The organism is Clostridium sp. AF28-12, from assembly GCF_003435225.1.
GTDB lineage: Bacteria > Bacillota > Clostridia > Lachnospirales > Lachnospiraceae > Pilosibacter > Pilosibacter fragilis.
This window is the reverse complement of the sequence record NZ_QWGJ01000002.1, coordinates 231,843-289,373: the sequence shown is the minus strand read 5'-3', so window position 1 is coordinate 289,373 and position 57,531 is coordinate 231,843. Positions and strand designations below refer to the sequence as shown.

General features: G+C 48.0%; 60 protein-coding genes and 1 CRISPR repeat array (2 of these 61 running past the window's edge). Of the genes, 5 read left to right on the top strand and 55 right to left on the bottom strand.

Annotated elements, in window-relative coordinates:
- From DWY93_RS17775 to DWY93_RS03485, 9 genes are all read right to left on the bottom strand, one after another.
- On the bottom strand, positions 1–213 hold the start of the coding sequence (locus DWY93_RS17775) for a BMC domain-containing protein (protein ID WP_117471803.1). It extends 390 nt beyond the left edge of the window; 213 of the gene's 603 nt are visible here — the first part of the coding sequence; it begins with the start codon at positions 211–213; its stop codon lies beyond the left edge, outside the window.
- Between the two features lie 100 nt (positions 214–313).
- Positions 314–1,111: a hypothetical protein gene (locus DWY93_RS03520; protein WP_117471802.1), complete on the bottom strand. Its 798-nt coding sequence runs from the start codon at positions 1,109–1,111 to the stop codon at positions 314–316.
- An 84-nt stretch (positions 1,112–1,195) separates the two neighbouring features.
- Positions 1,196–1,474: a propanediol utilization microcompartment protein PduA gene (gene pduA, locus DWY93_RS03515; RefSeq protein WP_117469584.1), complete on the bottom strand. Its 279-nt coding sequence runs from the start codon at positions 1,472–1,474 to the stop codon at positions 1,196–1,198.
- 99 nt (positions 1,475–1,573) lie between these two features.
- Positions 1,574–2,365, bottom strand: a complete 792-nt coding sequence (gene pduB / locus DWY93_RS03510; RefSeq protein ID WP_117471801.1) for a propanediol utilization microcompartment protein PduB — start codon at positions 2,363–2,365, stop codon at positions 1,574–1,576.
- Positions 2,366–2,392: 27 nt separating this feature from the next.
- Positions 2,393–3,310 carry a glycyl-radical enzyme activating protein gene (locus tag DWY93_RS03505; protein WP_117471800.1) on the bottom strand — a complete coding sequence of 306 codons (918 nt, stop codon included), beginning with the start codon at positions 3,308–3,310 and terminating at the stop codon, positions 2,393–2,395.
- Positions 3,311–3,332: 22 nt separating this feature from the next.
- On the bottom strand, positions 3,333–5,894 hold the full coding sequence (locus tag DWY93_RS03500) for a glycyl radical protein (RefSeq protein WP_117469581.1): 2,562 nt from the start codon (positions 5,892–5,894) through the stop codon (positions 3,333–3,335).
- Positions 5,895–6,152: 258 nt separating this feature from the next.
- Positions 6,153–6,728 (bottom strand): DJ-1/PfpI family protein, encoded by a 576-nt coding sequence (locus DWY93_RS03495; RefSeq protein ID WP_117469580.1) that lies wholly within the window; start codon positions 6,726–6,728, stop codon positions 6,153–6,155.
- On the bottom strand, positions 6,725–7,195 hold the full coding sequence (gene eutP / locus DWY93_RS03490; RefSeq protein WP_117469579.1) for a EutP/PduV family microcompartment system protein: 471 nt from the start codon (positions 7,193–7,195) through the stop codon (positions 6,725–6,727). Before eutP ends, DWY93_RS03495 begins: the two co-directional genes overlap by 4 nt.
- 49 nt (positions 7,196–7,244) lie before the next feature.
- Entirely contained in the window at positions 7,245–7,625 is a 381-nt protein-coding gene (locus tag DWY93_RS03485; protein WP_117469578.1) for a BMC domain-containing protein, read from the bottom strand.
- Between the two features lie 351 nt (positions 7,626–7,976).
- Between DWY93_RS03485 and DWY93_RS03480 the strand changes: the two genes are divergently transcribed.
- The 3 genes from DWY93_RS03480 to DWY93_RS03470 all read left to right on the top strand — a co-directional run bounded on the left by DWY93_RS03480 (position 7,977) and on the right by DWY93_RS03470 (position 10,514).
- Positions 7,977–9,332 carry a 4Fe-4S dicluster domain-containing protein gene (locus DWY93_RS03480; RefSeq protein WP_117469577.1) on the top strand — a complete coding sequence of 452 codons (1,356 nt, stop codon included), beginning with the start codon at positions 7,977–7,979 and terminating at the stop codon, positions 9,330–9,332.
- Complete coding sequence (locus tag DWY93_RS03475) at positions 9,329–9,874, top strand: BMC domain-containing protein (RefSeq protein WP_117469576.1); 546 nt, start codon at positions 9,329–9,331, stop codon at positions 9,872–9,874. Before DWY93_RS03480 ends, DWY93_RS03475 begins: the two co-directional genes overlap by 4 nt.
- 115 nt (positions 9,875–9,989) lie before the next feature.
- Positions 9,990–10,514, top strand: coding sequence for a heme-binding protein (locus DWY93_RS03470; protein WP_242990511.1), 525 nt, complete (start codon positions 9,990–9,992; stop codon positions 10,512–10,514).
- 360 nt (positions 10,515–10,874) lie between these two features.
- Here DWY93_RS03470 and DWY93_RS03465 read toward each other — a convergent pair whose 3' ends face one another.
- The 6 genes from DWY93_RS03465 to DWY93_RS03440 all read right to left on the bottom strand — a co-directional run bounded on the left by DWY93_RS03465 (position 10,875) and on the right by DWY93_RS03440 (position 19,572).
- Positions 10,875–12,977, bottom strand: a complete 2,103-nt coding sequence (locus DWY93_RS03465) for an ATP-binding protein (RefSeq protein WP_181968483.1) — start codon at positions 12,975–12,977, stop codon at positions 10,875–10,877.
- 59 nt (positions 12,978–13,036) lie between these two features.
- Positions 13,037–13,729 (bottom strand): response regulator transcription factor, encoded by a 693-nt coding sequence (locus DWY93_RS03460; protein WP_117469574.1) that lies wholly within the window; start codon positions 13,727–13,729, stop codon positions 13,037–13,039.
- A gap of 102 nt (positions 13,730–13,831) precedes the next feature.
- Complete coding sequence (locus tag DWY93_RS03455) at positions 13,832–15,133, bottom strand: citrate:proton symporter (RefSeq protein WP_117471798.1); 1,302 nt, start codon at positions 15,131–15,133, stop codon at positions 13,832–13,834.
- Between the two features lie 96 nt (positions 15,134–15,229).
- Positions 15,230–16,414 (bottom strand): M20 family metallopeptidase, encoded by a 1,185-nt coding sequence (locus DWY93_RS03450; RefSeq protein ID WP_117471797.1) that lies wholly within the window; start codon positions 16,412–16,414, stop codon positions 15,230–15,232.
- Complete coding sequence (locus tag DWY93_RS03445) at positions 16,411–18,159, bottom strand: M28 family peptidase (RefSeq protein ID WP_117471796.1); 1,749 nt, start codon at positions 18,157–18,159, stop codon at positions 16,411–16,413. The genes DWY93_RS03450 and DWY93_RS03445 overlap by 4 nt, the downstream gene beginning before the upstream one ends.
- A gap of 18 nt (positions 18,160–18,177) precedes the next feature.
- Positions 18,178–19,572: a TIGR00366 family protein gene (locus DWY93_RS03440; RefSeq protein ID WP_117471795.1), complete on the bottom strand. Its 1,395-nt coding sequence runs from the start codon at positions 19,570–19,572 to the stop codon at positions 18,178–18,180.
- 177 nt (positions 19,573–19,749) lie between these two features.
- On the opposite strand from DWY93_RS03440, the gene DWY93_RS03435 reads away from it, so the two are divergent.
- Complete coding sequence (locus DWY93_RS03435; RefSeq protein ID WP_181968482.1) at positions 19,750–20,637, top strand: LysR family transcriptional regulator; 888 nt, start codon at positions 19,750–19,752, stop codon at positions 20,635–20,637.
- Positions 20,638–20,811: 174 nt separating this feature from the next.
- Positions 20,812–22,002: a CRISPR direct-repeat array (repeat unit 28 nt; unit sequence GGATCACCCCCGCTTGCGCGGGGAATAC).
- A gap of 44 nt (positions 22,003–22,046) precedes the next feature.
- Here DWY93_RS03435 and cas2e read toward each other — a convergent pair.
- From cas2e to DWY93_RS03340, 19 genes are all read right to left on the bottom strand, one after another.
- Positions 22,047–22,913 (bottom strand): type I-E CRISPR-associated endoribonuclease Cas2e, encoded by an 867-nt coding sequence (gene cas2e, locus DWY93_RS03430; protein ID WP_117471793.1) that lies wholly within the window; start codon positions 22,911–22,913, stop codon positions 22,047–22,049.
- Positions 22,913–23,860 (bottom strand): type I-E CRISPR-associated endonuclease Cas1e, encoded by a 948-nt coding sequence (gene cas1e, locus DWY93_RS03425; RefSeq protein ID WP_117471792.1) that lies wholly within the window; start codon positions 23,858–23,860, stop codon positions 22,913–22,915. The genes cas2e and cas1e overlap by 1 nt, the downstream gene beginning before the upstream one ends.
- Positions 23,857–24,516 carry a type I-E CRISPR-associated protein Cas6/Cse3/CasE gene (gene cas6e, locus DWY93_RS03420; protein WP_181968481.1) on the bottom strand — a complete coding sequence of 220 codons (660 nt, stop codon included), beginning with the start codon at positions 24,514–24,516 and terminating at the stop codon, positions 23,857–23,859. Before cas6e ends, cas1e begins: the two co-directional genes overlap by 4 nt.
- Positions 24,513–25,169 carry a type I-E CRISPR-associated protein Cas5/CasD gene (gene cas5e, locus DWY93_RS03415; RefSeq protein ID WP_117471790.1) on the bottom strand — a complete coding sequence of 219 codons (657 nt, stop codon included), beginning with the start codon at positions 25,167–25,169 and terminating at the stop codon, positions 24,513–24,515. Before cas5e ends, cas6e begins: the two co-directional genes overlap by 4 nt.
- A complete protein-coding gene (gene cas7e, locus DWY93_RS03410; protein WP_117471789.1) occupies positions 25,169–26,254 on the bottom strand; it encodes a type I-E CRISPR-associated protein Cas7/Cse4/CasC in 1,086 nt (361 codons plus the stop codon). Before cas7e ends, cas5e begins: the two co-directional genes overlap by 1 nt.
- A complete protein-coding gene (gene casB, locus DWY93_RS03405; RefSeq protein WP_117471788.1) occupies positions 26,247–26,846 on the bottom strand; it encodes a type I-E CRISPR-associated protein Cse2/CasB in 600 nt (199 codons plus the stop codon). The genes cas7e and casB overlap by 8 nt, the downstream gene beginning before the upstream one ends.
- Positions 26,847–26,863: 17 nt before the next feature.
- Positions 26,864–28,477, bottom strand: a complete 1,614-nt coding sequence (gene casA, locus DWY93_RS03400) for a type I-E CRISPR-associated protein Cse1/CasA (protein ID WP_117471787.1) — start codon at positions 28,475–28,477, stop codon at positions 26,864–26,866.
- Positions 28,470–31,139 carry a CRISPR-associated helicase Cas3' gene (gene cas3, locus DWY93_RS03395; protein ID WP_117471786.1) on the bottom strand — a complete coding sequence of 890 codons (2,670 nt, stop codon included), beginning with the start codon at positions 31,137–31,139 and terminating at the stop codon, positions 28,470–28,472. Before cas3 ends, casA begins: the two co-directional genes overlap by 8 nt.
- A gap of 184 nt (positions 31,140–31,323) precedes the next feature.
- Positions 31,324–32,073: a YoaK family protein gene (locus DWY93_RS03390; RefSeq protein ID WP_117469568.1), complete on the bottom strand. Its 750-nt coding sequence runs from the start codon at positions 32,071–32,073 to the stop codon at positions 31,324–31,326.
- Positions 32,074–32,228: 155 nt separating this feature from the next.
- Entirely contained in the window at positions 32,229–33,470 is a 1,242-nt protein-coding gene (pepT, locus tag DWY93_RS03385; RefSeq protein ID WP_021904388.1) for a peptidase T, read from the bottom strand.
- 164 nt (positions 33,471–33,634) lie between these two features.
- Complete coding sequence (locus tag DWY93_RS03380) at positions 33,635–34,510, bottom strand: protease modulator HflC (protein WP_015554456.1); 876 nt, start codon at positions 34,508–34,510, stop codon at positions 33,635–33,637.
- Positions 34,511–35,677, bottom strand: a complete 1,167-nt coding sequence (gene hflK / locus DWY93_RS03375) for an FtsH protease activity modulator HflK (RefSeq protein ID WP_015554455.1) — start codon at positions 35,675–35,677, stop codon at positions 34,511–34,513.
- Positions 35,674–36,231 carry a Holliday junction resolvase RecU gene (locus tag DWY93_RS03370; protein WP_015554454.1) on the bottom strand — a complete coding sequence of 186 codons (558 nt, stop codon included), beginning with the start codon at positions 36,229–36,231 and terminating at the stop codon, positions 35,674–35,676. Before DWY93_RS03370 ends, hflK begins: the two co-directional genes overlap by 4 nt.
- Positions 36,232–36,331: 100 nt before the next feature.
- Positions 36,332–37,330, bottom strand: coding sequence for an RluA family pseudouridine synthase (locus tag DWY93_RS03365; protein WP_117469567.1), 999 nt, complete (start codon positions 37,328–37,330; stop codon positions 36,332–36,334).
- Between the two features lie 11 nt (positions 37,331–37,341).
- Positions 37,342–37,914, bottom strand: a complete 573-nt coding sequence (locus DWY93_RS03360) for an O-linked GlcNAc transferase-like protein (RefSeq protein WP_242990510.1) — start codon at positions 37,912–37,914, stop codon at positions 37,342–37,344.
- A gap of 61 nt (positions 37,915–37,975) precedes the next feature.
- Complete coding sequence (locus tag DWY93_RS03355) at positions 37,976–38,740, bottom strand: SDR family NAD(P)-dependent oxidoreductase (RefSeq protein ID WP_117471785.1); 765 nt, start codon at positions 38,738–38,740, stop codon at positions 37,976–37,978.
- 76 nt (positions 38,741–38,816) lie between these two features.
- Positions 38,817–40,787 carry a YgiQ family radical SAM protein gene (locus DWY93_RS03350; protein ID WP_117471784.1) on the bottom strand — a complete coding sequence of 657 codons (1,971 nt, stop codon included), beginning with the start codon at positions 40,785–40,787 and terminating at the stop codon, positions 38,817–38,819.
- A gap of 58 nt (positions 40,788–40,845) precedes the next feature.
- The gene (locus DWY93_RS03345; RefSeq protein ID WP_117471783.1) at positions 40,846–41,502 is read right to left on the bottom strand and encodes an HAD family phosphatase; all 657 of its coding nucleotides are present in this window, start codon (positions 41,500–41,502) and stop codon (positions 40,846–40,848) included.
- A complete protein-coding gene (locus DWY93_RS03340; RefSeq protein ID WP_343220151.1) occupies positions 41,499–42,245 on the bottom strand; it encodes a pseudouridine synthase in 747 nt (248 codons plus the stop codon). Before DWY93_RS03340 ends, DWY93_RS03345 begins: the two co-directional genes overlap by 4 nt.
- 378 nt (positions 42,246–42,623) lie before the next feature.
- Between DWY93_RS03340 and DWY93_RS03335 the strand changes: the two genes are divergently transcribed.
- Positions 42,624–43,691, top strand: coding sequence for a hypothetical protein (locus tag DWY93_RS03335; RefSeq protein ID WP_117471781.1), 1,068 nt, complete (start codon positions 42,624–42,626; stop codon positions 43,689–43,691).
- Positions 43,692–43,734: 43 nt separating this feature from the next.
- Here DWY93_RS03335 and DWY93_RS03330 read toward each other — a convergent pair whose 3' ends face one another.
- From DWY93_RS03330 to DWY93_RS03230, 21 genes are all read right to left on the bottom strand, one after another.
- Positions 43,735–44,325, bottom strand: coding sequence for a vacuolar family H+-ATPase subunit H (locus DWY93_RS03330; protein ID WP_117469561.1), 591 nt, complete (start codon positions 44,323–44,325; stop codon positions 43,735–43,737).
- 21 nt (positions 44,326–44,346) lie between these two features.
- Positions 44,347–44,844: a pantetheine-phosphate adenylyltransferase gene (gene coaD / locus DWY93_RS03325; protein ID WP_015554446.1), complete on the bottom strand. Its 498-nt coding sequence runs from the start codon at positions 44,842–44,844 to the stop codon at positions 44,347–44,349.
- A 114-nt stretch (positions 44,845–44,958) separates the two neighbouring features.
- Positions 44,959–45,519, bottom strand: coding sequence for a 16S rRNA (guanine(966)-N(2))-methyltransferase RsmD (gene rsmD, locus DWY93_RS03320; RefSeq protein WP_117469560.1), 561 nt, complete (start codon positions 45,517–45,519; stop codon positions 44,959–44,961).
- 247 nt (positions 45,520–45,766) lie between these two features.
- Positions 45,767–45,979: an alpha/beta-type small acid-soluble spore protein gene (locus tag DWY93_RS03315; RefSeq protein WP_117469559.1), complete on the bottom strand. Its 213-nt coding sequence runs from the start codon at positions 45,977–45,979 to the stop codon at positions 45,767–45,769.
- Positions 45,980–46,176: 197 nt separating this feature from the next.
- Positions 46,177–47,043: a peptidoglycan editing factor PgeF gene (gene pgeF, locus DWY93_RS03310; protein WP_117471780.1), complete on the bottom strand. Its 867-nt coding sequence runs from the start codon at positions 47,041–47,043 to the stop codon at positions 46,177–46,179.
- Positions 47,044–47,094: 51 nt separating this feature from the next.
- Positions 47,095–47,442, bottom strand: coding sequence for a YraN family protein (locus DWY93_RS03305; RefSeq protein ID WP_345941750.1), 348 nt, complete (start codon positions 47,440–47,442; stop codon positions 47,095–47,097).
- Between the two features lie 102 nt (positions 47,443–47,544).
- Positions 47,545–48,189 carry a ribonuclease HII gene (locus DWY93_RS03300; RefSeq protein WP_117469556.1) on the bottom strand — a complete coding sequence of 215 codons (645 nt, stop codon included), beginning with the start codon at positions 48,187–48,189 and terminating at the stop codon, positions 47,545–47,547.
- 137 nt (positions 48,190–48,326) lie between these two features.
- Positions 48,327–49,190, bottom strand: coding sequence for a ribosome biogenesis GTPase YlqF (gene ylqF / locus DWY93_RS03295; protein WP_117469555.1), 864 nt, complete (start codon positions 49,188–49,190; stop codon positions 48,327–48,329).
- A 24-nt stretch (positions 49,191–49,214) separates the two neighbouring features.
- Positions 49,215–49,760, bottom strand: a complete 546-nt coding sequence (gene lepB / locus DWY93_RS03290; protein ID WP_015554341.1) for a signal peptidase I — start codon at positions 49,758–49,760, stop codon at positions 49,215–49,217.
- 378 nt (positions 49,761–50,138) lie between these two features.
- The gene (gene rplS, locus DWY93_RS03285) at positions 50,139–50,486 is read right to left on the bottom strand and encodes a 50S ribosomal protein L19 (RefSeq protein WP_015554340.1); all 348 of its coding nucleotides are present in this window, start codon (positions 50,484–50,486) and stop codon (positions 50,139–50,141) included.
- A gap of 390 nt (positions 50,487–50,876) precedes the next feature.
- Positions 50,877–51,683 carry a tRNA (guanosine(37)-N1)-methyltransferase TrmD gene (gene trmD / locus DWY93_RS03280; RefSeq protein WP_117471778.1) on the bottom strand — a complete coding sequence of 269 codons (807 nt, stop codon included), beginning with the start codon at positions 51,681–51,683 and terminating at the stop codon, positions 50,877–50,879.
- 10 nt (positions 51,684–51,693) lie between these two features.
- Positions 51,694–52,209 (bottom strand): ribosome maturation factor RimM, encoded by a 516-nt coding sequence (gene rimM / locus DWY93_RS03275; protein WP_015554338.1) that lies wholly within the window; start codon positions 52,207–52,209, stop codon positions 51,694–51,696.
- Between the two features lie 65 nt (positions 52,210–52,274).
- Positions 52,275–52,502, bottom strand: coding sequence for a KH domain-containing protein (locus tag DWY93_RS03270; protein WP_015554337.1), 228 nt, complete (start codon positions 52,500–52,502; stop codon positions 52,275–52,277).
- Between the two features lie 14 nt (positions 52,503–52,516).
- Entirely contained in the window at positions 52,517–52,759 is a 243-nt protein-coding gene (gene rpsP, locus DWY93_RS03265) for a 30S ribosomal protein S16 (RefSeq protein WP_015554336.1), read from the bottom strand.
- Positions 52,760–52,838: 79 nt separating this feature from the next.
- Complete coding sequence (gene ffh / locus DWY93_RS03260) at positions 52,839–54,203, bottom strand: signal recognition particle protein (protein ID WP_117469553.1); 1,365 nt, start codon at positions 54,201–54,203, stop codon at positions 52,839–52,841.
- Between the two features lie 18 nt (positions 54,204–54,221).
- On the bottom strand, positions 54,222–54,563 hold the full coding sequence (gene ylxM / locus DWY93_RS03255) for a YlxM family DNA-binding protein (RefSeq protein WP_015554334.1): 342 nt from the start codon (positions 54,561–54,563) through the stop codon (positions 54,222–54,224).
- A gap of 221 nt (positions 54,564–54,784) precedes the next feature.
- Positions 54,785–55,204, bottom strand: a complete 420-nt coding sequence (locus tag DWY93_RS03250) for a hypothetical protein (RefSeq protein ID WP_015554333.1) — start codon at positions 55,202–55,204, stop codon at positions 54,785–54,787.
- Positions 55,205–55,224: 20 nt separating this feature from the next.
- Positions 55,225–55,452: a hypothetical protein gene (locus DWY93_RS03245; RefSeq protein ID WP_117469552.1), complete on the bottom strand. Its 228-nt coding sequence runs from the start codon at positions 55,450–55,452 to the stop codon at positions 55,225–55,227.
- A 22-nt stretch (positions 55,453–55,474) separates the two neighbouring features.
- On the bottom strand, positions 55,475–56,443 hold the full coding sequence (locus DWY93_RS03240; protein WP_117471777.1) for a serine hydrolase: 969 nt from the start codon (positions 56,441–56,443) through the stop codon (positions 55,475–55,477).
- On the bottom strand, positions 56,443–56,838 hold the full coding sequence (locus DWY93_RS03235) for a methylglyoxal synthase (protein ID WP_021904367.1): 396 nt from the start codon (positions 56,836–56,838) through the stop codon (positions 56,443–56,445). Before DWY93_RS03235 ends, DWY93_RS03240 begins: the two co-directional genes overlap by 1 nt.
- A gap of 11 nt (positions 56,839–56,849) precedes the next feature.
- Positions 56,850–57,531, bottom strand: partial view of an FtsW/RodA/SpoVE family cell cycle protein gene (locus DWY93_RS03230; protein ID WP_015554330.1) — the 3' portion only. The gene runs 449 nt beyond the window's last position; 682 of the gene's 1,131 nt are visible here — the last part of the coding sequence; the start codon falls outside the window, past its right edge — the gene reads right to left on this strand; its stop codon occupies positions 56,850–56,852.

Below are 57,531 nucleotides of genomic sequence, written 5' to 3'. Positions count from 1 at the left end.
CAGCTTCTGGTGTTCTTTACCGATCTGGCATCCTGCCATCACAGCTGCATTGACTGCACCAACATTGCCGACGACCTTGATTGTCATATATCCGCCGCCCTTAGCCGGTTCCAGCTCCACCAGTTCTACGTTTGCTGCCTTCACCATGGCATCTGCTGCTGCGACAGCGATGCACAGTCCGGCAATCTCAACTAATCCCAGTGCCTGTTTCATATCTTCACCTCAATGTTCGTTACTGTTCACACATGTGTCCAGAAACGGGATTTCAGTTATCAATGTTCAACTGCTCTCTTTTAACTTTTATTTAAAATGTTTAAAAGCGCTGCTGCCCATCTTCTGTCATAAATTTCACTTGTAAGAATCTGGCCCTGTCTTTTGCCAGATCTGTAATAATATCATCCTCTGTCACCAGAAGAACACCGCCTTTTTGATACTGTTCTACATCTCTGGAAGAAATAACACGTTTTTTCGTGCTTTTTCTAACCATTCCTGTCTGAGCGGATATCCCGCCTGTTACAGGAAGAACAGCCGGGCGGTAAACCTGCTGCGGTTCTTCATGAGCCGGCTTCTTATCCGGCTTCGGTTCGTACTCACCAGTAAGCTCTATGCCGTATTCCAACACGGTTCGATAGTACGACAAAATCCTGTTTACATATGCCTTTGGCTCTCGTCCGCTAAAGGGAGAAAGACCGGAGATCAGAAAAACGATCCTGCTTCCGGCTTCCATACAGGAAGTGATCCATTGTGTCTGCGGTGTATCGCTTATGCAAAGAGCTGTCTTGGAAACCAGGTCTCTCGGAACCACCGGAAATACGGTAACGGAATTCTCCAGATCTGCCGGAACCTCTCCGCTCAGATATTGAATGCTTTCACATCCGTATCCTGTGAACTTGACTTCCTGACCTCTAAGCTCCTCTGTCAGCACCGGTATTACTGTTTCCCGGTCCGTCTGAACCGTTCTCAGAAATTTCAGATACCGCTCATCCCAGCCGCCGGTGCAGACCATATAGATCTTCTTTTTCTTCGTCACCGGGAAAAGACCTTCCTCTGCCTCTATCCTGGCAAGGACCCGGATAATGGTTTCACGCAGCTGTTTTTCGCTGATATTCACATTTCCACCTCATTTCAGAAGGTGCTGCAAAACCTGCTCTGGCTTCTACCCGGATCTGGTTCTGCAGCACCTCCCTACTGACGATTAATCCATATGCGGAAGAATCTTCTCGACATCTGTATGTGGTCTCGGAATTACGTGTACAGATACAACTTCGCCAACTGCTCTTGCAGAAGCTGCGCCTGCATCTACAGAAGCTTTCACAGCTCCTACATCGCCGCGTACCATAACGGTAACAAGTCCGGAACCAATTTTTTCATATCCAACCAAGGATACATTCGCTGCTTTAACCATTGCATCAGCTGCCTCAATAGCGCCTACGAGACCTTTTGTCTCAACCATGCCTAATGCATCTGAATTCATATAAGAACCTCCTAAATTTTATTTACTGCCTGAAGTCAAAAAACCTGAAATTCGGCGTAGGTCTGCCTACAAAAGGATTTTTGCCCCAACATCCTGTTTTTAGATGTACGGTGTTGTGGATGACTTCGGCTCATCGCCAAGTGCGCCAAGCATCTTCTTTCCGGCTTCGATCGCTGCTTTTACTGCCTGTCTGACTGCACCGGAATCTCCTGTAAAGGTTAAGATAACCTCGTTTGAATGGCTTCCTGCACCCGGAGAAGTATAACCAACGACTTCAACATTTGCTGCCTTTACTGCAACATCGGCCAGAACAGTTCCGATTGCTGCCGGACCTGCACATGTCATACCAAATGCTCTGCCTACCGGTGCTCCGAGAGCTTTCTCAAGACAGTAGCTTGCTCTTGCGGTATACTGGAACTCCAGATGTCCTGCATCATTTCCGTATACATCGCCGAAATATTTCGGAACTGCCTGAAGTGCGATCTCTACCGCTCTTCTGGCATCGGATACATCCTCTGCACCGATGTAGATTAAGCTTCCATGACCTGCGCCGCCCTTTGTATCTCTCGGAAGCTCTACAGAAATAATCTCTGTATTAGTAGCCTTTACAGCCTCATCAACTGCCCAGATCTGCGGGCCGGCACCGGTTCTTGCACCGATAATTCCGATGGAACGGAATTTGCCTAAATTCATAACATCCTTTAACATCGGATCTACGCTTGCGATCACAAGTCCGATGGTATCGCCCATGGCTGTTCCTACGAACTCAGTCATGCCGATATTCTGAGATGCGCACTCTGCCGGAGCACTCTCAGCTTTACACTCTTCTGTTTTAATTCCAAGCTCATCAGATACCTGTCTCATAACTTTTTCAATTAACTGCTGATCCATTCTGATCCCTCCATTTTAATTCTGTTATTAACCGCCTATGATGCACTGGAAACCTTCCCGTTCCACCATGGTTTTCAGATGCTCCAGTTCCTCAGGTTTCAGAGGTTTAATGTCTGCCAGTGCATAATCACGTCCCAGCAGATCATATTTATTTTCGCCAAAGGTATGATACGGGAGCAGATGAATAGTCCTCATACCCCGCAGCGTTTTTGCAAACTCTGTAATCGCTCTGATTTCTTCTTCCGAGTAGTTGAAGCCCGGAATAACCGGAACACGAACTACTGTACTCGAGATCTGACTGATTCTGGCTGCATTCTTTAAAATCTGTTCATTTCCAATTCCTGTAAACTTTTTGTGCTTCTCTGTATCAAGGTGCTTAATGTCAAGAAGGACTGTATCCACATAAGGAATTACCTTTTCAACTGCTTCCGTGATGCCTGCGCCTGTCGTTTCAATTGCTGTATCCCAACCCTGCGCTTTGCATGCTCTCAGAAGCTCTGCGGCAAATTCATACTGTACGAGAGGCTCTCCTCCTGAAAGAGTGATTCCTCCTCCCGAACGTCTGTAAGTGGTAGCGTCCTTTTTCAGCTCCCTGATCAGCTGCTGAACCGTCATCGTCTTGCCCTTCACAACCAACGCTCCTGCCGGGCAGGCATTGGCACATTCTCCGCAGCCGGTGCAGATACTCCGGTCAATAAAGGTTTTGTTTTCAAAACTGATTGCCTTTCTGCTGCAGGCGTTGATGCAACGCCCGCAGTGAAGACACTCATTTTTCTTATACATGATCACCGGCTTCATGTTCTGTGATTCAGGATTGCTGCACCATTTACAGGAAAGGGGACAGCCTTTCAAAAATACGATCGTCCTGATCCCCGGGCCATCGTGGAGGGAAAATCTCTGTATATCAAAGACTGTTCCTGATGCGTTATAATTGATAGAATCCATGACGGCTCCCCTCTCTCTTAATTTAGAAGGACTGCTCGGTACGGCTGATGATATCGTCCTGAACTTCCTTTGCAAGTACGGTGAACTGTGCACTATAGCCTGCTACACGAACAACCAGATCCTTGTGCTCTTCCGGATGTCTCTGAGCTTCCAGAAGGGTCTCTTTATCGATAACGTTGAACTGTACGTGCATTCCTTTGTGATCAAAGTAGGTACGAACCACCGCTGCGAATCTCTTTAAGCCCTCATCGCCTGCCAGTGCGGACGGAAGGAACTTCTGATTGTAAAGAGTACCGTTGGAGTAGTTCTCATGGTCAAGCTTTGCAACGGACATAGCTGCTGCAGTCGGACCATTTGTATCTTTACCCTGTCTCGGGGAAACGCCGTCTGCTAACGGAGCATGAGCTAAACGTCCATCCGGAAGTGCTAATACATCTTTACCGAATAATACGTTTGCAGATACCGGATAGCATCCTGCCTGGAACTGACCGCCTCTCGGGTTCTTATATTTCTCAACCTCGTAGGAGTAGATCTGACCACATTTTCTAGCCAGCATATCTACTTCGTCATCATCATTACCGAACCACGGAGTGTTCTCCATAATTCTCTTGATCTTAGCGAACTGCTCATTGGACGGCGCCGGATTTCCTGCTGTGTAATTCGGTCTTCCGCTCTCCCATCCGCAGGTGCCTGTGCTTAACTGTGCCTGAAGCTCTGCAATGTTGATAGAACCGTTGTTGCTTAAGATTCTCTTCACTGCTTCGTAGATCTTCGCTTCATCATCAGCCGGAGCTGCTGCCGGAGCGCCTGCTGTGCAGCTGTAACCAAAGTTGTTAGCCAGAGCTTCTTTTAACTGCTCCATGGTAACTTCTTTATTCTCAAATACATGTTTCTTAATTGCGCAGATGGAGTCACCGGAGTCAGCAACACCAAATGCCTGCGGACCTGTGAAGTTATAGATAGCGCCGCCTTCCTGAACACTCTTACCTCTTCCGATACAGTCATCAACCAGAGCGGAAAGGAACGGAAGCGGAGCTCTCTCAGCATGAGCAAAGTCTACACAGTTGTCAGCCTCTGCCAGGTGGTATACGAAGTATTCCATCTGCTTCTTGTAAGCTGCAAAGATATCATCTACGCTGTGGAAGGAAGTCATATCACCGGTCTGCGGTCCTAACTGCTTATCGCCGACTTTACCATTGTTCAGTGTGATCTCAAGAACCTTAGCAATGTTGAAGAATGCTGCGTCATGCCATCCCTCTGTCTTATGCGGGCACTGCGGCTCTACACAACCAATGATACAGTAACTTCTTGCATCTGCCAGGGAAACGCCTCTGTTGCAGAGTGCCGGAATGATAACTTCGTCATTGTACATAGCCGGAACACCAAGTCCTAAACGTGTAACCTCGCAAGCTCTGTATAAGAACTCGTCCGGTGTATTCTGATGAACACGGATGGAGAAGGACGGTGCCGGAAGTTTAACGTGAGCAACTGCCTCCATACACATATAGGAAACTTCGTTGGTAGCGTCAAGTCCGTCTTCGGTTTGACCACCTACGATGAGGTTCTGGAATACTGCGTATCCAGCGAATGCCTGAGCGGAGATTTCATCTCGTGTCTTGTTAACGTCGTTCAATTTAACCCAGATACAATCTACCAGTTCCTGAGCGAACTCTTTGGAAATAGATTTATCCATAGCCAGGTACGGATACATATACTGGTCAAAACGTCCCGGGGAAATGGAGTGGCCGTTTGCCTCAATCTGAAGAAGAATCTGTACGAACCAGAATGCCTGGCAAGCCTCGTAGAAGTTGGTTGCTCCTCTTTCCGGAACACGGTCACAGTTAGCTGCGATCTGAAGCAGCTCTGCTTTTCTTACCGGATCCGGACAGCCGGCTGCCATCTCTCTTGCCTTTGCTGCATAACGATGAGCAAAGTTGATAGCTGCGCTGTAGGTGATCACAATTGCTTCGTAGAAGTTTTTCTTCTTAATATACTCCGGATCCATCAGATCCATCTGATTCATAGCGTCGATAGCCTGTTTGATGATTCCGGTAAAACCGATCTTTAATACTTTGCCGTAATCAACACAAACATGACCAACGCCGCCGTAGAAGTAGTTTCCTACTGTGAATACGCCATTTGCGATACAGTCCTTGGTCTCCTGAGACATATAGGAATCTGCCAGTGCGCTGGTGGTTTTGCCTTCCCAATATTTGAAAGCTTCTCTTAACTCATTGGCGGTATCCTTCGGAATCTGGAACGGGTCAGCCATTCTGGTTCCCATGGTATCGAACTCTTTTTCAACCCAGTCATAGGAAAACTCCGGGCAGATTTCTGTAGAACGAAGGTTCTTGGTGATTGCTCCGACGATCAGCTCGTCCTCGTGGATCGTAATAGGAAGATTGTTAAAGATCTTCTCTGCAGCTTTCGCACGGCGCATGATCGGGGACAGACCTTCGGTCTCTTTGTAAGACTCCGTTACCAGAACTGCTCTCTCGGACTCTACATACGGAATCGCATCCACAATCGCTTTTTTAAGTCTCTTGACTCTGTCGGTCGGCTCTGAAAAACCTCTTGAAATCATAAGTATCCTCCTTAAAATTTATTGTATAGTTTGAGATTTTGTTAAATCTCTGACGCTCATATCCTTATCATACGATAAAACAGATAAAATGCACGAATACATATAAAACCGTTTCTATGTAAAATTCAGACATCCGTGTATTTTTTTATTACTATTTATAACTATTCAGCCATGCCGCAAAGTCACATACCGCTCTCACTTATATCCGTGCAGACAGGCCTTTTTATGGCGAATTAATTTCAACCGGCTGCAGGCATCCTATGAGAAAATCCGTACTCCCAGAAGCACTAAGAAGCTCTTAAGGATCTCCGGATTTCCCGGCCAAGCAGGAGATGTCGTAAGATTTCCATCTGTCACAGCCTCCCACGGCTCTTTCTCCACATAGATTCCTCCGGCCATCTCCACCTCCGGTTTTACTGCCGGATAAGCAGTTAATGTCTTTCCCTTTACCACACCGGCTGCAGTCAATATCTGGACGCCGTGACAGATCGCCGCCACCGGCTTTTGAAGCTCCATAAAATAACGTGTGATATCTAACACGCGGCCATCAAGCCGCAGATATTCCGGTGCTCTGCCGCCTGTCAGAAACAGCCCGTCATACTCTTCCAGACGCAGATACGCAAAGGACGCATTCAGTGTAAACTTATGTCCCGGCTTTTCTGTATAAGTCTGATCTCCTTCAAAATCGTGGATCGCCGTTTTTATGTTATCCCCTTTTTCCTTTTCCGGGCATACAACATCCACAGCAACCCCTGCCATCAAAAGAGCCTGATAGGGGACCATGACCTCATAATCCTCTGTGAAATCCCCAGCAATCATCAGTACCTTTTTCACTGTGTCTCATCTCCTCCTTTCTCCCATGGAAGCACATCCCCATCCTCTCTCAGATAGTCAAGAATATCTCCTACGCCTTCTCCATCAATGGAATTGACATAGAAGATCTTCTTGCACCCTGCAAGTTCCAGCCACATGGTTGCCAAATCAACCCGCGCATCTTCCCGGTCTATCTGAGTGACGATTCCTATCACGTCGCGGGTCGCTAAAGAGACGATATTGGGGCTGTAAAGAGAGTAGTCCTCCACCGCACTCATCAAAAGCCCTACCACATCCGCTTCATAGGAGTAGATCACCAGGGCCCTGGCTAAAGTTTTGTTCTCCGCATACTCCCCCGGTGTGTCAATAATCACATCATAATTGTTGATGTACTGGGTTTTATGATAAGTAATCTTTTTCCCCTTCATCGCCTGGGTAAGCGTCGTCTTTCCGGCTCCGCTTCTCCCTACCAGCATAATTTTTTTCACGTTTCCACCTCCGCAGGCAGGGATATTTCCTGTACACACCTAAGGCGTTTTATGCCTTCGTGATCGGGCAGACTGTAAATCCAAGTTCCCGTTTTGTGTACTCCAAAATTTTTTCAAATGCGATCGCCACATCTGAAATCGTCCCTGTGATGATCAGCGTTCCGCTGAAACGGTCAATAAAACCGATCTCGATCGCTGCAGCCTTAAGGGCCAGATCTGCGGTGATAATGGCTGTCTCGCTGGGTGTCTGGGTCAGAACACCGATCGCTGCCTTTTTGTAATCAATCCTCGGGTCCAGTCCAAGCTTTTTATAGATCACCGGATCCGGACTGGAAATAATATGAGCCATTGTGATCTGCTTGCCGGGAACGGATTCCTGGATGATCCGCATCAGATCATTCTGGCTTCCGTTCCATTCCTTGATCTCCATATAAAGCCTCTCCTCCTCTCCTTATATTCTCTGTTAAGAACATTTTCACTTCGATCCGCGGAATCACTTATCAGGTCCTGCATACGTCCCACGTACGTTCTATATAAGTCCTTCCTGTATACTCTATTTATTCTATCATGGGTCTCTGGCACCTTTTTTACAGGAATCAAACCTGTTTTATGTATTTTTAAGACTTTCCAGCTCACTATTCTGTTTATCCTTATATTTCAATTTTACCTTTTTTTCGTTTTCCCTGTAAATTGCGCAAGGGTCTGCAGCCCCGTATAATAAACTTATATCAGACCGCCCTCCCGTTGTCTTTTATATGGCGGTCAGCAAGGAGGTTTTCCCATGACACTTCTAAAGCAGATTGAAGCTGCCGGAATTGTCGGCTGTGGAGGAGCAGGCTTCCCCACCCACAAAAAGCTGAACTGTAAAGTTGAATACCTGATCGTCAATGCTGCAGAATGTGAGCCTCTGCTGCGCACCGACCGTTGGCTTATGGTAAATAAGGCGGAAGAGATCGTGACCGCTGCAGCCATGACCGGTGCTATGACCGGCGCTGCCCACATCTACATCGCATTAAAGGAGACTTACGATGAAGAAATCAACGCACTTACGGAAGCGATCAAGAAGACTGCTTCCCCGGTTAAGCTCTTCCGGATGAAAAACTTCTACCCGGCAGGTGATGAGCAGATCATGGTATGCGATGTAACAGGAAGAACCGTTCCTCCATCCGGTATTCCTCTGGATGTTGGATGTGTAATTTCCAATACTGCTACCATGTATTCCATCTATCAGGCTTCCCGGGATCAGATCTTTACCCGCAAATACCTGACCATGACAGGCGCCGTGGCAAATCCGGTCATTGTTCATGCTCCGCTCGGCGCATCCTTTGCCGATTGCCTTGCCATGGCAGGCGGTACATCCCTTGAGGATTACCATGTACTGGTCGGCGGTCCTATGATGGGTAAGCTTTATACAAAAGAAGAAGCGAAAAATCTGGTCGTTACAAAAACCACCTCCGGATTTGTGGTGCTTCCGGAGGACACAGAGCTGATTCATAAAAAATCTGTTCCGGTTGCACTCTCATTAAAACTTGCTAAAACCAGCTGTATCCAGTGTTCCTACTGTACCCAGATGTGTCCGCGTTATCTCACCGGACATCCGTTAAAGCCTCACATGATCATGCGGAAACTGGCCTTCTGTGAGGATCCGGAAACACTTCTTTCCGATAAGGATGTGCAGCAGGCTATGATCTGCAGCGAATGTGGTTTATGTGAAAATTATGCCTGTCCGATGGGAATCTATCCGCGCCAGGTCAATCTCTACATGAAAGGGCTTCTCCGCAAACAGGGCTTCCGTTACCAGAAGCCGACCGAACCACTGCAGCAGCTTCCGGAGCGGGAATACCGCCGCGTTTCTTCCCACCGGATCGCTACAAGGCTCGGCGTGGATGCTTACTATGACTATAAGATCACAGAATGCCTCGAGCTTCAGCCTGAGCAGGTATCTATCCCACTGTCACAGCACATCGGAGCGCCATGCGTTCCTGTTGTTGTTGCCGGTCAGACCATATCCGAAGGAGCGCTTGTCGGTCAGATGCCTGAAAACAGCTTAGGCGCACGGATCCATGCAAGCATCGAAGGAATCGTTACAGAAGTAACGGATCGCTTTGTCGTAATTAAAAAAGGAGGCGGACAATGATTACCATAGGTTTTCTTGAATTAAACAGTATCTCGAAAGGAATTCTCGCTGCCGATGAAATGATCAAGGCAGCAGACATTGCTCTGATCGCCGCCCGTCCCAGCTGTCCGGGAAAGTACCAGATCTTAATTACCGGCGAAGTCTCTTCCGTAGAAGCGGCTCTTGACGCAGGTCAGGCTGCTTCGTCCTCAAATGTGATCGACCGCCTTATCCTGCCTAGGATCCATCCGCAGGTCGTTGAAGCCATCAATATGTCTTCTGCCCCGGAGCGGCTTCGTGCATTAGGGGTTATGGAGTTTTTCTCTGTCACAGCTGCCATTCTGGCTGCCGATGCTGCAGCGAAGGCTGCGGATGTGGATCTTCTGGAAATCCGGCTCGGAACCGGTATCGGGGGCAAGTCCTTTGTCACCATGACCGGTGATGTATCCGCTGTCACCGCCTCCGTGGATGCCGGAATAAAATCGGCAGAAGGCACCGGTATGGTCTTAGACAGTGTTGTCATTGCCCATCCGGATCCTGAATTATACAGACATCTGCTGTAATCATAAGTTCTTTCTCTTAGTCGGGGATCGACTCTAACCGTGACAAGTTTGTAACGCAATCGTAAGGTACGAAACCGTTACACACAATCTTTGAAATCGACAGGAGGTGTTTGATTTGAATGATTCTGATAAGCAATGTAGATTTGAAAATAGGATTCCTGGCATATCTGACAGCAACACAGATCTGAAGCTGTTTGCAAAAGCTATACTGAAAGCAGCCGGAAAAGAACGAATGTGCCTGGAGCAGGCGAAGCATCTCATTTTAGCCGGAGAGCAAAAAGCAATCCATATCGGCGTTCCCATGGTACTCGCCGTAGTGGATGAGGGAGGAAATCTGACTGCCCTGCACCGGATGGACGGAGCTCTTCTTGCAAGTCTTTCCATCGCTCAGGCAAAGGCCTTTACCGCTTTGGCTCTCCGGTCTCCTACAGGAGAATCCGCTGCCTCCGTTTTGCCCGGACAACCTCTGTATGGTCTCCAAAATACCCACCCAGGTCAATTTTGTCTCTTTGGCGGCGGCATTCCTTTATTCTCAAGAACGTGCTGCATCGGAGCCATCGGCGTATCCGGCGGCACCGTTGAACAGGATACAGCCGTTGCGGAAGCAATGACTCAGGCATATCAAGATGAACATATGTGAGACCCCATGAATGGTTCTAATCAGTGAAAGCTGACAGAAAATCGAGTAGGACGGGAGTGATTAGCTCCCGTCCTCTTACACCACTTATCCCGGCTTTGTGATTATCAGGAATTCTGGCGGAATACACCGTTTTTCTGTGAAAATATCTCAAAAAAGTCGGGATAATCTTTTACATCAAACCATAAAGCTTCTTAAGTGTTTCTTCATCATCTTTGAATGTGAAGTCGATCTGCGAGATGAGAATAGGGTTGAGGTCTGCGGTTGCCTTTTCGATTGCTTCCTTTTTCATTGAGGTGGGATACTTCCTGCAACGGAGTCAGGTCCTGCCGCTCCCGTTTTCCACAATGGATTCTTCTCTGTTTACCCTTCAAACATCTCCGCAAATTCCTCCGCAAACTCATCTTTCAGCATAAACCGGTCGATCATGCCGTTGTTCAGGTACCATTCGAAATCGGCTCCACCCTGTTCCGCGATCAGGATCAGACGGATCTCCGGATTGATGCGGCGGACCACCTCACACAGTTCGATTCCGTTCATGGTCGGCAGTGTGTACTCCGCGATCAGAAGATCATAGGCTGACGGATCTTTCTGGACCCGGTCAATAAGGGCCGCCGGGTGTGCGTACAGATCTACCGTCTTCTGACTGTGTGATACCGCTGCTTTCCATGTCTTTGCGGACTCTTCGCTGGAGACAATCGCGATCTTTTGGACATGCTTCAACCGTTTCCGGCCATCATCTTCTACCTCTGTGCTGTTCTGCGGGATCTCCAGGATAAATGTGGTTCCCTCTCCCGACTTACTCTCCACACGGATCGTTCCACCCACGGATGTTACCATATTTTGAACCACCGAAAGACCAAGTCCGGTACCCTGTCTCGATCCTTTTGTTGTGTAGAACGGTTCAAAGATCTTCTGCATGGCATCATCTCCGATTCCGCAGCCGGTATCAGATACCAGCAGGCGAATCGCATCATTCCCTTTTGCCGCCAGCCGGATCCACAACTCCTTTCTCTCGGTCTTTTCCATAGCCTGAAACGCGTTTTTGCAGAGATTCATCAAAATGTGCTCCGCCATCCGTCTGCGTCCCAACACATATAGCGGTTCCTCCGTGATCTCTGTTTTCAACGTGATCGCCGCCGGGGCAAGCTGTCGCACGATGGATACCGCATTCCTGACTTCTTCCGTAAAGTTCAGTGGTTCCAGCCGCACACCGGTATCCTGTCTGGAAAAGGCGAGCAGTTCTTTTGACAGATTCGATGCCTGATCCACCGACTTTGTGATCTCATGGATCATCTCCTGATTTTCGGAAGAGATGGATTCATCATTCTCAAGAAGCTCCGCATAGATCAGCACCGGTGTCAGATAATTGTTGAATTCATGCGCAATGTGGCTCGCCATCATTCCCAGCGACTGGATCCGTTGATAATGCCGGATCTCGTTGTTTTTCTGGACCAGCATCTCCATTCCATGATTGATCTCTTTTAGATACGTGATCTCCTTTTGCTGGGATTCCGCCAGAAAACGGTTTCTCAGGAAAAATACCATGATCACCACAAGGATCATCATGTACAGGAGCATCACGCCGATCAGCATGGCCATCATGCTCTCAAGCGGTCCCGAAAGTTCATGGACCGGCAGTGTGGAATTGACAATCCAGCGTTCTCCCTGAATCGAGATCGCCTGAAACGCAACGACGCGGCGGACTCTTTTTAATTCAGGATCATCCCATACATATGTATCGATCACACCGGTTCCGGAGTTCTCATTTTCCTGCCTCATGATCCAGGCATTCAGGCTGCTCATGTCAAGATATGGATACCTCTCAATACGTCCATCCACCGCTTCAAGACCGATCTGGTTCTTTACATGGTGCATGATGATATTCATATTCTGGTCTTTGACGCTGGAATATCCGGCTTCTCCGATCTTTACCGGCGCGACGATCTTCTCATACAGCGCTCCAAGGTCCATGGCAAATGTGAGCACATAGACCTCAGATCCGACAGGGACATTCTTCTCAATATAAAGCTCATACCATCCCGTCTGATCCGATATTTCCTTTCCCGTGATCTCTGCAGGATGATTTCCGTCCTGCGAAGCCACTGCTTTCACTTCTCCGCCCGCAGATTCCCGAAACGTCTTTTTCCCCGGTTCATACCGGAATTTTGTTCCATTCGGTTCCGTTACAGTAATCCAGTTATAGACCCCTGCATTATTCTTTAAAAAGTAAGCTGTCCTCGCATTGATTCCGCCAGACTCCACCCAGACATTTTCCGGCATTCCTTCCCGGGAATAAAACAGGTCAATCTCCTCAAGCTGCTGTTCCATGTAGGAATTGATGTTATTTCCGACGATTCCCGCCATCGTTAAAAGCTGGCTTTCCTCCGTCCGGATCACCTGCTCCCGGTATTGACTGTAAAGCCGGGAACCTGCAAATATCACAACCACTGATAAAATGATCAACAGACTGACCGCCACCAGTCTTGATTTCCTTTTATTTAAAAATTCTTCCATTTTTATCCCTACACATTCAGCATATATCCGATTCCACGTACCGTCTTCAGATACCGGGGCTGCTTTGGGTCATCCTCGATCTTGTTCCGGATCCGTTTCACATAGACGGTGATGGTATTGTCATCCACCACCGCCTCATTCCACACCTGGGTATAAAGCTGTTCCTTCGTAAACACCTGTCCCGGATGCTCCATCAGGAATCGGAACAGGGTCATCTCTCTGGCAGTAAAATTTAACGGCTCACCGTTTTTCAGGCACTCCATCTTTAAGGTATCTACCGTAAACGGACCCTTACGGATCCCGGTGTCTCCGGATGCTCCCTGGCTGTAGATCTGACTTCTGCGGATCAGCGCCTTTGCTGTCTGGATCAGGATCGCAGTATGAAACGGCTTTGTCAGATAACTGTCCGCGCCAAAGCCCAGTCCCAGCACCTGATCCATCTCATCGGATTTTCCCGACAGCATCATGACCGGCGTGTGGTCTCCAGCGGCGCGCATTGCCTGCAGCACATCATAACCACCCACATGTTCCATCATTACGTCCAGGATCACCAGATGGAACTGTTGTTTCTTTAAAAGCTCCAGAGCCTCACTTCCATCGGCTGCCTCCGTCACCTGCATTCCTTCACGGGTCAGGGCGGTCCGCACAGCCAGCCGGATCGCGCGCTCATCGTCCACCAGTAGGATTTTTTCTGTATTCATAAACTTTCTCCTGCATCATTTTTCTTTCATTATAGCAAAAAATCCTGTTCTGCGGTACAAGATCCGTACTGCAGAACAGGATTTTCATTCGTTATGTATCATTTAGATGGCAACAATGCCAAGAATCACACCGAATACCAGCATGATAAGGCTGATAATGTAGTACGGCGGAATGCTGAATTTCATATGATCTTTCAGCTCTGTTCCGGTCAGACCGATCGCAAGGTATGTTGCCGGTACTAACGGGCTTACCATTAACGCAAGGTTCTTACCGATCAGCATGGTCAGGGCAGTATTCAGGGAAGCCACGCCATAGGTTTCGCCTACCTGCATAACTAATGGCATGATGCCATAGAAGTATGCGTCTGTTCCAACACAGAGACCAAGCGGAAGCGCAAGAATACCAAAGATGATGTGAACGTACTTTCCAAGAGCTGCCGGAATGATCGCCATGATCGCATTTGCCATTGCTTCCAGCATACCGGTTCCGTCGAAGACACCTACCATAGCACCTGCGGCAAACAGTGTTGCGGAAATGATCAGGGCTGCCGGAGCGTGCTTCTTGATCAGCTTGTCCTGAGTCTTCTGGTTCGGGTAGTTGACAGCCAGGAGGATGCAAAGACCAAGCATGAAGATTACATAGGATTTACCGATACCTGTGGATAACAGGGCAATCACACCTACTGTAAGTAAGAAGTTGAAGATCAGGTAAGCGTTTGATTTTCTTAAATCAGCTGCCTCTTTCTTCTCTTTCTCATCGGACTCCACCTCTACGCCCTTTCCGGCGCCGGCACCATGCTTGATGGCTAACATGCCGAGGAGTACAGCAAGAATGATGTTCATCATCAGGCCAACAACCTGAAGCGGGATCAGCATGTGCCATAACTCAGTGGCATCCATAGCGAGTACAGTAGCCGCTCTCGCTGTCGGACCGCCCCACGGAAGCAGGTTCATAACGCCCATGCAGGCACCTGTCAGGCAGAGAAGGATACGGGAGTCAATGTTCATCTTCTTATATACCGGGTACATCGCCGGGATCGTAATGAGAACGGTAACAGCCGTAGTACCGTCCAGATGAGCGATCGTTGCGATCAGCGCTGTAACTACAGTGACCGCAATTACATTGTTTCCGGCCTTTTTTACCAGCCAGCCTACGATAACATCAAAGAGTCCGGTGTCTGCCAGAACACCAAAATAAATTACTGAAAAGATAAATAAGATACCATTGCTTGTGGTGGTTTTGATTCCATCCGCAATGAAGTCCATGACCTCCACCGGGGAGAAGCCGAGGATCAAGGCTGCAATGACCGGAATCACCGCAAGTACCACGATCGGAGACATTTTGCCCTTTAAGAGCAGTGCTACGATCGCGATGATCATCAGAAAACCAATAGCTGCTGTCATAATCATCTTCCTTTCTGGATATTTGTTAGATTTCTTACAGTTTCATATTTTACAGACAGCAGTTTAATTGTTCATGACTGGAAAATGACAATTTTGTCATATTTTTGCGGTTTCTTCCTGTTTCCGCTTCCGAAACTCCTCTTTGATCTGTTCCAAAAGCTCTGGTCTTTCAATCATGTCGATGCATGTTCCCGCAAGGATCTCCGAACCGGACCGGATCGCTTCATGAGCCCGCTCCGTCTTTCCCGCATCGAGATATTCCTGCGAATGCGCCGCGGTACCCTCTGGCACAAACGCTGTGCGGATGCAGCATCCGGGCACATCATACATGACATTTCCAAAGTCCGTGGAGCCCGTCTTTTCACGCGGTCCGGCGAGCTGTGGTGCCTCAAATTTTCTGGCGTTTTCCATGATCAGGTCATTCAGGGTCAGGCACGGGATCTTTGCCTGAAACGGGTAGCTTCTTTCTGTCTCACAGGTCGTTCCCGTCATCAGGCACGCACCCTTTATGATGTCCTGAAATCTCGGAACGATGACCTTCTCCAAGTAATCCGTACTATAAGACCGAAGTGTATACTCTGCCTTTGCCGTTCCCGGAATGATGTTCGATGGACCGCCGGCGTCAAGGACCGTGTAATGCATTCTGGAATCCTCAAGAACATGTTCCCTCATAAACTCGATCCCCTGAAAGGAAAGAAGCGCGGCATCAAAGGCGCTCTTCCCTTTGTGCGGGCTCATGGCGGCATGGGCCTCTACCCCATGGAAGGTAACGTAAAAGCACTCAAGGGCCATACAGCGGACATCGACACAGGTATTGGGGGCTGCATGCATCATGAGCGCAAGGTCGATATCCTGAAAGCACCCTTTCTCCTTCATAATGATCTTTCCGCCGACCGTCTCCTCCGCCGGTGTCCCGTAGATCACGATCTTATAGGGCTGATCCTTACAGAGATCCCGGAGTGCCAGAGCAGCTCCGATCACAGACGGTCCCTGCATGTGATGTCCGCAGGCATGACCGATCCCTTTCAGCGCGTCGTACTCTGCCAAGAATCCAAAGGAAGGTCCTCCTTTTCCCTGTTCATAGACGGCACGGAATGCAGTCGGGAGATCTGCGATCCCACGCTCGATCTGAAATCCATTTTTTTCCAGATAATCGGTAAGGATCCCACTGGAGCGGACTTCCTCAAGCCCCGGCTCCGCCAGATCATAGATCTGATCCGCCAGCCCCGCAAGCTCTGCCATGTAAGGCGCAACGGCCTGCTTTATTGTTTCTTTATTCATATCTCTATTCTCCTGTCACAATTTCGTGAAGATCCAAAGCGATCCGATCCATTCCTGAATTCCAGATCGATCTCTTTCAGCAGTTTTCTAAGCTCCGTCACCATCCGGTTTCTCTGTCTCACGAATGTTGTCTGATAGAACAGGCTCCAATCCGCGGGACTGTTTTCAGGGAGTGCCTTCGCGGAAGCTTTAAGAAGCTGCAGCGGACCATATGCAAAAGAAGTATCCTGTTCATACGCGGAGCCTGTGGAGTGCATAAGACGGCTGAGAACTCCTCCGACGAGACAGCAAAGGCGGTTATGTTCTTCGATCTTCTCCGTTCCCCATATATGTTCAAGCGTTTCACAACGATCCAGAACCTCTTTTAGAAGTGTTTCGATCTCATCCGCCGCCTGTTCATGCTCCTCTGAATTTTTTAACGTCTCAAAGTATGGGAGCCAAGTTTTTGCATAGCTGCGATAATCGGCAGGAAGCTTCTCCTTCGAGAGGAGTTCATACAACAGAACGCCCACGACTCTTCCGTCCCGCAAAAGCCCGTCAAGATCGATCTTGTCAAAGGTATCGTCGATCGTATGCCACCAGTACACGCCGGGACCCGGAGCATCCGAGTGTTTTCGTTCTTTTTTCGCCTCATAACGGGGATTGATGTGATATGGGATCTCTGCGCCCCAGAGCGACTGATCCGCTCCCCGCCCGATACGCCCAAACATCATTTCCGCCGCCGGATCTACCTTCCGCACCTGCTCTTTCAGCCATTCCTCGCCCTCAAGCCCTGCTGTCCGGATCGCAAGCGTATGGTCTGCTCCTTTGGATCCCAGAAGATCAAGATTCAGGTGAGCGATGCAGTGCTCCTCAATCTCATCCCAGTGGTAATCACAATACCAGGTGGATCCCATATAGCGCCCATTGGAATGTCCCGGCCACCAGGCGATCCGCAGGGAATAGAACATCTCATCCTGATGTTCTTTCATATAACGCGCAAGCTCCAGAGCCAGCGCATTTGCCGTGCAGTTGTCAAAAGCGCCACGATACCAGGTATCATAGTGACCGGAGACCAAGACAAAATCCACGCTCTTTCCCGGGATCTCGGCGATCGGCAGCGCGACATTTTTTACGCATGTGTCCACCTCGCTGGAAAGCTGCGCAAAAAGCTGTTTTCCTTCTGCCTCATATGTTTTCAGCTTCCGGATCAGTTTCTCCCCACAGGGCTTTGAGACGGCGACCACCGGCATCCGTAACTGGAACAGAGATGAGTCCATATCCGGAGTTCCCCAGACAGGACTTACCGTGTCCTCATGGACCGCGTCCTCGTCGGAGGTCCAGATTTGGATCCACCCGGCCGCACCATGCTGCTCCAGCAATTTTGCGTAACGCTCATCAAAACCGTACCCGAGGACAAGCTTTCCGGCAACTGTTTCCATAAACCGTTTCTGTTCTGAAAGGGAGACTTCTGTTTTTGTTCCGGGATCGTAGATCAGTGGGACCTCGATCATTTCTTTTGTACTCTCCGAGAAAGACCTTGGACGACATGGGAACTCCTCACCATCCGCGATAAGGACACTGCTCACCGGATTGCTCAGATAAGCCGGAAAATCCTCCTCATGGCAGGAGATCCCGGATTTTTCTAATACATCAAGAATATACTCGACCGCGCGATACGCCTCCGGTTCACCGGAGAGCTTATCGAACGAACAAAGGTACTCCAGATGTTCTCTTAAACGCTCCTTCACTTCAAAATCCTGCATCTTCTCTTTTCCTCCGCTTTAATAGCCGATCATGAGTGCCCCCAGCATGAACAGACATCCGAAGAATGTCCAGATCAGGAATAACGGCATCATGAATTTTAACCATTTTACATACGGGATCTTCGAAACGACGAGATAACCCATCAGCGCGGAGGATGTCGGAAGAACAGAGTTTGAAAATCCGTCTCCGAGCTGGAACGCAAGGACGGCTGTCTGTCTCGTAATACCGATCAGATCCGCAACCGGTACCATAAGCGGCATGGTAACCGCAGCCTGTCCAGTACCGGAGGTGATCACACAGTTGACAAGTGACTGTGCAAGGAACATTCCGATGGCTTTTAAGGACTGCGGAAGAATGTTTACAATACTTGCGATCGCATGGACGATGGTATCAAGGATCATTGCGTCAGATAATGCAAGCTCAACACCGCGGGCAATGCCGACGATCAAAGCTCCCACAACGATTCCCTTCGCTCCGTTTCCGAACGTAGCGGCGATCTTGTTTGGGCTATAGCGGTTCACGATACCGCAGAGCACACCCATCGCGATAAAGATCGCAGACATCTCCTCAAAATACCATCCGAGCTTACTGAGTCCATAGATCAGGACCGCAAAGCCGGCTACGATCACTGCCAGAGTCAGACCATGGGTCAGGTTCAGCGCTTCTTCTGTATCATCGAAAGTAAATTCCTGATCCTCAGGCTCTCCGTAAATGATACTCTTTGTCGGGTCCGCTTTCACGCGCTTTGCGTACCAGGTAATGTAGACCGTATTGATCACCAGAAGAACTCCGAGAATAAAAATGCGGTATCCCATACCGGAAAACATCGGGATCTCCGCAATATCCTGAGCAACACCGACATTGAAGGGATTCAGGATTCCGGCTGTAAATCCGGATGCGGCGCCCATAGCGATCATTGCGGTACCTGTCACTTTGTCAAGTCCCAGAGATGCCGCAAGGGCAATTCCGATCGGCACAAAGATCATGACCTCGGCAGACATTCCCATCGTTGTTCCAAAAACAGAAAATAACAGCAGAAATGCAGGGATCACAAAATACTCGCGGCCGCGGAAGGCTTTCGCCATCTTCTTACAGAGAACTGTGAGGATCCCTGTGGATGTGATGATCTCAAAAGAGCCGCCGATAATAAGGATAAACGTAACTGTGCTTGCCGCCTTTACGATCGCCCTGTAGATCAGTGCCGGAACGGTTAAAAAGCTTACCGGATGAGATTCGACATAATGGAAGCTCCCCGCTTCCACGAGGGTTCTGTTTGTCGCCTCATCCGTATACCGGGTATACTCTCCAGCAGGCACAACATAAGTGGCTGCGACTGCCAGAAGGATCAGCGCTACAAGGATCACAAATGTGTGCGGCGCCTGAAAAGGCTTTTTTTCTTTTAATGGTTTCATACTTTCAATCCTTCCTTGATTTGTTTTCTTTCTTAGACTATAATCAAGATATAAAATTAAAGCAAGTTTAATATTTTTATTGTTTTATTTAATATTGTTTATTTTTATACGAAATTGCAAATATTTATTCAGGGAAAGGACCAGCGAAAGGCCATGGATATGCGGGAACAGCTCTATATGCTTGAAATTGAAAAACACAGGGGCATTAAGGATGCGGCGCAAGCCCTGCACATCTCTCCGCCTGCACTCAGCATATTTTTAGGAAATCTTGAAGAACGCACCGGGACAAAATTTTTCGACCGGATCGGGAAACAGTTTGTCCCAACCGAGGCCGGAAAGATCTATTTAGAACATGCAAAAGAAATGATAAAAATAGAAGCCCATTATGAAAATGAGCTTCAAAAATACATGGGTGGCTCTTCGGGAACGATCCGTTTCGGAATCCATCCCAGAAGAACACTTTATCTTCTTGCGAAGGCACTGCCTGTCTTTTCCTCCCGCTACCCGGATGTGAAGCTGGTCCCATATGAAGAATCCACTGAGCAGATGATCCGGCATCTGCTTGCCGGAGAGCTTGATTTTGCCATCGTCAATGAATCCTCCAGCCATCCGTTGCTGGAATACTGTCCTCTCTATGAGGACTATATGGTCGCTGTTGTCTCCGCCGGGCACCCACTGTGCACCGGCGCGGCAAAGAAAAGCCGGAAAGATCCATGTCCGAGGATCGATCTCAAACAATTTAACGGGGAACGTTTTATCCTGCAAAAGCCGGATCAGTCCTCCAGACACTACACAGACCTTGCCATTGCTCATGACCACGCCGAACCGGGACAGGTCTTTCTCCTTGAAAATCTTGAATCTGCCTGTCAGCTCGCCGCGGAGGGCTATGGCATCGCTTTCAACTTCTACCAGTACATGAAAAATTTCCACTATCCAAAGCCTGTCCGCTGCTTCCGGATCGGTAATCCAGATGACACCACCAGCTACTCCATCGTTACGCTGAAAGGAAAACAGACACTTCCGGCAATGAAGGAGCTGATCCGGCTGCTGCGGGAGTTCGCGTGAGAGCTATTGATTGTTCATAAGCATAAAAGAGTGGATAGTGCCCCGTTCTACTACGGCAGGCAAAATGCCCAACACATAGCGGCTGCATCTATCCACTCATATTATAAGTATATGAAAAATAGCGGGGAATTGCAATAGGGTGGATTTTTCTTTTTAGAGTCCATGCTTTAATACGGGATTCCCCCGCTTACGCGGGGAATACAGTACCGAGAGCAGTGAAAGAAATTCTGGATCAGGATCACCCCCCGCTTGCGTGGGGAATACGAACGGGAACGTCTGAATGAATTATTTGACAAGGGATCACCCCCGCTTGCGCGGGGAATACCCGTATAAGCCGGGAGATCCGATCCGCCTCATGGGGATCACCCCCGCTTGCGCGGGGAATACCCGTATAAGCCGGGAGATCCGATCCGCCTCATGGGGATCACCCCCGCTTGCGCGGGGAATACAGGTGGGGAGGAGTACTGAAATGAGAGCGTTAGGGATCACCCCCGCTTGCGCGGGGAATACTGGATGGGTGCATTTATTTAGATGCGGGGAATAGGATCACCCCCGCTTGCGCGGGGAATACCTTGTCACTGCCGCGATTCCTTACGCGGTCGTGGGATCACCCCCGCTTGCGCGGGGAATACGTATTTCGCCACACTCGAAGAGTGCCAGCAATAGGATCACCCCCGCTTGCGCGGGGAATACACCCTTTCGCCGCCGCGCCGGTCTGCTGTGCTGGGATCACCCCCGCTTGCGCGGGGAATACGTTCGTACAAAATACCCCTGATGGCACAACAGAGGATCACCCCCGCTTGCGCGGGGAATACTGCATATTTAACTGGATCGGCAGTACGAGTAGGGGGATCACCCCCGCTTGCGCGGGGAATACCGTTTATATTGGTGAGAGGTTGTGTAATCGTTGGGATCACCCCCGCTTGCGCGGGGAATACTCCGCCAATCGCAGCGCCACTTCGGCGTTTACAGGATCACCCCCGCTTGCGCGGGGAATACTAAATAATACAGTAGATTTTTCCGGGTGTTCTGGGATCACCCCCGCTTGCGCGGGGAATACGCAGAACTTTATCTGAAACAGCCGCAAAAACAGGGATCACCCCCGCTTGCGCGGGGAATACTAACTATGTTAATGATTCAAGATGGAATAGAAGGGATCACCCCCGCTTGCGCGGGGAATACCCACGGCGGCATTTACCACGGATGAGTTGTTTAGGATCACCCCCGCTTGCGCGGGGAATACAGGTATTTGTCTGGATGCTTAACCAGAGACTCGGGATCACCCCCGCTTGCGCGGGGAATACTGACGGAACATACAATATAGGTTCATATCCTGGGGATCACCCCCGCTTGCGCGGGGAATACACTAAAAGAATCCCTTATTTACAGCATTTTTCCACTCTCTGCCGCTAAATTTCATTTAGTTTCTCATATACTTGAAATGTCGTAATACAATCACTTAATGCCCTATGTTCCTCCTCAACTTTTATCTGGAAATAGTCTGCCAGTGCATGAAGCTTATAATCATCAATATCGTCGATTCGCCTTCTAGCAAGATCTAATGTATCTTTTGCTGGATTTTTCAGATTCATTCGATTGGTCTTTCGACAAGCCTCCTTTAAAAAGCTACGATCAAATGCAATATTATGTCCCACTATTGCGCTTTCTCCAATAAATTTACAGAACTTCTCCATCGCCGAAGAAAGAACCACCCCCTTTTCCTCAAGAATCTCCTCTGTAATCCCCGTAAGTTCAGTAATTACTTTTGGAACTCCTTTTTCTGTTTTTACTAGAATCTCCAATTGGTCTGCAATTTCGTGGTTAATGATTCTGATCGCCGCCAACTCAATAATCTCATCTGATGAACTATTTAATCCTGTTGTCTCTAAATCTATCACCACATAACCTTCTTGTCGTTCTTTGTTTGCCCTATATTGCTTTTTCTTAATCAGCATTTGCTGAACTTCTGCCCTGCTTGCACGCGCTTTTGTTTCGCATCGTGCCTGTTCTGGACGCATAACCAATTGTATTCCATCAAAATCCACAGGTTTCCAGGATGAGTTGTGAACACAGAATTCCATTCCCTGTTCATTATTAGTATTATATACCATTGTTGCCCGTCCCTGGGACAGATTCTCACAGATTCGTGTCCAAAGTATTTCCCGAATTCTTGCGCTCACCTTTCCAACGTATACTCCTGTATTGATCTCCATAAGCCACTTTGTAAGATCTCCGCGCAGCTTAGGTGGGCAATCTGTCAGCGTTACAACTACCATTATTCACCTTCTTCAAGATCTTCTCCATATGAACGTCCATTTTCAACTTCCCCGACTCTGTTATCCCACAAATACACTGCATCTGAATCCTCAGCTTCTCCTTCTTTGGCAAGCAAAGATTTGATATCGTGCACCATTTGTTTCAGAATATTCATTTTTACCATTTTATCTCTGGTTTTTCTCCGCATCACAGATGGAATTTCTTCCTTGGGGATCGATGAAGCCACTTCAAACGCTAACGGAATCGTGATATCTGCCTTATATAAATCTGCAATATCATATACAAATGAATTTTCATGTCCGACATGTACAAATCCTAGCCCCGGCGAGCACCCTAACGCAGCAATTACCGCATGTGCCAGACCATAAAGACATGCATGACCGGCGGATAATGCCTGATTAACAGGATCTCCACTTGTAAAATCCTCTGGATCGTATTCGCGCCCATTCCAAGGTACATTCCACTCTTTTGATGCTCTTTTATATACTGCACGAATTCTTGCTCCCTCCCGTCCTCTCAACTGCTGAAGTGTAAGTCGGGAAACATCTTCATTTGGAAATCGCATGCAATACATCTGCCTGACAACATTTAAATGCATTCTCATGTTGCTGACTAATTCTGCCTGTCTCTGCAAAAGTGCCGCACGATGGGTGAGAGGACGGCCCGATGCATAATAACGCACCCCCTGTTCTCCCACCCATATCACTGTGACACCGGCATCTCCAATTAATTCCATCGCTCGATGAGTGATCTTCGTTCCAGGTCCCAACATAATCACACTGATCGCTGCTGCCGGTACAAAAACTGTTCCTCTATCATCCGCAACTGTGATTGCACTATCTTGTCGATTTAGTACACATCTCTCTAAGTAAAGAAATGTCAGTCGATCTGCAACCTGCGGCAGCATCTGGATTTCCGGCCGTATCATTCCAGGAATATTTGTCATACTGTTCCCTTCTCTACATGTACCAGTGTCATAAGACCTACTCCATATGCCTTTTCACGTCCAATACCATCTGTCAGCACTTTTCGTACTTTCTCTTCATCCACTACTTTTAAAATGCCTTCATATGTTACAGACAGCATACTAACCTGATTCTTTCCAACAGTCTTATTAAAGTGGTACCATTTAGATTCCCTGATCTCAAAAGAATCTTCACTCACTGCAAAGCCATGCAGTTCCCCCTGTTTTATAAGCCATTTTCGCTGATTATTTGCCGTAGTATGTGCACAAATTCTGCCTCTTTGATCCTTTCCCGCAGCTTTCTGGTAGGTTGGATTTGCCGTCAAGCGAAAATGCCACCGTGAATCAGCTTTGATTTTCTCCAGAAAAGGATCATACTCTTTCGTTGCCCATCCTTCACCTTCCGGTGCAAATTGAGTTATCGCTTCAGAGAGATCTGGTTTTTCCCGACTCAGAATAAGCAAATAATAATTACCATTAAGTTGATCGATTCTCCATAGATTTCTCTGCCGAACCGCTTCCGTCATATCAAACGAAGACTCAACTGCTCCGTGGAACAAGTTTGGTGAACTTAACGCCTGCAATGTTTTCCTTTTAGTCACATCCAATGTCATTCTGCTTAAATACAAACCAATCACCCCAATTCTGCCATTGGATCATGGCATTGAAGCGGTTCTCGCACCGCTCGATATTTCTCTGTCACTTTTCGAAACATATGCTTTCTGTGCTCTGGATTGTAGGATATCGGTAAATCCTTAACAATATTTCCGTCTTCTCCTTTTTTTGCATCCATCACTATGCGTACTGTTTCAATTGATTCATTCCGAAATTCTTCTTCAAGCAAAGCTTCTTCCAATTCCAATTTTCTGATACCAAGGCATAATCTTCCGGTCGGCGGACACGATCTTCGTCCCAGATATAACGGAAACACTGGATTCAATAATGCATATTCGATCTTTTTCAAAAGTTCTTCATCCACACTTTCAAAACCTACCAGAAATTCTGCATCCGCAAGATAATAACGGTTTGTGACATATGATTCTCCCTTTTTTGATCGTACCATGTGAAAATCACGCACAAAATGCCCCTCTTTATCAACACGCACACCAAATCGTAGTGTTGCTAACTGGCTCACCATCTCATCATCATCTCTCTTGATTCCAAGTGCTGCACAGATAAGTCCAATCACCCCGCTTTTGCTGGGTTCCCGTCCTGTCCGACGAATATCAAACTTCGAATCAATTCCCCATGATTGAAGTGGTGCTGCCAACCGAAGCAGCAATGTACTCATTATTCCTTCACCTCTTCCAGATCATTCAAAACCTGTTTTTCCAGTTCATCTAATAATTTTGTCAAATTCATTGTTGCCGCAAGCGGCTCCAACTCTCTTCCCACTGCAAATGCCATTTCCGGTTCATTTACATAATCTTCATAAGATTCCTTTGCATAATCAATCAACGACTTTATTGATTGCTCCACATATCCACCCTTTGTGATAACAGGTTTCTCAAAAGCGCCTGCCATATTAACCGGCTGATCTCTGCGAACCGTCACATAAACAGCATCCGGACGTGTTCTGTTTGCAAATGTGTTTTGTTTTCCTGTCGGCATGCTAGTGATAAATGCCTCTGCAAAATTTCTAACTGCTTTCGGAGTATCTTCTCCCAAGTATCTTACAAGTTCTGCTGCATTCACAGTCGCATAACGATATAAGGTAGATGAATTATATTCTACCGTACCAAGATGTCCTGCCCCGGAATTGTCTTCCGATGTACAATCATCAACAGCCGTAAAGTAATCATATTCATTATGTACAGCATGTGTTGATATAGCATGAGCCACTTGTGCCGCCGCATCATAATTCAAGGAAGGTTCATCTGCCACCATGCGGCCAAACAATGCGAGATCAACTGAGGGGTAGTTTTTTAATGCCTCCTGCAATTCTTTTTTATCCTCTTTTTCAAATTTTCCATCCGGATGGGCAATGGCCTTTTCTGCCAGTTTTTCAATTTGTTTTGCACTAATAAAAAACAGAGCTCCTGTTTCTACTTTTCCATTTTTCTCTGTTAATTTAATTCCGGCTGCTTCTAATACCTTTTTTGCCAATTTTTCAGTACTCTGAATTTCCGAATCCAGCTCAGATATTTTCTTTGCAAGCAGATCTACAATTTTCTTTGTTCGAATTCCCTTTTCTTTTTCTGTATACATATCAGCAAACATAAGGCGCATTGCACGTTTCCAAGACTGACTTGAAACCCTCGCTCTGGTTACACCACCATAAATTGCTGTCTTAGGACTGCCTGTATCATCACGATTTACGCAGCTCGGCGGAAGTGTTTGAATTACATGAAGATCAATATACAAATTTTTACTCATTTTCTTTTTTCTCCTCTTCCTGTTTTACTACTCGATAAAAATCCTGTCCCCAGCGAAGCTTAACCTTCTGGGCACCATTCTCCGTTTGAAATTGATATAGATCATATGCCAGCTGAATGTAGTCCATCGGCACGCCCTTTGCCCGCAGAAGCTGTACTAATCCTCGAAGATAATACGCACATTCTTCCATATCTGCCGATGTTGCAAAAACAGTAAATCGTTTTCGAATTCGTGCCAGTTCTGATTCATCCTGCAAAGCCGCCAATTTTCTAACTGCTTTTCCTAATGATTGCTGTTCACTATGCATGTTATTTTGATGAATATCACTTCCCTGCTGATGCAGAGCATACATGCATAAGGAAAGGGATACCGCCCACTCAGCCCAACTGGGTTCTCCATTTCTGCTCATCAATTCTTCTGGAAATCCGTTAAATAAAAGTTCCCACATTTCAGGAACTTCTCCGGGCTTTTTTCCAATTCCATGACGAAGCTGGGCCAGTTCTCCTTTGACGCGTGCATCATTCGGCTCATTCTCCCATTGTTTCAGACGCATGGCCATATACTTTCTGACCATCTGTCCCTGGTTTCCCATACAATAATCCCTCCTTGCTACAGCTCAAAACATTTTTTTAATGACCACTTAAATATATTAAAGGCACTTGAAGATGAATAATAAACTTTTCTTTCAACTCCATCCTTTTTTTCTTGTATTTCCCGGCCAACAAAAGCCTTATCTCCTGCTTGTTCAACATAGTTCATACCAAGCTTTTCCGCTATCCGATATGCCTGAATTCTCCAATCGCTTCGAATGTTCTCATAATAATCAGAATCACTCTCACCTATCGGATCCAGTTCCTTTAACCAACTGCGAAATGGTATATCTATCTGGTAAAAGTACTCTTCTTTTCCATATTGAGTTTTTTCACCTGAACAGTCTCCTGCTGCCTTCTTTAAGTCTTCTATTAAATGATTCACTATATTTGCTGCTTTTTCACATTTTTCAATTTCTTCACGTATGATTCTTACAAGAATTTTCCCATTTACAGTTAATAAGTCTGTGTGAAATTCCAGGTAATCGCCAAGAACATCTTTTACAAAAAAGTCTTTGTCCCCATATTGTACAGAGGCTGTCTTAAAACAAATGATTTTCTTTTTATCAATCATTTTCTTATCTTTCAACCAAGCGACCCATTCAAGTACTCCCGGTGTTCTGTTTTCCTGATCTGAAATAACAAGGTTTGAAAAATCGCGCCACATCTGTTTTTCTGGCAAATGTCTTCTTGGCTGATAATACGGAGCGGCATTTCCTTTCGGCTCATATCTTTTCCATACAGTCATTTGTTCCATATATGCTGCTTCTTTTGGAAAAAAATCACCTCCCAACACATAATAACCACTGACCCCTTGCTCCTCTTTTTTTAGAAGAATTCTTCTGGATTGTACTGTCAGTAGTTCTGCCTGATTTGATGGGACCGCGATTTCAGTTCTCTCCGCATCCTTAACTGTTTCTGCTTCCCACACAGGCTTTGGACTGCCCCAACATTCTTTATCTGAAATATTAACCAATACAAGATTCAACATCAGGGTTTCAAATAAATTATTTCCATCTGCATAAATTAATCCCAGTTTACCAAGCCATCCTGTTCCGGGTGATGGGAGTCCCTTTTCCTTTGGCTTTGCAGATGTATCATCATATCCATTCAGATACAACAACCATCTGGCTGCTTCTGAATTACTTAAAAATTCTTTTTCTTTTCCCGCACGATTTGAAAACAAGCGCAGCTTATTACTACTCTCTGAGATTTCACCATTTAACTTTGCTGCTTTACATTCTGTTCCAATTGCAGCTTTCGGTACCTGGTAAAATGGCCTGTCACTATCGTATAGATAAAAACGTTCCTTCCACTTTGTTAAATATTCCCGAATCGGTTTTTCCGGAAGTTTTCCTTCATTCCAAATTTCTTTCCACCGTTCATATGCATCCTCTGTTTCAACAAGTTCATCTTCATTGCCATCTGTATCGTATCGGTAAACAACCGTTTGCAACACAGCCAGAAGCAATCTTAACACCGCAACATCCTGCGTCGGCAACTCTCCGGCCAATCTTCGGTACTGATGTGCATGGAGCAACACGTCCATCAGTGAAAGTTCCTTCACTTCTCCATTTTCTTTCATGACGCAAATCCATGGTTCGTCTAATAAATTATATTTTTTATCATCCACATTTCTCAACCTCCCATTCTAAGCCCTTCTTTTCATCATAAAACAGCTGAATCTCATCCAAACTCGCGTGATTTGTCGCATCTAAAAATAATATCAGCTCACCTTCAAGCATAGGGTTGTTTTGCCACTCTTTTGTATGCTGTTCCATATCTATCCGCAATTGTTTGACTACACGCTCTGCACACCATGGCTGTGCTAATCTTTGAGGAAGGCGGAGTTTTTGCTCTGATATTTCTCTGGCTTCGTCAATTGATATTGCTTCCCTGAGATTATATTTTTTCCCTTTTAATTTTCCGGCAATTATAGATACAAAACCAGCTTCTGTTTCTCTTACAACAATCACTTCTATTGATGGATTTCCGTCTCGCACTGCAGCCTGTGCCTTTACATCATCAAGCCCGACTGACTTGTCCAAGAGCCCAACCAAAGTCCCTCCATATTTTCCTATCTCTGGTTTCTCCAGACAATATGGTTTCGCATTCTGCTTCCTAAGCATACACTCCTTCTTATACTCTTCATATGCAGGCTGAAAGCGTTGATTCTCATCTATTTCGCAATAGGTTTTCTGTACCAGTGAGCAGATATCGGACGGTATCATAATCTTTTCCGGCAGGAGCGCTGATGTTTGCAACAGCAGATACTCTCCATAAACTGCTGTTGCTCCCTTTTCCAGATTGTCTAACTCTGAATTCCATACTATACATCTAGCACTTTTAAGCATTTCCGGTCTTTTTCTCTCATGGCGATGAAGACGACCGATTCTTTGCAGCAAAAGATCCATTGGACATAGATCTGTTATCAGTACATCAAAATCAAGATCCAATGATTGCTCCAGCACCTGGCTTCCAACTACAACCACATCTCTTCTCTGCTCATTCGCCGAATGTTTTCCAACACAGTTCAAAATTTCTTTCTCATGTTCAAGTCGATCCGGAAGGATAAACTGCGAATGATCAATCAATACTTTTGCTTCCGGAAATTTATCCTGTATGAATTTTGCAATTTTCTGCACTCTTGAAACAGTATTTAATATAATTCCCATACAACCGCCATGTTTCAATACATTGCGGACTTCTTCTTCCAGTTGTTCTTCATTCTCTCTAACGATCTGAACAACCTTGTCTTTTTTATCATAAGGAATTGGTATTAATTGTACCCGTTCATGATCTGACCATGAAATCAACGGGTATGAAGTTGTTTCCTTAATCAAGGCATTTTTACATTTTTTCTTTCCGGCATATGCCTGCATCAAAGCCAATCGTTTATCCCCCGGGAGCGTAGCTGACAAAAGAATTACTGGAATATGATAAATCCCCAGCCACTGCAAAATACTTTCCAAATATGTATTCATATAAGGATCAAATGAATGGCACTCATCAATCACTGCAACTTTTCCTGCAAGCCCCAGATGACGAAGCATCACATGTTTCTGCATCAATGCTGCCATCAAAAGCTGATCGATTGTGCCAACCACAATATCGGATAACATTCTTGTTTTCTTTCCTCTGAAAAAGCTATGAACTATCAAAGCATCCTGATCATCGTCTTCTATGCAGACATCCCCATATTCCAGTTTTCTAAAATCTTCATTTAATTCCGCATTGGAATGATAAAGCTGGATCGAAACCTGATTAATATCTGACTGACCTGTTAGCCAGGAACTGATTCTGGTAAACATGGCATTCGTTGTTGCCTGTGATGGGAGAAAAAAGGCAATTCCTTTTAAATCGAAACGATTCATAAGAATCTCAGCTGCTGCAAGAGCCGCCTCCGTTTTTCCTTCTCCCATTGGTGCCTCCAGAATGATCAATCCTGGTTTTTCCATTCTGGCTACAACACCATACATTTCCTTCTGTACTCGATTTGCAGTAAAATGGAACCTCTCTTCAAAAAAATCCTCCTGTTTCCACGCAGAACCCATCAAACATCCGTCGGGCAGATTAAGATACCTCATTGCGTCCCTTGACCGATTGTTATCATATGGTTCTGTATCATCTGTTACAGAAAGCAAAGGAAAATAGTAGCTGTTGCTTGCAATCCAATCTGCCATAATCAAAAGGCCGCAAAAAATCATCTGAGCCGCTTCCGAAATATCTGGAATCTCTCCCTTTTCCGAATATCCCGCCTCTTCTAATGCCCATTTCAAAAGTTCCTCTTGCATTTTCCGCCATATAGAATTTTTATCTCCATATTTTTTTCGTTCCAATGTTAATTCATCGAATGCATCATCATCCATGTTATTGGGTTCGGGAGAACCATGGTGTGCGCCTACAATCGCTGCCACTGATTCCGGATATCCCATTGCTCGAAGAAGGACAGCCCCTGCATGTGCATGTTTAATATCCATCTGTGTTTTATTCAAGTTTGTTTCGATTCCGGCCATTTCTTGAAAACACTTGATGTCCGGAAGCTGTTCCAATATTCTTGTCTGGAATGCCGGGATACCTTTCCCTATATCATGCAGTAATGCGAGCAGTTTTGCTAATCGTATTCCCTCTTTTCTCGAAATCTCCATCTCATCATATACAGAGCCCGGTAACCATCTGCTCGATAGGTATTCTATAACTCCAGCTGTATCTTTTAAGTGATCTAACAGTGGAAGCCACAAATTATCATTATCCCTGCTGGTCTTTGCTGCAAGCAAGCGAATCTCAGGAATCATTTATACCCTCCATGACAATTTATATTTTGAATCATATAATATATTCTAACACCACTGGTATTTTTGTAAACCATAAGCCATATAATATATTCAAAATTCCATAGTATTTCCTCTGTTACGCAAAACAGGCAGCCGACCCATCCCTGAATCAACTGCCTATTCCCATTCATCAAATATACAATTTTTAAATTTTCTTCTTCTCTTCCTTCTCCAAAATCTTCGCCTCTTCCATCATCTCTTCTGCCTCCTCCTCTGTCTCCTCCGGAGTCTCATCTTCTATCGGAAGTTCACCGATGCTGATAAAGATCCGCGCGACAGCAAGGGGAATAAAGCCTACGCAGGCACCGAGGGCGTTGCCGAAGGCAGCTACACCGGTGACACCAAGGAGGGCGCCGAGAAAGAACATAAGTACCGTGTTGCTGTAGAGCACGGCTTTTCTCTTAAATTCTTTATCTTTTGTCAACGCATACTGCGTCCAGCCGAGGACGGATTGTTTGAAGTTGTTTGTGATGAAGACCGTCGCGCTGTTGAAACCATCTGCGCCGGAATATACACCCCACTGGAATGCTGAACAGAAAAAGATCGGGTAAACACCCGCAATCGGCGAGAACCAATCCGGCAGCAGGGCCGTAAGTCCGAGACCGGCCGCATCCACCCAGATCGCCAGCTTCCGCATATGTAAGTTTGTATAGTTTGTCAGCATATAGGAAGCGATCACACCGCAGGCGAAGATCACCATCGCCAGAAGACGAAGTCCCAATTCCTCCCATTCCATAAATCGGACGTTCGAAGCCATCTCCATCAGGTTTCCTGTCTGTGCAGAGCCGAAGACTCCGGCATGGGAAAGGATTGCATAACCGCCGAGGAAACCGCCCACAAAGGAAATATTCCAATGCAGGATCGCGTCCAGACGTCTTTGAATCATTTTTATCATAATCTGTACCGCCTTTCTGCGCATGATTATATCATGAATGCTCTGCCCCTTCAACATAAAGACATGTTCTAAATTGCGTTCATACATCCAAAAAAGCGGGAAGCGATATCCAGCGCCTCCCGCTTTTTCTAAACAGCCATATCCTGATCCAGATTTTATGCCTGCTTCTCAACCTTCGTAAACTTTTCCGCGATCTTAAGAAGCAGCTCCACTGTCTTCTCCATGGACTGAATGCAGATGAACTCATACTTTCCATGATAGTTATGTCCGCCGGTACAGAGGTTCGGACATGGAAGTCCCATGTAGGAAAGCCTTGATCCATCCGTGCCTCCGCGGACCGGATTGATCGCCGGAGTCTCGATGCCAAGCTCCTTAAATGCCTCAGCAGCCACATCCATCAGGTACATATGCGGACGGATCTTCTCAGCCATATTGTAGTAGGTATCTGCGATCTCCACCTCGACGGTTCCCTCACCGTACTTCGCGTTCAGGAACTCGCCGATCTTCTTTCCGAGCGCTTTCCTCTCCTCAAACCGCGTCATATCATGGTCACGGACGATATAGTGGAGAGTTGTATTCTCCACATTTCCACCGATGTGGTTTAAGTGGAAAAATCCCTCGTACTTCTCAGTATACTGCGGCTTCTCGTTCTCCGGCAGCATTGACTGGAATTCCAGACCGATCAGGATCGAGTTTTTCATCTTGTTCTTCGCGCTGCCCGGATGAATGTTGCTTCCATGGATCGTGACTTTCATGGATGCCGCGTTGAAGGTCTCATACTCCATCTCGCCCCAGGCGCCGCCGTCAACGGTGTAAGCCACATCTGCGCCCCAGCCGGGAACATCAAAGAAGTCAACGCCGTGTCCGACTTCCTCGTCCGGTGTGAAAGCGATCTTGATGGTTCCGTGCGGGATCTCCGGATGTGTCAGAAGTGTCTCTGCCATGGTCATGATCTCGGCAATTCCCGCCTTGTCATCTGCACCTAACAGTGTCGTTCCGTCGGTGGTGATCAGATCCTGTCCCACATAGTTTTTTAAGAATGGGAACATCTTTGTTGTCATCTTCACTCCGAGCGCCTTATTTAAAGTGATATCCTTTCCGTCGTAGTGTTTGACGAGCTGCGGGCGGACATTCTCATCCGGACAATCCGGTGAAGTGTCCATATGCGCGAGGAAGCCGACGGTCTGGCAGTTATAATCCCCGTTTGCCGGAATCGTTCCGTACACGTAGCCGTGCTCACTCATGGAGACGTCCTTCACCCCGATATTCTTTAACTGTTCGGACAGAAGCTTCGCCAGCGCGAACTGTTTTTCCGTACTCGGAACTGTCCCCGCATCCTCTGCGGACTGCGTATCGAATGCTACATACTTGAGGAAATAATCAACTACTTTTGACATAACCCTTCTCCTTTACCGTATCATTATTTATCAGACATCCACGATCTTTTTTACTGACCGCGGTTATGTCCCGCAGCAGCCTGCTTCGTCCGGATCGTTCCGGATCCACAGCATCACTGCTTCACAGGAATTTTCCGCTGTTGCGGTTTTATCCTGGCCGTTCCTTAATAGTTTCCCCTAAGGATCTTCGCAAGCTCTGAATTTTCATCCAGAATGATCGTCTTATTATCTCCCTTGAGACTCGCCTTTAACGCGTCCAGACTGCGGATATAATTATAGTAATCGGCCTTTCCCTCGTCATTGTACGCGCCGGAAAGGATCCTCATATACTCTGCCTCGCCTTCCGCCCGGATCTTCTCCGCCTGGGCCTGCGCCTCGGAGATGATGATGGAGACCTCTTTATCCGTACTGTTCTTGATGACATTGGACTGGTACTCACCGTCTGCGATATATCCGGCAGCGATATTCTGCCGTTCGGAGATCATACGCTGGTAAACAGCCTCCTTGTTGGAATCCGGGAGGTCTAAAAGCTTCGTCTCCACCTTTTTTACCTTGATTCCGTAGCTGTCCAGAGAAGAACCGATCTTTTCTGTGATCATCTCTGCCAGCTTTCCGTCACGGCCGGAGATCACATCTGCCTGATCCGTGGAGGAAATGACATTTTTTACAGCATTATATACAACGACGGAAATTCGGCTTTCCGCATTTGCTTTGTTCGCTCCGAGTCTGGAAAGGTATGCCAGCGGATCTGTAACACTCCACAATGCAAAGGAATCCGTTACCATCACCTTTTTATCCCTTGTATTAACTTCACTCGGAATAAGGTCATAGATCATCTCATAATTAGGAATCGACTGTGTTGTCTGAAGAAACGGGATCTTAAAGCTGAGACCCGGCGTCTCGACCACCCGGACCACTTTTCCGAACTGGAGAATGAGCTTATACTCGTCATTGTATGTGCTCACCATACTTCCCTGAAGCAGAACAACGATCAGAAGAAGAACAACGATTCCTATGATTCTTTTTCCTGTCTTTTTCATTTAGTTCCCTCCTCCCGTCTGTGCTGCGCTGCCGGAAACTGCCTCTGAAAATGGTTCTAACGGCAGCAGCGTCTGTGTGCCGTTTCCGCCGGTGATGATGACCTTGAGATCCGGAAGAACTTCCTCCATAGTCTCATAGAACATACGCTTTTTTGTGATCAGCGGGTACTTCACATACTCCGCGTATGTGTCCTCAAAACGCGCCACCTGTCCGTTTGCCTCGTTGATCCGCTGTTCCTTGTATGCCTCGGCATCCTGCAAAAGCTTATCGGCCTTTGCCTTCGCCTCCGGAATGTTCTCAGACTGATATTTCTTTGCGGAGTTGATCGCCGTCTCCATGCCCTGTTTCGCATCCTCAACCGCCTTGAACGCATTCGCCACATCATCTCTCGGCATTTCCGTATCCTGAATCGACACGTTGTAGATTCCATATCCGATATTTTCCTCGACAAGACGGTTTGTGAGCTGCTCTTTGATCCGCTCCTGAATCTGAGTCTTTCCGGTAGTGATCACATCATCAACATTATAAACGCCGACGGTATCGCGGATATAGCTCTGAGCCAGGTTCTTGATGATAGACTCGTACACACTTCTGTGGCGCACCGCCTGAACCGGATCTGTGACCATGTATTCCACATAGAAATCCACGTTTGTCAGATTGAAATCCTTTGTGATCATCAGGCTCTCGTTCTCGATAGATACCGGATTGTCTATGGAGGCGCCGTCCGCCCGGGCCGGGTCCGTCGTGTAGCCGATCTGCATACCCGTGATGGCTTTGGAAACCTTAGTCACGCGCTGGATCACCGGAATTTTAAAGTGAAGACCTGATGCCTCCTCCACTGCCGGTTTTCCGAACGTGGTGACCACCGCCATCTCCTCCTCGGAAAGAGTATAGAAGCTGTCGAAGGAAAGCACTGCCGCCGCGAGGACGATCACAACCGCAGTCACCGCAAGACCTGTGTGCTTCGGGACCCGGATCCCCGGCCCCTTCTTCTTCTTCTCCTTCTTCCCGGAACCTTCCTCCGGCTGTTCGTACACCACGCGCTCTGCCTTATTTTCTTTCCGCTTCTTTGCACCCGCAAAGAGTTCGTCCAGTGTCCCGTTCTTTTTTAACGCCCGGAACACGAACGCCGCGATCACAACGAGCCATATGACCATCTCAATCATTCGCTGTCTCCTCCTTTTTCTTCCTTCCGGTCAAGATCCTGCTGGATCCCTTCCAGGTAATGGACATACATGTCCCGGTGGCTCCGGATCCTGTACGCTTCCGGCACCACCTCATCATAGGTAAAGCTTTTTCTTCCGCCCTCTTCCATCCGTACCCAGAAACGGTTCACCACATCAAAAGGAACATAATAGATCTCGTTCTCCGCTGTGAAGGAGAGGATAATGAAAGCAATTCCGCCCTGGGCTTCAAATTCCTTCATGAATGCGATCTGGTGCGGGTGGATATTCTGGAGTGGGAACGTACTCACCGCGCATTCCTTCGCGTCAAAGCAGACCGGAATCCCCTGAACCGCACCGATATAGTCGACCGTACTTTTCATGTCGAAGTACGCCAGCGTGATATGACGGCTCTTTTTGTCGATCTCGATGGGCGTGATCGGGGTCGGGATCTTCTGGATCAGAGCCAGCTTCTTTTCCCGGTAGCTGTCATTGGTCCGGTTGAGCAGATCTTCCAGCGTGGAGCCACGAAGGCCCCTGGTTTTCCATGTTCCCATAGTTGTTCCTTATCATCAATGCAAATATTTTTGAGTGATTTACATAAGTTTTTTATGTCAACCAGCTGTTTGTCACATGTCTGTCCGGTGCTGCCAGATTTTATGGCGACCTGATCCCTGTCTCTTTCAGTACCGAACCAAAATATCCCGGCAGCGGCGCCTCAAACACCCGCCCGGATAGATAGACAAACGGTTCCGCAAGTTTCGGAAACTCCAGACGGTAAGAATGTAAGAGCTGATACTTCACGGTCCGCCCTGATGGGTTGACTTTCGAAACTCCGCCGTACTTGAAATCCCCTACGATCGGATGCCCAAGAGACGCTAAATGGGCGCGGATCTGATGGGAACGTCCTGTCAGAAGTGTCACTTTAAGCAGCGTAAACCTTCCATCCGTTGCGATCGGCTCATATTTTGTCCGGATCCGTTTCGGCTCCTCGTCTCCGCCTCTTCCTCCAAAGCGCTTTGCCTCCGCCTCCGTGAGGATCCGCACCTGATTCTTCTTCTCATCCTTTAAAAGCCAGCCGTCCACCGTCTTCACATCCCGGATCTCGCCGGATACAAGACACTGATAATACTTGTGGATCGAGCGGTCTTTAAACACGCCGGAAAGCATCTGAAGACCCGCCAAAGATTTTCCTGCTGCCACGATACCGCTGGTATTCCGGTCCAGACGGTTGCAGACCGACGGGCGGAACGCGCGCAGCCCGCTCTCCGTGAGCTTGCCGCTCCCCAAAAGATAATCGATCAGATACTCCACCAGAGACTCATCGGTCTCCTTAGCCTTCTGCGACAGCATACCCGCCGGTTTGTTGACCAGAATGATCTCGTCATCCTCATAGAGAATATCGAGATCTACTTTCTTTACCTCCTGCACCTGAACACTGGAAAATTTTTCAATGGTGTCCTCCGCAAGAAACAGCTTCACGACATCGCCTTCGGCGAGTTTTTCATTTCCCTCACACTTTTTCCCGTTCAGCGTGATGTTCTTCTTGCGCATCATCTTATAGAAAAAGCTCTTCGCCGCCTCATTCATGTACTTCGCAAGGAACTTATCCAGGCGCTGTCCCGCCTCGTTCTTCTCAATCACGATCTCTCTCATTTTTTATTCCCCTACATGGAAAGACTCTTTAATAACTTTAAAACATGCGGAGCGCTTCCGTCATCCTCTTCCTCTGTGACGGTCTTAAGCTCAGAAAGCCTCCGTAGGAACTTTTTCTCCTCGTTCATGACCTTCGCGTTTCCGTCCAGCTTCCAGCCCACCAGCATCTCGTTTAAGAATTTTTCCGCCTTCCTCCTGTCCACGTTTTTGTTCGGACAGTAGAGGTAGACCCCGGTCGGATGGACAACCGCAGCGTCCACCGGCATGATCAGGTCATTCGATGTAATGATCAGATCGTATAAGATCGGAAATTTCTCCTCGTATGGAACACACGCGTCGTGAAATTTCTCCGGGACCTCCGGGATCCTCGCTGCAACAACCAGAGGGGATGCGAGGTTTGCCATCGGCAGCACCGTGAGGATCGCACTGATCGTGACAAGATTTTTATAGATCTGCGCCGTGATAAAGTTTCTTAAAATAAGCTGCGCAACGATCGCCAGAATAAACAGTACCACAAAGAAAAGCTGACGTTTCTTATGGGCGGTACGGTAACGGTAAGTTCCTTTTTCCAGTCGTAATTTCAAGTTTTTTCCTCTTTTCTGCTATACTTTGTAAATTTTCAGTGCTCTGTCCCGCAGCCGGATGTTACCAGTTGATAAACCCCATCAGGATCTCATGCGGAACGATCCGGCAAAGAACATAGAATGCTTTCATCCACGGACCATATACCGAGATCCGTTTGCCCTTCATACTGTCCAGGAGAGCTTTTTTCACTACTCTTTTCGGATCTGCCATCGTGAGTTTCTTGATAGGTGCAAGCTTTCCCCCATTGAGAGCGATCCCGAAAAACTCCGTCTCGACCGGTCCCGGACAAACCGCCGTCACATAGATCTCCTTCTTTTTTAACTCGGCAGCCAGAGCCCGGCTGTAACTCAGCACAAAGGACTTGGACGCGGCGTAGACCGCGAATCCCGGCTGCGGCATAAACGCCGCAGCGGAGGCAAACTGGATGATCCGGCTGTTCCCTGAGATATACGGAAGTACCATCTCCGTCACCGCCACCAAAGCCTCATCGTTTAACCGCACCATTCCGGTGGAGAGACTGCCCGGGATCGTTCCCGCAGCACCTGTTTTTCCATATCCCGCGCCGTTTACGAGGATCTTCACATTCGGCTGTTCCTGTTTTAAAAGTCCGGAAAGCATGCAAAGGTCTTCCTCGTCTGAAAGATCGAACGGCAGGATCCGCAAGGACACAGGAACCTTTCCAACGAGCTCCTCCAAGCGGTCCTTTCGTCTGGCGATGACCCAGATCTCCTCCAGTGCCGCAAAGTGATCCGCAAGGAGATACACCATCTCCCTTCCCATTCCCGACGACGCGCCGGTCACGATCGCAATCTTTTTTCCACTCATGAAATCTGCCTTTCTAAAAATATGGTCGAGCTGTATCAATGCTCATCTTTTTACAGATCCGCGCAGGATAACGCCGTTATTTCTTCCGTCCTCCCTGCTTCGGCTTCGGTCTTCTCCCACCGGTCTGTCCGGCCATTCCCTTTGCTCTGCCGGATAAGACCTGGCGACCTTTTCCTTCCCTTTTCCCGTTCCCGGGCTTTTTTCCGGTCCTCGTTCCGACTTTTTTTCTATCTGCGATGTCCTTCGTCATCTTCCTTGGCTTGATCAGGCATTTCTGGTCAAATCCGATGAGATCCTCTCTTCCGGCCTTGATCAGTGCCTCTTTTACAAGATCATAGTTGTCCGGATTCCGGTACTGGATCAGGGCACGCTGCATCGCCTTCTCATGCGGGTTCGTCGGCACATAGACCGGTTCCATCGTCCGCGGATCCAGCCCTGTATAGTACATACATGTAGAGATCGTCGACGGTGTCGGGTAAAAATCCTGTACCTGCTCCGGCATGTATCCAAGATCCCTTAAGTGTTCCGCAAGCTCCACCGCCTCTTTCAAGGTGGAACCCGGGTGGGAGGACATCAGGTATGGAACGAGATACTGCTTTAATCCCAGCTTCTCATTCATCTTTTTATATTCCTGAGCAAACTTCTCATAGACGGAATTCTCCGGCTTTCCGAGAAGTCTGAGCACCTGATCCGAGACATGCTCCGGGGCAACCTTCAGCTGTCCGCTGACATGGTACATGCAGAGTTCTCTTAAAAAATCCTTTTTCTTGTCCGCGAGAACATAGTCAAAACGGATGCCGGAACGGATAAATACCTTCTTCACCTTCGGCAGCGCCCGGAGTTTTCTTAAGAGGGCGATATAATCCGTATGGTCCGCGATCAGGTTTTCGCACGGCTTCGGGAAGAGGCACTGTTTTCCAGGACATGCTCCGTATTTCAGCTGTTTTTTGCAGGCCGGAAAGCGGAAGTTCGCCGTCGGGCCGCCCACATCGTGGATGTATCCCTTAAAATCAAGTTCCTTTGTCAGGTATTTCGCCTCATCGATGATCGATGCGTGGCTTCGTACCTGAATAATACGCCCCTGATGGAACGTCAGCGCACAGAAGCTGCAGCCGCCGAAGCAGCCACGGTTGCTGATCAGGCTGAATTTCACCTCCGAGAACGCCGGGATCCCGCCTGCCGCATCGTAGGACGGATGCCACCGCCTCATATAAGGAAGTGCGTAGACATCATCCATCTCCTGAACAGAAAGCGGTTTTGCCGGTGGGTTCTGGACAACATAAAGGTTGTCCCGGTACTGCTCCACAAGACGTTTTCCCGAAAAGGCATCCGTATTTTTATACTGGATATTGAAGCTTTCCGCATAACGTCTCTTATCTGTTTTGATCTCATCATAGGACGGCAGGGTAACCGCATCGTATACGGAATCCAGACTGTCTGTCTTATAGACAGTTCCGTCGATAAATGTAATATCCTTCACATCAAGACCGGAGTTCAGCGCGTCCGCGATCTCAACGATAGACTTTTCGCCCATTCCGTAAGAGATCAGGTCTGCCTGGGAATCCACGAGGATCGAGTGCTTCACCTTGTTCGACCAGTAATCATAGTGGGCCAGGCGCCGTAAGCTCGCCTCGATCCCGCCGATCACGATGGGGATATCCTTATAAACAGAACGGATCAGGTTGCAGTAAACCACCGCCGCGTAATCCGGCCGCTTTCCCATAACACCGCCCGGCGTGTAGGAATCCTTATCGCGGCGTCTTTTTGAGACGGAATAATGGTTTACCATGGAGTCCATATTTCCGGCGCTCACGAGGAAGCCGAGACGCGGTCTTCCGAGAACCTGGATGCTCTCTTTGTCCTTCCAGTCCGGCTGGGCGATGATCCCGACCTTGTATCCGTAGGATTCCAGCACACGGCTGATGATTGCGGAACCGAAGGACGGATGGTCCACATAGGCGTCTCCACAAACATAGACGAAATCACACTGGTCCCAGCCTCTTTTTTCCATATCTGCCCGACATACCGGGAGAAAATCATGTATCATATGTTATGTCCTTATTCATTTTATCGTTGAACCGGCAAATGAGCCAATCTTATAAAAACTACAGTAATTCTCTGTAATCAGAGATCACCGCATCCGCAAGCTCTCTCTTCTCATCCATCAGATCTGCCGAAAAATCATCCTCCATGGCGATCACCGGCATCCCCGCCGCTTTGCCTGCCATGATCCCCGCCGGGATATCCTCAAACACGAGGCAGTTCTCCGGCTGCACACCAAGACGCTTTGCGACTTCGAGGTAGATATCCGGCTCCGGCTTTCCGTGAGCCACCTCACAGGCTGTCACCACCGCATCAAAGTATTCTTTCACCTTCAAAGATGTCAGGACCGCATCTACGATCTCGCTTCCGTTGCTGGTCCCGATCCCTGTGCGGATCCCGTTCTCCTTACAGTATTTTAAAAATTCCAGCACACCCGGCTTCAAGGGTACTTCATGACGGTACTTGTCGATCGACATCCGGGTCCAGACTGCCTTGATCTCGTCAAGACTTAACGGGAGATCAAACCGCTCCTTAAAATATACCGCCGTCTCCGAAAAGCTCATTCCCTCGATCGCTCTCTGGATATCGTCCGGGCATTCATAGCCGTAAGCTCCCAAAAATTCGATATCGATCGCCTCCCACATCCACATGGAATCCACCAGAGTCCCATCCAGATCAAAAAGCACCGCCTTTTTATTTTCCAAAAAATTCTTTATCATAAGTTTTCCAACAACTCCCGTTCTTTATCCGTCAGTTTCCGGTATTCCCCGGTCTTTAAAGCATCATCGAGCTTCAGCGGCCCCATAGACAAGCGTTTTAAGTGAAGCACCGGACAGCCGGTCTCCTCCATCATGCGCTTAACCTGATGGAATTTCCCCTCGTGAAGCGTGAGCCGCACGAGACTCTCCGCCGCTGTCCCCGTCTTCCGGTCCTCCGCTCTTCTCTCTAAGATCTCCAGCTCCGCAGGCATACAGGAAAGTCCGTCCGCAAGCGTCATTCCTTCCCGGAACTTATCTACCGCCTCATCTGGGACAAAGCCCTCGCATCTCGCCTCATACACCTTATCCACGTGATGTCCCGGTGAGAGAAGACGGTGGGCCAGCGCCCCATCGTTTGTGATGAGAAGCAGACCTTCTGTATCGATATCAAGACGGCCCACCGGGAACAGGTCTTTTCGGCTTTTTTCATCGATAAGATCCACCACGGTCTTTCTGCGGCGGTCCTCCGTCGCGGAGATCACGCCCTGAGGTTTATTTAAAAGGTAATATTCCAGTTCCACGTATTCTACCGGCGCATTGTCAAGACAGATCGTGTCTTCGCCTTTCTTTATCTTCGTCTCAGGCTTTTTTACGATCACACCGTTCACCGTGATCCGTCCTCTCCGAATCATCTCCTTGAGCTCCGTCCTCGTCCCTTTTCCCATATCAGCCAGATATTTATCCAACCGGATTGCTTTTTCCAAGTATTTCTCTCCTTCCGAATCCCGTGCTTTTCTGGTCCAGTCCGTATTCATTCTATTGGGAAATGCAGAATTCCCGGAAAATATGGACTTTTAAATAAAAAAGCACACTATCTTTATCATATCAAAATTCCGGTGAAAGTACAATGAAAATAATAGAAAGAGTTTATCTGGTGTTACAGTTCAGCCATGCGCTGGTTTGAATGAGAAAGTGTGTTGCAAGCTTGCTTGCATAAGCATTTTTTCATCCAAATCAGCATATGGTGGAACCACCAGGCTTCTTGTTTTCATGAATATGAAAACAAGAAGATGTAATGGCTGAACTGTAACTATCTGGGGCACCCGGTAAACCTGATCTAAATATCCTCATTAGGAGTATTTATGATAAAGACATCAATCCTGGCTCTTTTCTCCCTGCTTTTTATGATCTTTCACGCGGGCCTTGTGACAAAAGGTGCAGCAGCAGGACTTCTTTTGTGGTATTCTGCAGTGGTACCGGCGCTGTTTCCATTTATGGTTCTGTCCTCCATTCTCTCTGCCTCCGGCGGGATCTCCTGGCTTATGCAGCCGTTTACGGTGGTTTTCCGTTTCTGCGGGCTGTCAGCAGACGGATGGTATGTTCTCCTCACAGGGCTCCTCTGCGGCTGCCCTATGGGCGCAAAAACGTGCGCGGACTTTCTCGCGGAAAGGCGGCTCAGCTCCAGTGAGGCAAAGTTTCTCTTCGCCCTCTGCAATCACCCGAGTCCGATGTTTCTCGCAGGTTTCGTCTATCCCATGTTTGCCGCTCAGTTGCCGCTTTTTTGCTTTGTCTTTGCCATTTACACGCCGCTCCTGCTGCTTGCTATCCCGGCACACTTCATTTATCACGCTCCTTTTAGTCCTGAATCCATCCCGGAAAATTCCGGTATTTCCCAACAACATCCAACTCCGAATTCCGCCAATGCGTTTTCTTCAAAGCACACACGATCAGATAAATCGTCCAGTTCTGCACTTTCCCTGGATGCCGCGATCCTGAATTCCGCAGAGATTCTTGTAAAGATCGGCGGCTACCTGATCTTTTATTCCATTTTGATCCTTGTGATCCGGAATACTCCTGAGATTCCAGCCCCAGCCCGTCTGTTTTTCTCTGGCGCAATGGAGATCACAACGGGGATCCGTACTGTCAGCGATTCTCTTACATATCCATATTCCGCTATCGCAGCTGCTGCCATATTCTCTTTCGGCGGCTTTTCCGCCATGTCGCAGACAAATGCAGTGATCCGGATACACCGATCCTCATCGGGATCCGCCGGCAGGACGGTCTCCTGCGGCGGCCGGCAGAATTCTGTACACGAAAAAACTGCCGGACTCTCCATCCGGCAGTATCTTCTCTGGAAAATTGCCCACGCCTCCCTGACAGCTGCCGTCATGGCAGTCCTCACCGGTGTTCTGCGTTTTTCCATATTTTAAATTCGTTTTGTTTCCATCAGCGATTCTGTACAGACTGACTGCATTAAGCGTTCTTACCATCGGTCTCCGGCGCAGCGTCTTCCTCTTTCTCTGTGATGATTCCGGAGGAAAGTTCCTTTCTGTTGGAGGAAACGATATCGTAGCTGGACTTCATGGAGTTCATGAACGCGTCGAAGCGGCCCTGGGCGCCTTCCATTGTGTGGTTCATAATTGTCTGAAGGCTCTTTAACATATCATCTGTGTACTGGATAGATCCCTGACGGACACTGTTTGCGTCAGCGACTGCGTTGTCAACGATAGTCTGGGCCTGGGCCTGGGCCTGCTCGATGATCTCATTTGCCTGGGCGTAAGCTCTCTGCATGATCTCGTGCTCGTTTACAAGCTCGTTTGTCTGGGCCGTTGCCTCTGCGAGCATTGCGTCTGCCTTGCTGTGGGCATCAGAGAGGATCGCATCCTGGTTGCTGATGATCTTCTGATACTGCTTGATCTCATCCGGGATTCTTAAGCGAAGCTCCACTAAAAGCTCGTCCAGCTCCTCTTTGTTTACGATGATCTTTGTTGTAGATAACGGCTGAAATTTACAGCTGTCGATATATTCCTCAATTTCATTGATTAACTGTTCAATTCTGCTCATGTCGTTTCCTTTTCCTTTCCCTTACACCTGACTGCCTTGTCTCTCACGCAGTCTCTTATGTACTTCATCCGCCACATAAGGTGTTACAAAATTCGAAATATCCCCGCCGTAAGCCGCAACTTCCTTTACGGTACTGGAACTTAAGTACGCGTACTCAAGGCTCGTGGTCAGAAATACTGTGTCTATGCTGGTATCCATCACGCGGTTTAACTGGGCGATCTGGAGTTCATATTCGAAGTCAGTGATCGCGCGGAGTCCACGGACAACGGCGTTGGCGTTGCATTCCTTTGCAAAGTCAACGGTAAGTCCCGCAAAGCTCTTTACCTCCACGTTCGGAATGTCTTTTGTGACCTCTTCTAACATCTTAACACGTTCTTCCACAGAAAACAATGGCGTTTTCGCGCGATTATTGAGAACGCCGATGATCAGATGATCGAATAATTTTGATGCCCTCTTGATAACGTCGATATGTCCCAGTGTGACCGGGTCAAAACTTCCCGGATAGATTGCTGTCTTCATGATTTTTGTCTATGCCGCAGGCTGCTGCGGTTTATCTCCTCATTTTATGTGTTTTTTCTGGCTTTGTTCTGGCAATTTCCAGCCTGTGATCTATCATTCGTACTGGTCACTTCATTACACTTTCTTAATCTTAAGGAAAACATGTTTATTCGTCTTATATTCTTTGATCTTCACGATCTCATACCCGAGTGCACCAGCCCAGGAAAAATCCACGTCAAGAGCTTCCTCAGCGATGATCAGCGTCTCTTCGTCCGCGAGACAGGTATCCTTTAATGCCTCAAGGACTTTTTTCGGAAGATCCATCCGGTACGGTGGATCCATAAAGATAAAGTCAAACGACTTTCCATCCCGGTCAAGTCTCCGAACTGCCTCTGTCACATCCGCAGACATGACCCTGGCCTTTTCTTCCAGGTGGGTTGTCTTTAAATTCTCCCGGATGCAGGAAATCTGTCCGTCACCCTTATCGACAAAGACCGCTTCCTTCGCCCCGCGGCTTAATGCCTCGATCCCGATCGCGCCGCTTCCCGCGAAAAGATCCAGGAATCTTGCCCCGTAAAGGTCATTCTGAAGCATATTGAACAGGGTCTCTTTTATCCGGTCCGTGGTGGGTCTTGTCTCCATTCCATCCACCGTCTTTAAAAGCAGCCGTCTCGCGCTGCCTGCAATCACTCTCATATTTCAACCTCTGAATATTGCAATTATTCGTAACTGTTCTGCATGTCTGCGCACTTGCTACGCTGACCGTAAGAAAGCATACCCATTATAATCGCATTTTTTCTATTATACAAGTATTTTTTGCTGTAACATACTCAGTTACTGTCTGCGGCAAGGCGTGAATCGTGACACGGAAAAAGCCCTCACAGGGCAGATGGAACTGATGAGGTCCCGTCTTTCCTGCGAAGGCTTTCCGGATGCTCAGGCTTTATTTACCTGCCATCTTCTTTTCCTGCTCTTCGATCATCTTCTTGACCATATAGCCGCCGACGCTGCCGTTCTGGTAAGAAGTCAGATTGCCGTTGTAGCCGTTTGTGAGCGGTACTCCGAGCTCATCTGCGATCTCCATTTTGAATTTGTCCATCGCTTCCTTTGCTTCCGGAACTACTACACGGTTAGAAGAACTGCTTGTGTTAGACATAAGATACGCCTCCTTTTAGTGTAATGCCTTTTACTGCTTTCGCATCGGGCATGTTTGATGGTACGTTCCTAGTATGATCGTCCTGAAAAATAATACACTGGAAGGTTTTGTGTGAAATGTCGTTTTCTTGCAATTCAACCACTTCGTGCTGTCTGTCGGCTCTGCCTGCAATTCAATATCAGCGGCTTCGAGACTTTTTATCTCTCTTTAAGTGCAAGAAACGCGCAGAGATTCCCTCGTTTCTCCCCCATCGCCCTGTGGGAAAACAGCTTATCCGGGTTGCACTTTGTGCAGATATCTGTGACGGAAATATTCTTTGACGGCACTCCGGCTTCCATCAGGATTCGGCGATTTGCCTCCCAGAGATCCAGCTGACGCTTCCCGATCACGCCGCTCTTAGACGGGAAGACAATGTGTTCACAATCCTCTTTCGAAAATGCATCACGGAAGTTGTCCGCCACATCTTCCCCGACCTCATAACAGTCGCTGCAGATACTCGGTCCCACGCAGCAGATCAGGTCTTCCGGGACAGTTCCGTATTCCTGCTTCATCGCATGTATCATCTTTTCCCCCATGCGGTTCACGGTTCCTCGCCAGCCGGAATGTGCGAGACCAATGGCATGGTGTTTCGGATCTACAAAATATAACGGGACACAGTCCGCAAAAAATGTCACAAGCGTCACGCCCGGCATGTTCGTCAAAAGTCCGTCGATATCCCGGTAGTCCCGGTCCTTCACAACGCCTTTTCCGAGATCATCCGCGGAGACGACTCGGATATTTGTCGTGTGGGTCTGCCAGGTTAAGACCATTTTTTCCCGGTCTACACCGAGAGCCGCCGCCATCCTGCTGTAATTCTCCAGCACATGTTCCCGGTTATCACCGCGGGTAAAGGAAAAATTCATGGTCGAATACCAGCCCTCGCTGACACCGCCCATTCTCGTGGAGAACGCGTGAGTAACGATTCCCGTGGCATCAAGTACCGGAAATGTCAGATATGTGACACCGCTCTTTGTCACTTCTCTCATATGATCCGCCGCATCTGTTTTTCTGATCCACTGATTCATAAATTTTCCCCTTTCCGAGATATCTCATGCAAAAAACATAAGACTATTTCATTAAAAAGCGTTTCTGATATATGTGATCTCTTCCCCATCGATCCCCGCTGCATCAAACCGGCACGGAGTCTCCTCCGGAAATTGATGGGAAAACAGATAATACACCGCTGCATTCCGGATCCGCATGGCCTTCCTGTGGTCGATGGCTTCCAGTGAAAAACCAGCCGAGCCGCTGGCGCGGAATTTCACCTCGATAAACACGAAATATTTTCCATCCTTCGCGATAATATCGATCTCGCCCTGCTTGCAGCGGTAATTCCTCTCCAGGATCATAAATCCGTTCTGTTTTAAAAAGGCAGCGATCTTTTCTTCATAGATGCTGCCTGTTGCCCGATTATTCTTTGTCACGCTCATCCCCCGATTTATGACAATGCAGTCATACAGCTCATCTCCTGCAGCCGCATAAACATTTTTATTCTCTCTTTACACCTGATCCTCGAGCCTGCCAATTTATACGAATTTGGTAATAAACGTCCGTCTGTGGATCGGTGTCGGACCAAACTCCTTGAGCGCCGTGATATGCGCCGGAGTTCCGTATCCTTTATGCTTCGCGAAACCATACTCCGGATAATCTTTATCGTACTCCTCCATCATATGGTCCCTGGTCACCTTTGCGAGGATGCTGGCTGCCGCGATAGAAACGCTCTTCGCGTCGCCCTTGATGATCGGCACCTGGGGAATCGCAACGCCCGGGATCGTCACCGCGTCGTTTAAGAGGACCTGCGGCACCGGATCGAGCTTCGAGATGGCCTGTCGCATCGCCTCGTAGGTTGCCTGCAAGATGTTGATCTCATCAATCCGCTCCGGACCCACGATCCCCACCGACCAGGCAATGGCTTTCTCCTTGATCTCCAGGAATAGTTCCTCCCGTCGGCTCTCAGAGAGCTTCTTTGAGTCATTCAGATAAAGGATCTGGCAATCCTTCGGCAGAATCGCCGCACCGGCTGCTACAGGACCCGCAAGAGGTCCACGGCCTGCCTCATCGATTCCACAGATGAATGCGCAGTCCTCATACTGTCTCTCGAATTCCCGCATAAGAGAGAGACGTTCCAGTTCCTTCTCAAGTTTTTCTCCCGTCAGCACCCGTCTTGCCATATTCTGCCCAGCTCCTTATCCTCACATAATTTCTCTGCCTGCATGCGCAGCTTCTCCCCTTTCATTTCATCAAAACAGTCATCATCTGAATATTTCCGGGAAATATCTGCACACCTCTGCATTTTCAGAGTTTTATATTATTCCGCTTCTTCCTTCTTTTCCGGCATCTCCAGCGTAATCCTTCCAAGCTTTCCACCCCGGAATTCATCGAGCAGCAGTCTCGCAGCCTTCGTGAGATCATTCACCCCGCCTTTCGTCAGGCATGCGCGGGCTGCCGCGATCTCATCGAGAAGCTCATACGGCTTCTTTCCGTCCTCCTCGATTCCATAGCGCTCTTTTAAGAGTCCCGGAGTGATATTCCTAAGATAGTCCGCAAGCTCGGATGCCAGCTCATCTTTTTCCAGGATCTCGTCGTTGATGGAACCTAAAAATGCCAGTAAAAGTCCCACTCTCTGGTCCTCAAATTTCGGCCATAAGATCCCTGGGGTGTCAAGAAGCTCCACCTGCTTGTTTAAGCGGATCCACTGGTTTCCTTTTGTGACGCCAGGCTTATTTCCGGTCTTCGCAGCCGCCTTTCCGGCAAAGCTGTTGATGAAGGTGGATTTTCCCACGTTCGGGATCCCCACCACCATGGCGCGCACCGGGCGGTTTAAGATTCCGCGTCTTCTGTCGCGCTCGATCTTCTCCTTACATGCCTCCTGGATCAGGGCATTCAATTGCTTTAAGGTTGCCTTCGCCCTCGCGTCGATCTTCATGACCTGGAAACCCTGACTCTCAAAGTAAGTGATCCACACCGCGTTTGCCTTCTCAGAAGCGAGATCTGCCTTGTTTAAAAGGATCACACGGCCTTTTCCAGCTGCGAGACTGTCAATATCCGGGTTGCGGCTGGCTAACGGCGCGCGCGCGTCCACGAGCTCGATCACGAGGTCTACAAGCTTCACGTCCTCTTTCATGGCGCGTTTCGCCTTTGTCATATGGCCTGGATACCACTGTATATTCATAGTAATTGTCTCCGTCCTTTCCTGCTACCGGACGAAACCAAGTCTGGAAAATGGCTGAAACCGCAGCCAGACGCGTCCGATGAGATTTTCCCGTTTTATATTTCCAATGCCGGAAAACCGGCTGTCTTCACTTGATTCCCGGTTGTCTCCCAGGAGAAAATATTCATCCTCCCCAAGCTCCACCGGATATTCGGCTGCCCCGGCGATCGTGGCCTCACCAAGACCGTCCTGCGCCTTTAAGAGTTCCCCATTGATATAGATGGACCCGTTTTTGATCTGGACCGTTTCCCCCGGAAGTCCGATGATCCGCTTGATTCCAGGCTGCTGCCCTTCCCGCTCAAACACAACGACATCAAGCCGGTTCGGTTTCCCGATATCGTAGGACAGGCGGTTCATCAATACCACATCTCCGGATTCCAGCACGGGCTTCATGGAACTTCCATTCATCTCAATCCTGCTTCCAAAACAAAACACAAGATAACACGCAAGGGCAACCATGACTGCGCAGTCGACCGCCCATTCCGTAAGCCGGTGAAGTCTGTTCGATTCCTTTTCCTCAAAAAATTCCATGGCGAGACCCCCTCTCTGAAAGGCAATTGTTCCGTGACTAAGTCACTCCCACAATTGCCGCCAAAATTCGTAATCCGGGCTATCGCCCTGCTTACTTATATCGGCTTGGCTGTCAAATGTCTGCCCATCCTTGCGCGCAAGTACGCAGTCTGGTCATCCGCTTAACAACACTTTCATATAAAAAGAATGTGCCTTGGCACATTCTCGCGCCTCGCGCGGTTGCTTGCGACAATCTACATCTTCGCGCGAGTGCGCATCCTTGGCACGTTAGTGCCTTTTAATGTAACAGGGAATTCCTCGGAATTTCCTGTTACATTAAAAACAAAGGGACAATTTTCATTGCCCCTTTGATCTACTGACTCTCTGTACAGTTATGAATTATTTTACTAATTCTTTAACCTTTGCTGCCTTACCTACTCTTGTTCTTAAGTAGTAAAGTTTCGCACGACGAACTTTACCTCTTCTAACAACCTCAACGTTCTCAACAGACGGGGAATGAAGCGGCCATGTTTTCTCAACGCCGATACCGTTGGAGTTCTTTCTTACTGTGAAAGTCTCTCTAACGCCGCCGTTCTGTCTCTTGATAACTGTACCCTCGAAAACCTGGATTCTCTCACGGTTTCCCTCTTTGATCTTAGCGGATACTCTTACAGTGTCACCTACGTTGAAGCTCGGTACAGACTCTTTTAACTGTGCAGCTTCGATATTCTTGATAATGTCGTTCATTGATATGAACCTCCTTAAAGTATTCGATGTTCTTACCCGCATCATCTTTTCCTGCGGCAGCGGACCATCTCTTATGATTTAAGCCTCCGTATCGACAGGATTTCCCCGTCTTTCGGATACCACAGTTTTGTATTTTACCATACCGTCAGCCAAAATGCAAGCGGTTTTCTCAAAAATCGCACAATATTTGTTACAGTTCAGCCATGCGCTGGTTTGAATGAGAAAGTGTGTTGCAAGCTTGCTTGCATAAGCACTTTTTCATCCAAATCAGCATATGGGGGAGCCACCAAGCTTCTTGTTTTCATGAATATGAAAACAAGAAGATGTAATGGCTGAACTGTAACCAATATTTGTGGAGCGAAAGTCTCATTTTTCCAGCTGCTGCACGGATCAGGCGGTCTCTTCCCCGTCATGTTCCGCCGATGCTTTCTCTTTATTTTTGACCTTCTGGGCGTTCTCCAATTCCTGCTGTCTCAACAGTTCGTCGAGAAACTTCTGCTCCTTCTTCGACAGGACCGCATCCTCAAGAAGCTCCGGCCGGTTCTTTAACGTTCGGATAATGGACTGTTCCCTGCGCCACTTCTCCACATTCGCGTGGTGGCCGGAAAGCAGGATATCCGGCACCTTTTTGCCCATGAATACTTCCGGACGGGTATACTGGGGATACTCCAGAAGATTATCATGGAACGTCTCAAACTCCGCAGATACGTTATTGTTCAGCACTCCCGGCACAAGTCTTGAGATGCAGTCGATCATCATCATCGCCGGCAGTTCACCGCCCGTAAGGACATAATCTCCTGCGGAGAGATAATCTGTAGCGATCATCTCGAGGACACGCTCATCCACGCCTTCATAATGGCCGCAGAGGAACACCAGATCTTCCTCCTTCGCAAGATCTTCCGCGATGCTCTGGTTGAAGGTCTGACCCTGCGGTGTCATATAGATCACACGTGGTTTCTTTCCGATCTTCTCCACAAGAGCCGCGTAAGCGCGGTAAATTGGCTCTGCCTGCATGACCATCCCGGCTCCTCCTCCGTATGGATAATCATCCACCTTGCCGTGGCGCTCCAGCGTATAATCACGGATGTTCACTGCCTCAAATGATACGATTCCCTTTGCAGCCGCGCGGCCGAGAATACTCGTCTCCAGACCGTTCATGATCATTTCCGGGAACAGGGTAAGTACATGAAAGTTCATCGCAGCCTCCCTACAGATCGAGAAGTCCCGGGAGAACATGAACAAGCATTTCTTCCTTGTCGAGATCCACGTCCAGGATGCAGTCGCGGATCGCCGGGAGAAGAAGCTCTTTTCCCTCCGGTGTCTTCACGCAGTACACATCATTCGCTCCGGTCTCCATGACATCCGTCAAAGTTCCAAGTGTCTCTCCCTCGTCTGTGACAACGTTAAGTCCGATGAGGTCTGTGATAAAGAACTCATCCTCCTCCAGCGGGATCGCCTGATCTCTTGTAATAAGAAGATCCTTCTGACGCCAGCCTTCCACCTCGTTCATGGTGTCCACGCCATCAAATTTCAGGATGACCATATTTTTGAAGAATTTCACCTGACGAATCTTTAACTCCCGTGTCTCTCCTCTTCCGAGATCCAGAATCACTTTATCTAATTTTTTAAAGCGCATCACATCATCTGTGGTCGGATAGACCTTCACCTCGCCGCGCACGCCGTGCGGGGAGGTAATGACGCCTACGCGAAGATATTTTTCCATATTGTCTCCTTAATGACAGAAAGGGGACTGCAGCCGGGAAAAATCCTGTCCACAGTCCCTCACGATTACTGAATTTCAACAATCACTTTCTTATCCATCTTGGAAGAAGCTGCCTTCACAACGGAGCGGATGGCTTTCGCGATCCTTCCCTGCTTTCCGATCACCTTTCCCATATCGGTCGGGGCAACCTTAAGCTCAATGACGATCTCTTCTTCTTTTTCAGATTCCGTAACAACGACTTCATCTGGATTATCAACCAGCGCTTTGGCGATAACTTCTACCAATTCCTTCATTGAATCCACCTCGATTACTGGATACCGGCTGCCTTTAAGAGCTTAGCAACAGTCTCAGTCGGCTGAGCGCCTGTTCCTAACCACTTCTTAGCTGCTTCCTCGTCGAATTTGATGGTGCTCGGCTCTGTGTTCGGATCGTAGTATCCAACCTCTTCGATGAAGCGACCGTCTCTCGGGGAACGGGAATCTGCAACGATAATTCTATAGAAAGGAGCCTTCTTCTGACCCATTCTTCTTAATCTCATCTTAACTGCCATGACAATTTCACCTCCTTGGTTTTTTCGTTTATCAGCCATGCGAGAATCGCATTTGCCTTCTTATCATAAATTGCGGTATTTAGAAAGGTAATTTCATCTTTCCAAGCATCCCGCCCAGTCCGCCAAGCCCTTTCCGCTTGCCGCCTCCCATCATTCCGGGAAGCTGCTTCATAAGCTTTTTCGACTGTTCAAACTGTTTGACGATCCGGTTCACCTCGGCAATATCTACGCCGGCTCCCTTTGCAATCCTCTGTTTTCTCGACGGATTTAAGAGGGACGGATTCGCCCGCTCCCCCTTCGTCATAGAGAGAATGATCGCCTCCACTTTATCCATGGATCTCTCGTCTATTTCAACATTTCCCTTCATCTGAGACATTCCCGGCATCATGTTTAAGATGCTGTTCATGCCGCCCATTTTTTTGATCTGGCGCATCTGATCCAGGAAATCGTTAAAATCAAATTCTGCTTTGCGAAGTTTCTGGCTCATTTCTTTTGCCTTCTCTTCGCTCACCTCAAACTCGGCTTTCTCAATCAGGGAAAGGATATCACCCATTCCAAGGATTCTCGAAGCCATACGGTCCGGATAAAACTGTTCCAGATCGGAGAGCTTCTCGCCCATACCGACGTAGAGGATCGGTTTTCCCGTCACGGCACGGATCGATAACGCCGCACCGCCTCGTGTATCACCGTCAAGCTTTGTTAAGATTACGCCGTCGACGCCGATCTTATCATTGAAGCTTCCGGCTACATTTACTGCATCCTGACCGGTCATCGCGTCGACAACGAGGATCGTCTGGTCGACTTCAACGGCTTCCTTGATATTGACGAGCTCATCCATCATGGACTCGTCGATCTGAAGACGTCCTGCCGTATCGAGGAATACGAGATTCATGCCTTCTTTTCTGGCATGTTCCACAGCGGCTTTCGCGATATTCACCGGATTCTGGTTATCACCCATCGTGAAGACCGGAACTCCGACTTTCTCACCGTTTACCTGTAACTGTTTGATCGCAGCAGGACGGTAAACGTCGCAGGCCGCAAGGAGCGGCTTTCTGCCCTTCGCCTTAAACTTTCCGGCAAGCTTTGCCGTAGTCGTTGTCTTACCTGCACCCTGAAGTCCGATCATCATGATCACGGTGATCTCATTCTGGGGCTTTAAGGCAATCTCTGTGGTCTCGGAACCCATAAGCTTTACGAGCTCCTCATTTACGATTTTTATTACCATCTGTCCCGGAGTCAGGCTCTCTAAGACATCCTGTCCGATCGCACGCTCCTGTACAGAACTGATAAACTGTTTAACAACTTTAAAACTTACATCGGCTTCCAGGAGAGCCATCTTGACTTCCTTCAGGGCAGCTTTTACATCTGCCTCTGTCAGTCTTCCTTTGCCTCTTAAGTTTTTAAAGACATTCTGTAATTTATCGGCTAAACTTTCAAATGCCATGAAAACTCTCCCTCTGACTTACAGCTTCCCGATCTCTTCGGAAATCGCTTCGATCCTGTCGATCAGGGATCGGTCGCCGTCCTTTTTATATTGGCCAGCCAGTTCCTTAATCTCTTCTACCATTTTCTTTGTCTGGTTGAATTTCTCGACAAGCTTCAGTTTTTCCTCGTATCCGGAAAGAATCTTGTCACAGCGCTTCACCAAGTCATGCACGCCCTGTCTGCTGATTCCCTGTTCTTCGGCGATCTCGCTGAGGGACATGTCATTAAATACCACATCTTCATATACACGCCGCTGGTGCTCCGTTAAGAGCTCTCCATAGAAATCATACAGAAGACCCTGTGCTACAATTTTTTCCATATCAGGTCACCTTCGATATCATACTATAAACGGAGATGGTTGTCAAGTGTTTTTGCTTGACGTTTTATTTATTTTTAATTTTTCTTTTCAGACACCTGGCAATATATGTCCTCTGATCTGGAAATATCCCGTTAAACCGGGCTTTTCATTTTTCCATAAAACATAAACACCCGCCGTCAGGCAGGTGTTTATGTACTCTTATATAGGAAGGAGCGATTATTTTATAAAGCTACCAGTACCATATCTTTTGCAGATTCCGGAAGTTCTTCACCATCCATGGATACGCTTAATACAAAGTTTACATGGTATTTTGCACTGATCTGATCCAGTTCTGCGAGAGTTGCAGTGATATCTTCTCCCTCAAGACCAGCGAGCTTCAAGAAGCTGTCGAGATACATAGCCTCGAGGTCGTGATCCTGGGAAATAATTCCGCAGATGAAACCGATAAAGCCTTCAGCCGTACTTACAGAGAACTCCGCTACGTTGATTAAGCGGATCTTATTGTTAAGCTCGTACATATGTTTCGAGCTCTTATCAAGGTAAACGATTGAACCTTTTGCCTCTTTCACAGCTGTGTTAGCCATATCAAGTAAATATTTAGTTTTTCCTTTTCCCTTCCGTCCTGCGATGATCTGAACCATAATGCACTCCTCCTTGGATTTTATATATTTTGTATAAAAAATCTCTTGTTTGTAAATTTATTATAGACTATTTGCTGAAAATTTGCAACCATTATTTCTAAATTTCGAAATAATTTCATACAAAAGCAGAATGTACTTCCAACACCTGCAGAATCTGCCGCCGACAGTTCTTTACGGATGCCGGGAGCAAAAAACAGGACACGAAAGCCTCCGAATCCCCCGAAAACTTTCATATCCTGTTCATTCACGCTTTTTTCTTCCTGTTTTCCGCTATCGGTCGATCTTCTCAATGATCGTCGACATATCCGAATAGAGGGCATCGCGGCTGTCCGCGTGCATTACAACGGATGCGTACTCTTTTCCGTCCGCGTCCCTCTCCCCCATGATCAGGCAGTAGCCCGCCGCCTGGGTGGTTCCGGTCTTTCCGCCGAATACGGAGAGGCCCTCCGGCATCTCTTTCTTTCCGAGCATATAGTAGTTGCTGACACTCCAGGATGCGGTCTTGTCCGATCCGTCCGCCCCTTTATAGGTCCCCGTGTATGTCTTCGTCCCGATAATATCCCGGAACTTCTCATACTTTAACGCCTCATGGAACATCAAATAGAGATCATAGGCGGTCATATAGTGATCCGCATTCGTCAGACCGTTGGCATTCGCAAAATGCGTCCCTGTTGCACCGATCTGTACAGCCTCTTCATTCATCATCTTCACAAAGCCCTCGATGGATCCGCCCATGTGGACCGCGATAGCATTCGCCGCGTCGTTTCCAGATGGGATCAGAAGGCCGTAAAGAAGCTGCTCCAGTGTCAGCTTGTCTCCGGGAACGACTCCCGCCATGGAGGAACCGATCTCCGTGATCACCGACTCCTGGGGAACCGTCACCACATCATCAAGATTCCCATATTTTAAAGCAATAAGTGCCGTCATGACCTTTGTCGTGCTGGCAGGGTTTCTCCGTTCAAAGACATCCTGTGCGAAAACAGCATTTCCGCCGTCTAACGGAAACACTCCGGCAGACTCCGCTGTGAGCGTCTCATCCATGCTCGTTTCATCTGTCACTACCGCCAGATCTGCCGCAAATCCATCCGCCGTCCTTCCGCTTCCGGAGGCGGCAAACGTCCCGATCCTCTGATCCAGGGCGTAGGAGCTTCCTGCACCTGCGGACTTCGCGCAGCCAGACGCGCCAAGAACCAGGCAGAGTCCCACGATTCCCGGGATCCATCTTATCTTCTTTCCCATTACTTATACATCTCGCGCCATTCCAGATCGCCGCGGTCCAAGGCCTTGATCAGAAGTTCCGCCGTAGCGAGGTTTGTCGCTAACGGGACATTGTGGATATCGCAGAGTCTCACAGCCTTGTTGACATCCGGCTCATGGGACTTCGGGGACAGCGGATCTCTTAAGAAAATCACGAGATCCATATCGTTGTTCTCGATCTGTGCTCCCATCTGCTGCTCTCCGCCAAGATGCCCCGGCAGAAATTTATGGATATTTAAGTTTGTGACTTCCTCGATGAGTTTGCCGGTGGTTCCGGTCGCATAGAGGTTATGTTTACTTAAGATTCCCTTGTACGCAATACAGAAGTTCTGCATCAGTTTCTTTTTGGAATCATGAGCGATCAGTCCAACATTCATAACAATACCTCCTAGAATTCTAGTTTATTTTGCTGCAGTCCGACGTTTAAGAGAACGCCGATGCCGATATAAAGACTTACCAGAGAACTTACACCATAACTGATAAACGGAAGCGGAAGCCCGGTGTTCGGGAAAATTCCGGTGGCAACCGCAATGTTTGTAAATGCCTGGAATCCAACGAGAGCAGCTATTCCCGTACAGAGAAGCTTTCCAGTCAGGTCTCTCGTTCTCCCTGCCATTCGCAGGCATTCAAATACAAAGAGAAGATACAGGACCAGCACAAGCATGCAGCCCACAAAGCCCATCTCCTCGCCGATCACGGCGAAAATAAAATCGGTGTGTTCCTCCGATAAGAAATTTCCGTTCTTTACGGAAATGGCCGTTTCATTGAGCAGGCCCTTTCCATACAGCATTCCCGATCCGATGGCCATCTTTGAGTTATCCTGCTGGACATTCAGGTCCGCGTATTTTCCAGGATTGACGAAGGCAAGGATTCGGTTTACCTGGTATCCTGTCAGAAACGGCACAGCGCCCCGCTCGGCGAGAAATACCGTGAGGGCCAGCCCCGGGATCACGACGGCGGCAGCGCCGACGATCCATTTGTAGCTGAGTCCCGCGACAAAGATCAGGCATACGATGATAAACATGATAACGATACTCGTGGACAGATCCGGCTGCTTCATAATTAGAAGC

What these genes read in the sequence shown, in the direction of transcription:
- DWY93_RS03250 (WP_015554333.1), bottom strand. Translation starts at nt 55,204, where the DNA reads ATGGTTCAGATCATCGCAGGACGGAAGGGAAAAGGAAAAACTAAATAT.
- trmD (WP_117471778.1), bottom strand. Translation starts at nt 51,683, where the DNA reads ATGAACTTTCATGTACTTACCCTGTTCCCGGAAATGATCATGAACGGT.
- DWY93_RS03350 (WP_117471784.1), bottom strand. Translation starts at nt 40,787, where the DNA reads ATGATACATGATTTTCTCCCGGTATGTCGGGCAGATATGGAAAAAAGA.
- cas2e (WP_117471793.1), bottom strand. Translation starts at nt 22,913, where the DNA reads ATGGTAGTTGTAACGCTGACAGATTGCCCACCTAAGCTGCGCGGAGAT.
- rsmD (WP_117469560.1), bottom strand. Translation starts at nt 45,519, where the DNA reads ATGAGAGTGATTGCAGGCAGCGCGAGACGGCTGCTTTTAAAGACGGTG.
- DWY93_RS03500 (WP_117469581.1), bottom strand. Translation starts at nt 5,894, where the DNA reads ATGATTTCAAGAGGTTTTTCAGAGCCGACCGACAGAGTCAAGAGACTT.
- cas5e (WP_117471790.1), bottom strand. Translation starts at nt 25,169, where the DNA reads ATGAGTACATTGCTGCTTCGGTTGGCAGCACCACTTCAATCATGGGGA.
- casB (WP_117471788.1), bottom strand. Translation starts at nt 26,846, where the DNA reads ATGGGAAACCAGGGACAGATGGTCAGAAAGTATATGGCCATGCGTCTG.
- ylqF (WP_117469555.1), bottom strand. Translation starts at nt 49,190, where the DNA reads ATGAATATACAGTGGTATCCAGGCCATATGACAAAGGCGAAACGCGCC.
- DWY93_RS03440 (WP_117471795.1), bottom strand. Translation starts at nt 19,572, where the DNA reads ATGAAACCATTAAAAGAAAAAAAGCCTTTTCAGGCGCCGCACACATTT.
- hflK (WP_015554455.1), bottom strand. Translation starts at nt 35,677, where the DNA reads ATGATTGAGATGGTCATATGGCTCGTTGTGATCGCGGCGTTCGTGTTC.
- pgeF (WP_117471780.1), bottom strand. Translation starts at nt 47,043, where the DNA reads ATGAATCAGTGGATCAGAAAAACAGATGCGGCGGATCATATGAGAGAA.
- ylxM (WP_015554334.1), bottom strand. Translation starts at nt 54,563, where the DNA reads ATGGAAAAAATTGTAGCACAGGGTCTTCTGTATGATTTCTATGGAGAG.
- DWY93_RS03380 (WP_015554456.1), bottom strand. Translation starts at nt 34,510, where the DNA reads ATGAAAAAGACAGGAAAAAGAATCATAGGAATCGTTGTTCTTCTTCTG.
- DWY93_RS03475 (WP_117469576.1), top strand. Translation starts at nt 9,329, where the DNA reads ATGATTACCATAGGTTTTCTTGAATTAAACAGTATCTCGAAAGGAATT.
- DWY93_RS03345 (WP_117471783.1), bottom strand. Translation starts at nt 41,502, where the DNA reads ATGATAAAGAATTTTTTGGAAAATAAAAAGGCGGTGCTTTTTGATCTG.
- cas1e (WP_117471792.1), bottom strand. Translation starts at nt 23,860, where the DNA reads ATGACAAATATTCCTGGAATGATACGGCCGGAAATCCAGATGCTGCCG.
- pepT (WP_021904388.1), bottom strand. Translation starts at nt 33,470, where the DNA reads ATGTCAAAAGTAGTTGATTATTTCCTCAAGTATGTAGCATTCGATACG.
- rpsP (WP_015554336.1), bottom strand. Translation starts at nt 52,759, where the DNA reads ATGGCAGTTAAGATGAGATTAAGAAGAATGGGTCAGAAGAAGGCTCCT.
- DWY93_RS03445 (WP_117471796.1), bottom strand. Translation starts at nt 18,159, where the DNA reads ATGCAGGATTTTGAAGTGAAGGAGCGTTTAAGAGAACATCTGGAGTAC.
- DWY93_RS03435 (WP_181968482.1), top strand. Translation starts at nt 19,750, where the DNA reads ATGCTTGAAATTGAAAAACACAGGGGCATTAAGGATGCGGCGCAAGCC.
- DWY93_RS03315 (WP_117469559.1), bottom strand. Translation starts at nt 45,979, where the DNA reads ATGTCTAACACAAGCAGTTCTTCTAACCGTGTAGTAGTTCCGGAAGCA.
- DWY93_RS03450 (WP_117471797.1), bottom strand. Translation starts at nt 16,414, where the DNA reads ATGAATAAAGAAACAATAAAGCAGGCCGTTGCGCCTTACATGGCAGAG.
- DWY93_RS03330 (WP_117469561.1), bottom strand. Translation starts at nt 44,325, where the DNA reads ATGAGCAGAATTGAACAGTTAATCAATGAAATTGAGGAATATATCGAC.
- pduA (WP_117469584.1), bottom strand. Translation starts at nt 1,474, where the DNA reads ATGAATTCAGATGCATTAGGCATGGTTGAGACAAAAGGTCTCGTAGGC.
- DWY93_RS03300 (WP_117469556.1), bottom strand. Translation starts at nt 48,189, where the DNA reads ATGGCAAGACGGGTGCTGACGGGAGAAAAACTTGAGAAGGAACTGGAA.
- DWY93_RS03480 (WP_117469577.1), top strand. Translation starts at nt 7,977, where the DNA reads ATGACACTTCTAAAGCAGATTGAAGCTGCCGGAATTGTCGGCTGTGGA.
- rimM (WP_015554338.1), bottom strand. Translation starts at nt 52,209, where the DNA reads ATGGAAAAATATCTTCGCGTAGGCGTCATTACCTCCCCGCACGGCGTG.
- rplS (WP_015554340.1), bottom strand. Translation starts at nt 50,486, where the DNA reads ATGAACGACATTATCAAGAATATCGAAGCTGCACAGTTAAAAGAGTCT.
- cas7e (WP_117471789.1), bottom strand. Translation starts at nt 26,254, where the DNA reads ATGAGTAAAAATTTGTATATTGATCTTCATGTAATTCAAACACTTCCG.
- DWY93_RS03370 (WP_015554454.1), bottom strand. Translation starts at nt 36,231, where the DNA reads ATGGGAACATGGAAAACCAGGGGCCTTCGTGGCTCCACGCTGGAAGAT.
- DWY93_RS03460 (WP_117469574.1), bottom strand. Translation starts at nt 13,729, where the DNA reads ATGAATACAGAAAAAATCCTACTGGTGGACGATGAGCGCGCGATCCGG.
- DWY93_RS03455 (WP_117471798.1), bottom strand. Translation starts at nt 15,133, where the DNA reads ATGACAGCAGCTATTGGTTTTCTGATGATCATCGCGATCGTAGCACTG.
- coaD (WP_015554446.1), bottom strand. Translation starts at nt 44,844, where the DNA reads ATGAAGACAGCAATCTATCCGGGAAGTTTTGACCCGGTCACACTGGGA.
- DWY93_RS03355 (WP_117471785.1), bottom strand. Translation starts at nt 38,740, where the DNA reads ATGAGTGGAAAAAAGATTGCGATCGTGACCGGCGCGTCGTCGGGAATG.
- lepB (WP_015554341.1), bottom strand. Translation starts at nt 49,760, where the DNA reads ATGGAATTTTTTGAGGAAAAGGAATCGAACAGACTTCACCGGCTTACG.
- DWY93_RS03485 (WP_117469578.1), bottom strand. Translation starts at nt 7,625, where the DNA reads ATGGAGATCAAGGAATGGAACGGAAGCCAGAATGATCTGATGCGGATC.
- DWY93_RS03390 (WP_117469568.1), bottom strand. Translation starts at nt 32,073, where the DNA reads ATGATAAAAATGATTCAAAGACGTCTGGACGCGATCCTGCATTGGAAT.
- DWY93_RS03270 (WP_015554337.1), bottom strand. Translation starts at nt 52,502, where the DNA reads ATGAAGGAATTGGTAGAAGTTATCGCCAAAGCGCTGGTTGATAATCCA.
- DWY93_RS03240 (WP_117471777.1), bottom strand. Translation starts at nt 56,443, where the DNA reads ATGGGAAAGAAGATAAGATGGATCCCGGGAATCGTGGGACTCTGCCTG.
- pduB (WP_117471801.1), bottom strand. Translation starts at nt 2,365, where the DNA reads ATGGATCAGCAGTTAATTGAAAAAGTTATGAGACAGGTATCTGATGAG.
- DWY93_RS03505 (WP_117471800.1), bottom strand. Translation starts at nt 3,310, where the DNA reads ATGGATTCTATCAATTATAACGCATCAGGAACAGTCTTTGATATACAG.
- ffh (WP_117469553.1), bottom strand. Translation starts at nt 54,203, where the DNA reads ATGGCATTTGAAAGTTTAGCCGATAAATTACAGAATGTCTTTAAAAAC.
- DWY93_RS03335 (WP_117471781.1), top strand. Translation starts at nt 42,624, where the DNA reads ATGATAAAGACATCAATCCTGGCTCTTTTCTCCCTGCTTTTTATGATC.
- cas3 (WP_117471786.1), bottom strand. Translation starts at nt 31,139, where the DNA reads ATGATTCCTGAGATTCGCTTGCTTGCAGCAAAGACCAGCAGGGATAAT.
- DWY93_RS03235 (WP_021904367.1), bottom strand. Translation starts at nt 56,838, where the DNA reads ATGAATGTTGGACTGATCGCTCATGATTCCAAAAAGAAACTGATGCAG.
- DWY93_RS03365 (WP_117469567.1), bottom strand. Translation starts at nt 37,330, where the DNA reads ATGAGAGAGATCGTGATTGAGAAGAACGAGGCGGGACAGCGCCTGGAT.